The organism is Rhizobium sp. 01N447_2 (genome assembly GCF_056399245.1).
Map to the genome: position 1 here is coordinate 1 of NZ_JBFTQY010000014.1, position 57,671 is coordinate 57,671.

The 57,671-nt window shown below is 61.4% G+C and carries 52 protein-coding genes and 1 pseudogene (1 of these 53 running past the window's edge); 23 read left to right on the top strand and 30 right to left on the bottom strand.

All coding sequences use genetic code 11. The features are described 5' to 3' along the window. Positions 1-835: polysaccharide deacetylase family protein (locus tag AC1ECN_RS11080; protein ID WP_477952983.1), on the top strand; the 835-nt coding region annotated here is incomplete at its 5' end. 213 nt (positions 836-1,048) lie between these two features. On the opposite strand, the gene sbmA is transcribed toward AC1ECN_RS11080, so the two are convergent. Beyond that, positions 1,049-2,314, bottom strand: a complete 1,266-nt coding sequence (gene sbmA / locus AC1ECN_RS11085) for a peptide antibiotic transporter SbmA (RefSeq protein WP_024319483.1) — start codon at positions 2,312-2,314, stop codon at positions 1,049-1,051. Between the two features lie 125 nt (positions 2,315-2,439). Continuing rightward, positions 2,440-3,624 (bottom strand): YbfB/YjiJ family MFS transporter, encoded by a 1,185-nt coding sequence (locus AC1ECN_RS11090; protein WP_130662030.1) that lies wholly within the window; start codon positions 3,622-3,624, stop codon positions 2,440-2,442. Between the two features lie 167 nt (positions 3,625-3,791). Between AC1ECN_RS11090 and AC1ECN_RS11095 the strand changes: the two genes are divergently transcribed. Continuing rightward, positions 3,792-4,367, top strand: coding sequence for a PadR family transcriptional regulator (locus AC1ECN_RS11095; RefSeq protein ID WP_003541914.1), 576 nt, complete (start codon positions 3,792-3,794; stop codon positions 4,365-4,367). Positions 4,368-4,435: 68 nt separating this feature from the next. On the opposite strand, the gene map is transcribed toward AC1ECN_RS11095, so the two are convergent. The 6 genes from map to glpK all read right to left on the bottom strand — a co-directional run bounded on the left by map (position 4,436) and on the right by glpK (position 10,499). After that, a complete protein-coding gene (map, locus tag AC1ECN_RS11100; protein WP_033180114.1) occupies positions 4,436-5,194 on the bottom strand; it encodes a type I methionyl aminopeptidase in 759 nt (252 codons plus the stop codon). A gap of 135 nt (positions 5,195-5,329) precedes the next feature. Further along, positions 5,330-6,391 carry an LLM class flavin-dependent oxidoreductase gene (locus AC1ECN_RS11105; protein WP_130673548.1) on the bottom strand — a complete coding sequence of 354 codons (1,062 nt, stop codon included), beginning with the start codon at positions 6,389-6,391 and terminating at the stop codon, positions 5,330-5,332. Between the two features lie 243 nt (positions 6,392-6,634). Continuing rightward, on the bottom strand, positions 6,635-7,102 hold the full coding sequence (locus tag AC1ECN_RS11110; protein ID WP_018481532.1) for an SRPBCC family protein: 468 nt from the start codon (positions 7,100-7,102) through the stop codon (positions 6,635-6,637). Positions 7,103-7,202: 100 nt separating this feature from the next. Next, entirely contained in the window at positions 7,203-8,462 is a 1,260-nt protein-coding gene (locus tag AC1ECN_RS11115) for an RNA polymerase sigma factor (RefSeq protein WP_130672947.1), read from the bottom strand. After that, positions 8,459-8,833, bottom strand: coding sequence for a YciI family protein (locus tag AC1ECN_RS11120; RefSeq protein ID WP_018073880.1), 375 nt, complete (start codon positions 8,831-8,833; stop codon positions 8,459-8,461). Before AC1ECN_RS11120 ends, AC1ECN_RS11115 begins: the two co-directional genes overlap by 4 nt. Before the next feature lie 172 nt (positions 8,834-9,005). Next, the gene (gene glpK / locus AC1ECN_RS11125; protein WP_130672948.1) at positions 9,006-10,499 is read right to left on the bottom strand and encodes a glycerol kinase GlpK; all 1,494 of its coding nucleotides are present in this window, start codon (positions 10,497-10,499) and stop codon (positions 9,006-9,008) included. 157 nt (positions 10,500-10,656) lie between these two features. On the opposite strand from glpK, the gene AC1ECN_RS11130 reads away from it, so the two are divergent. The 4 genes from AC1ECN_RS11130 (at position 10,657) to xdhC (ending at position 16,450) form a co-directional block, all read left to right on the top strand. After that, entirely contained in the window at positions 10,657-11,433 is a 777-nt protein-coding gene (locus tag AC1ECN_RS11130; protein ID WP_018481536.1) for a 3-hydroxybutyrate dehydrogenase, read from the top strand. 29 nt (positions 11,434-11,462) lie between these two features. After that, positions 11,463-12,929 carry a xanthine dehydrogenase small subunit gene (xdhA, locus tag AC1ECN_RS11135; RefSeq protein ID WP_130672949.1) on the top strand — a complete coding sequence of 489 codons (1,467 nt, stop codon included), beginning with the start codon at positions 11,463-11,465 and terminating at the stop codon, positions 12,927-12,929. A gap of 265 nt (positions 12,930-13,194) precedes the next feature. Then, positions 13,195-15,534 carry a xanthine dehydrogenase molybdopterin binding subunit gene (gene xdhB / locus AC1ECN_RS11140; protein WP_130672950.1) on the top strand — a complete coding sequence of 780 codons (2,340 nt, stop codon included), beginning with the start codon at positions 13,195-13,197 and terminating at the stop codon, positions 15,532-15,534. Between the two features lie 100 nt (positions 15,535-15,634). Continuing rightward, entirely contained in the window at positions 15,635-16,450 is an 816-nt protein-coding gene (gene xdhC, locus AC1ECN_RS11145) for a xanthine dehydrogenase accessory protein XdhC (RefSeq protein ID WP_018073875.1), read from the top strand. Here xdhC and AC1ECN_RS11150 read toward each other — a convergent pair. Next, complete coding sequence (locus AC1ECN_RS11150) at positions 16,426-16,629, bottom strand: hypothetical protein (protein WP_018073874.1); 204 nt, start codon at positions 16,627-16,629, stop codon at positions 16,426-16,428. The genes xdhC and AC1ECN_RS11150 overlap by 25 nt on opposite strands. A 101-nt stretch (positions 16,630-16,730) precedes the next feature. Here AC1ECN_RS11150 and gcvA point away from each other — a divergent pair, with 101 nt between their 5' ends. Then, complete coding sequence (gene gcvA, locus AC1ECN_RS11155) at positions 16,731-17,627, top strand: transcriptional regulator GcvA (RefSeq protein ID WP_018073873.1); 897 nt, start codon at positions 16,731-16,733, stop codon at positions 17,625-17,627. Positions 17,628-17,678: 51 nt separating this feature from the next. On the opposite strand, the gene AC1ECN_RS11160 is transcribed toward gcvA, so the two are convergent. Beyond that, a complete protein-coding gene (locus AC1ECN_RS11160) occupies positions 17,679-18,011 on the bottom strand; it encodes a hypothetical protein (RefSeq protein ID WP_018073872.1) in 333 nt (110 codons plus the stop codon). Positions 18,012-18,163: 152 nt separating this feature from the next. Beyond that, positions 18,164-18,850: a Type 1 glutamine amidotransferase-like domain-containing protein gene (locus tag AC1ECN_RS11165; protein ID WP_024319473.1), complete on the bottom strand. Its 687-nt coding sequence runs from the start codon at positions 18,848-18,850 to the stop codon at positions 18,164-18,166. A 115-nt stretch (positions 18,851-18,965) separates the two neighbouring features. On the opposite strand from AC1ECN_RS11165, the gene puuD reads away from it, so the two are divergent. The 3 genes from puuD to AC1ECN_RS11180 all read left to right on the top strand — a co-directional run bounded on the left by puuD (position 18,966) and on the right by AC1ECN_RS11180 (position 22,775). Next, positions 18,966-20,204, top strand: a complete 1,239-nt coding sequence (puuD, locus tag AC1ECN_RS11170) for a urate hydroxylase PuuD (protein WP_130672951.1) — start codon at positions 18,966-18,968, stop codon at positions 20,202-20,204. Continuing rightward, positions 20,201-21,511, top strand: coding sequence for a guanine deaminase (guaD, locus tag AC1ECN_RS11175; protein WP_018073869.1), 1,311 nt, complete (start codon positions 20,201-20,203; stop codon positions 21,509-21,511). The genes puuD and guaD overlap by 4 nt, the downstream gene beginning before the upstream one ends. A 121-nt stretch (positions 21,512-21,632) precedes the next feature. Continuing rightward, the gene (locus AC1ECN_RS11180; RefSeq protein WP_018073868.1) at positions 21,633-22,775 is read left to right on the top strand and encodes an alpha-hydroxy acid oxidase; all 1,143 of its coding nucleotides are present in this window, start codon (positions 21,633-21,635) and stop codon (positions 22,773-22,775) included. A gap of 65 nt (positions 22,776-22,840) precedes the next feature. Here the strand turns inward: AC1ECN_RS11180 and AC1ECN_RS11185 are convergent, their stop codons facing one another. The 3 genes from AC1ECN_RS11185 to AC1ECN_RS11195 are packed head-to-tail and all read right to left on the bottom strand — an operon-like array spanning position 22,841 to position 26,400. After that, positions 22,841-23,281, bottom strand: a complete 441-nt coding sequence (locus AC1ECN_RS11185; RefSeq protein ID WP_130672952.1) for a hypothetical protein — start codon at positions 23,279-23,281, stop codon at positions 22,841-22,843. Then, on the bottom strand, positions 23,278-24,606 hold the full coding sequence (locus AC1ECN_RS11190; protein ID WP_130672953.1) for a phosphatase PAP2/dual specificity phosphatase family protein: 1,329 nt from the start codon (positions 24,604-24,606) through the stop codon (positions 23,278-23,280). Before AC1ECN_RS11190 ends, AC1ECN_RS11185 begins: the two co-directional genes overlap by 4 nt. A 9-nt stretch (positions 24,607-24,615) precedes the next feature. Beyond that, the gene (locus AC1ECN_RS11195) at positions 24,616-26,400 is read right to left on the bottom strand and encodes a bifunctional alpha/beta hydrolase/class I SAM-dependent methyltransferase (protein WP_130725884.1); all 1,785 of its coding nucleotides are present in this window, start codon (positions 26,398-26,400) and stop codon (positions 24,616-24,618) included. A gap of 200 nt (positions 26,401-26,600) precedes the next feature. On the opposite strand from AC1ECN_RS11195, the gene AC1ECN_RS11200 reads away from it, so the two are divergent. The 4 genes from AC1ECN_RS11200 (at position 26,601) to AC1ECN_RS11215 (ending at position 31,019) form a co-directional block, all read left to right on the top strand. Beyond that, complete coding sequence (locus tag AC1ECN_RS11200) at positions 26,601-27,212, top strand: CDP-alcohol phosphatidyltransferase family protein (RefSeq protein ID WP_018495251.1); 612 nt, start codon at positions 26,601-26,603, stop codon at positions 27,210-27,212. Between the two features lie 245 nt (positions 27,213-27,457). Further along, a complete protein-coding gene (locus AC1ECN_RS11205; protein WP_130662041.1) occupies positions 27,458-28,615 on the top strand; it encodes a PspA/IM30 family protein in 1,158 nt (385 codons plus the stop codon). A 5-nt stretch (positions 28,616-28,620) separates the two neighbouring features. Beyond that, positions 28,621-29,268, top strand: a complete 648-nt coding sequence (locus tag AC1ECN_RS11210) for an OB-fold-containig protein (RefSeq protein ID WP_018495253.1) — start codon at positions 28,621-28,623, stop codon at positions 29,266-29,268. Continuing rightward, positions 29,265-31,019, top strand: coding sequence for a flotillin family protein (locus AC1ECN_RS11215; protein ID WP_018073861.1), 1,755 nt, complete (start codon positions 29,265-29,267; stop codon positions 31,017-31,019). Before AC1ECN_RS11210 ends, AC1ECN_RS11215 begins: the two co-directional genes overlap by 4 nt. A gap of 135 nt (positions 31,020-31,154) precedes the next feature. Here AC1ECN_RS11215 and AC1ECN_RS11220 read toward each other — a convergent pair whose 3' ends face one another. The 8 genes from AC1ECN_RS11220 to AC1ECN_RS11255 form a co-directional block, all read right to left on the bottom strand. After that, entirely contained in the window at positions 31,155-31,895 is a 741-nt protein-coding gene (locus AC1ECN_RS11220) for a metallophosphoesterase family protein (RefSeq protein WP_130662043.1), read from the bottom strand. Between the two features lie 3 nt (positions 31,896-31,898). Beyond that, entirely contained in the window at positions 31,899-32,255 is a 357-nt protein-coding gene (gene uraH, locus AC1ECN_RS11225; RefSeq protein ID WP_018073859.1) for a hydroxyisourate hydrolase, read from the bottom strand. Further along, complete coding sequence (locus AC1ECN_RS11230; protein WP_018073858.1) at positions 32,252-32,752, bottom strand: ureidoglycolate lyase; 501 nt, start codon at positions 32,750-32,752, stop codon at positions 32,252-32,254. Before AC1ECN_RS11230 ends, uraH begins: the two co-directional genes overlap by 4 nt. A gap of 5 nt (positions 32,753-32,757) precedes the next feature. Continuing rightward, positions 32,758-33,120: a HepT-like ribonuclease domain-containing protein gene (locus AC1ECN_RS11235; RefSeq protein WP_018073857.1), complete on the bottom strand. Its 363-nt coding sequence runs from the start codon at positions 33,118-33,120 to the stop codon at positions 32,758-32,760. Beyond that, entirely contained in the window at positions 33,117-33,617 is a 501-nt protein-coding gene (gene uraD, locus AC1ECN_RS11240; RefSeq protein WP_018495258.1) for a 2-oxo-4-hydroxy-4-carboxy-5-ureidoimidazoline decarboxylase, read from the bottom strand. Before uraD ends, AC1ECN_RS11235 begins: the two co-directional genes overlap by 4 nt. Further along, positions 33,617-34,540, bottom strand: coding sequence for an allantoinase PuuE (gene puuE, locus AC1ECN_RS11245; protein ID WP_024319463.1), 924 nt, complete (start codon positions 34,538-34,540; stop codon positions 33,617-33,619). The genes uraD and puuE overlap by 1 nt, the downstream gene beginning before the upstream one ends. A 115-nt stretch (positions 34,541-34,655) precedes the next feature. Further along, on the bottom strand, positions 34,656-35,363 hold the full coding sequence (locus AC1ECN_RS11250; RefSeq protein ID WP_018481554.1) for a DUF1045 domain-containing protein: 708 nt from the start codon (positions 35,361-35,363) through the stop codon (positions 34,656-34,658). A 114-nt stretch (positions 35,364-35,477) separates the two neighbouring features. Continuing rightward, on the bottom strand, positions 35,478-36,656 hold the full coding sequence (locus AC1ECN_RS11255) for an NAD(P)/FAD-dependent oxidoreductase (RefSeq protein ID WP_130672955.1): 1,179 nt from the start codon (positions 36,654-36,656) through the stop codon (positions 35,478-35,480). Here AC1ECN_RS11255 and mnmC2 point away from each other — a divergent pair. Continuing rightward, positions 36,655-37,398: a tRNA (5-methylaminomethyl-2-thiouridine)(34)-methyltransferase MnmC2 gene (gene mnmC2, locus AC1ECN_RS11260; protein ID WP_024319461.1), complete on the top strand. Its 744-nt coding sequence runs from the start codon at positions 36,655-36,657 to the stop codon at positions 37,396-37,398. The two genes, AC1ECN_RS11255 and mnmC2, sit on opposite strands and share 2 nt — an antisense overlap. 33 nt (positions 37,399-37,431) lie before the next feature. Here mnmC2 and AC1ECN_RS11265 read toward each other — a convergent pair whose 3' ends face one another. Further along, entirely contained in the window at positions 37,432-40,803 is a 3,372-nt protein-coding gene (locus AC1ECN_RS11265; protein ID WP_024319460.1) for a response regulator, read from the bottom strand. Between the two features lie 317 nt (positions 40,804-41,120). Between AC1ECN_RS11265 and AC1ECN_RS11270 the strand changes: the two genes are divergently transcribed. After that, the gene (locus AC1ECN_RS11270; RefSeq protein ID WP_003561784.1) at positions 41,121-41,429 is read left to right on the top strand and encodes a hypothetical protein; all 309 of its coding nucleotides are present in this window, start codon (positions 41,121-41,123) and stop codon (positions 41,427-41,429) included. A 125-nt stretch (positions 41,430-41,554) separates the two neighbouring features. Here the strand turns inward: AC1ECN_RS11270 and AC1ECN_RS11275 are convergent, their stop codons facing one another. Continuing rightward, positions 41,555-42,940 carry an MFS transporter gene (locus tag AC1ECN_RS11275; RefSeq protein WP_477952989.1) on the bottom strand — a complete coding sequence of 462 codons (1,386 nt, stop codon included), beginning with the start codon at positions 42,938-42,940 and terminating at the stop codon, positions 41,555-41,557. 194 nt (positions 42,941-43,134) lie between these two features. Then, a complete protein-coding gene (locus tag AC1ECN_RS11280; protein WP_024319458.1) occupies positions 43,135-44,082 on the bottom strand; it encodes a dihydrodipicolinate synthase family protein in 948 nt (315 codons plus the stop codon). Positions 44,083-44,245: 163 nt separating this feature from the next. Between AC1ECN_RS11280 and AC1ECN_RS11285 the strand changes: the two genes are divergently transcribed. From AC1ECN_RS11285 to AC1ECN_RS11295, 3 genes are all read left to right on the top strand, one after another. After that, positions 44,246-45,274 (top strand): LacI family DNA-binding transcriptional regulator, encoded by a 1,029-nt coding sequence (locus tag AC1ECN_RS11285; RefSeq protein ID WP_130662047.1) that lies wholly within the window; start codon positions 44,246-44,248, stop codon positions 45,272-45,274. A gap of 73 nt (positions 45,275-45,347) precedes the next feature. Continuing rightward, positions 45,348-46,463 (top strand): DNA alkylation repair protein, encoded by a 1,116-nt coding sequence (locus AC1ECN_RS11290; RefSeq protein WP_024319456.1) that lies wholly within the window; start codon positions 45,348-45,350, stop codon positions 46,461-46,463. A 247-nt stretch (positions 46,464-46,710) separates the two neighbouring features. Next, entirely contained in the window at positions 46,711-48,432 is a 1,722-nt protein-coding gene (locus tag AC1ECN_RS11295; protein WP_024319455.1) for a DEAD/DEAH box helicase, read from the top strand. A gap of 56 nt (positions 48,433-48,488) precedes the next feature. Here the strand turns inward: AC1ECN_RS11295 and AC1ECN_RS11300 are convergent, their stop codons facing one another. After that, positions 48,489-49,391: a DMT family transporter gene (locus AC1ECN_RS11300; protein WP_018495267.1), complete on the bottom strand. Its 903-nt coding sequence runs from the start codon at positions 49,389-49,391 to the stop codon at positions 48,489-48,491. Between the two features lie 383 nt (positions 49,392-49,774). Here AC1ECN_RS11300 and AC1ECN_RS11305 point away from each other — a divergent pair, with 383 nt between their 5' ends. The 4 genes and pseudogenes from AC1ECN_RS11305 (at position 49,775) to AC1ECN_RS11320 (ending at position 54,379) form a co-directional block, all read left to right on the top strand. Continuing rightward, a complete protein-coding gene (locus AC1ECN_RS11305; RefSeq protein ID WP_018073843.1) occupies positions 49,775-51,184 on the top strand; it encodes a circularly permuted type 2 ATP-grasp protein in 1,410 nt (469 codons plus the stop codon). Continuing rightward, on the top strand, positions 51,184-52,125 hold the full coding sequence (locus AC1ECN_RS11310; RefSeq protein WP_018073842.1) for an alpha-E domain-containing protein: 942 nt from the start codon (positions 51,184-51,186) through the stop codon (positions 52,123-52,125). Before AC1ECN_RS11305 ends, AC1ECN_RS11310 begins: the two co-directional genes overlap by 1 nt. A gap of 12 nt (positions 52,126-52,137) precedes the next feature. Further along, positions 52,138-52,962, top strand: a complete 825-nt coding sequence (locus AC1ECN_RS11315; protein ID WP_018073841.1) for a transglutaminase family protein — start codon at positions 52,138-52,140, stop codon at positions 52,960-52,962. A gap of 357 nt (positions 52,963-53,319) precedes the next feature. Beyond that, positions 53,320-54,379, top strand: a pseudogene (locus tag AC1ECN_RS11320) (HD domain-containing phosphohydrolase). 70 nt (positions 54,380-54,449) lie between these two features. On the opposite strand, the gene AC1ECN_RS11325 reads toward AC1ECN_RS11320, so the two are convergent. From AC1ECN_RS11325 to AC1ECN_RS11340, 4 genes are all read right to left on the bottom strand, one after another. Further along, on the bottom strand, positions 54,450-54,860 hold the full coding sequence (locus tag AC1ECN_RS11325) for a type II toxin-antitoxin system VapC family toxin (RefSeq protein WP_075225051.1): 411 nt from the start codon (positions 54,858-54,860) through the stop codon (positions 54,450-54,452). Then, positions 54,857-55,099, bottom strand: coding sequence for a type II toxin-antitoxin system Phd/YefM family antitoxin (locus AC1ECN_RS11330; protein ID WP_178385459.1), 243 nt, complete (start codon positions 55,097-55,099; stop codon positions 54,857-54,859). The genes AC1ECN_RS11325 and AC1ECN_RS11330 overlap by 4 nt, the downstream gene beginning before the upstream one ends. 119 nt (positions 55,100-55,218) lie before the next feature. After that, complete coding sequence (gene araD, locus AC1ECN_RS11335; protein WP_018073838.1) at positions 55,219-56,958, bottom strand: L-arabinonate dehydratase; 1,740 nt, start codon at positions 56,956-56,958, stop codon at positions 55,219-55,221. Between the two features lie 61 nt (positions 56,959-57,019). Then, positions 57,020-57,671, bottom strand: partial view of an aldehyde dehydrogenase family protein gene (locus AC1ECN_RS11340; RefSeq protein WP_075225048.1) — the 3' portion only. The gene runs 782 nt beyond the window's last position; the window shows 652 of its 1,434 coding nt (coding positions 783-1,434); the start codon falls outside the window, past its right edge — the gene reads right to left on this strand; it ends in the stop codon at positions 57,020-57,022.

Sequence of the window (57,671 nt, forward strand, 5' to 3'; positions counted from 1 at the left end):
GAAAAACGGTGCCCACTTCACCTATTTCCTCTCCTGCACTTTCCTGATGAACGAGGGGGCGAAGAAGGCCTATCAGGCGCCGCACCAGAAACGCGGAAAATCCAACGTGGGCTTCGCCCAGAGCGACGACGAGATCCGCGAGCGCCTCGGCAATATCTGGCATGCCCATCTCGAAGGACACGACATATCGAGCCATGCCTGTGGCCATTTCGACGGCCGCCTCTGGAGCGAGGCCGACTGGTCGGCCGAATACGCCACCTTCCACGCGACGCTTGAGAATGCCTGGAAGAGCGTCGGCCTCCAGGCGCCTGCCGGCTGGCAGGATCTGGTTGATCACGGCATCAAGGGCTTTCGCGCCCCCTATCTCTCGGCAACTGCGGGCGCCGACATGATCGCCGCCGAAAAGAAGGCGGGCTTCAGCTATGACGCGAGCCTCGTCACCAAAGGCCCTGCCATGCCTGTCGAAGAAGACGGCATCATCCGCTTCGGCCTGCCGCTGATCCCCGAAGGCCCGAGCGAAAAGCCGATCATCGGCATGGACTACAATCTCTTCGTCCGCCATTCCAAGGGTGAGGAGGATACGGCCGATTCCACGGAATTCGAGGACCGCGCCTATGCCGCCTTCAAGGAGGCTTTCGACAAGCAATATGCCGGCGCCCGCATCCCGCTCCAGCTCGGCTTCCACTTCGTCGAAATGAACGGCGGCGCCTACTGGCGGGCGCTAGACCGACTTGTCAGCGACGTCTGCCACCGAACGGATGTGGCCTGCGTCAGCTATTCGGAAGCGATCCCGATGATCGAGGCCCGCGGCAGATTGCAGACGTCAGGTCTTTGATGGCGGCTATGAGCGCTGTCGAGCCTGCAAGGTGTCTCTAAGTTCCCTTGAACGAGACAACGTGCCGGGCCGCCGCCCTCATTTACCTATCGGCATCTTCTCCCCGCTGGGGAGAAGAGATTCGTTGCGACGCTGCGCCCCCCTTCTACCCAGCGAGGAGGAGGAGGCGCCCCAAACGCCAATCTTCCGATCGCTCGCAGAATACCCCGCCCATCAACCGTCGGCGTGCACAACGCCCGTCTCGCGCTCTAGGTAGCGCTGGTCGATTTCAGGCAGCGGTTCGTCGTCGATTGCCGCCTCGAAGGCCTTGAGGCGTTTGTGAATCGAGAGCAGTTCAATGATCGTCGTCCAGGAATTGACGAGATACTGGAACGAGTTGCTGACCTGTCCGAAGGCGGTCGAGATCTGCTGGAAGATACCGTAAGTGATAGTGCCCGCCACGATCGTCGGCACCAGCATGAAGACCACGAAGAGCGCGTCGGCCTGGATATAGAAATAACGGGCAACATTGAAATACATGTAGTGGAAATACATGCGGTAATAGTTACGGCGAACGTTGCCGAAGAGCTCCCTGACTGTCAGCGGCTCAGCCCGTTCCCCATGGTCCTCGCCATAGACGAGCTCCTTGCGATACGCCGCCTCGACGCGCTGGTTGCGGAAGTTCAGCCCCGGCAGCTTGACGCCGGCGACCGCCAGCAGAAGCGTGCCGAACGCCGACCAGAACAGCGCCAGCCAGAAGAGCGAATTCGCCACCGGCCCGATGAACGGCAGTTCGGTCACGTAATGCGACAGCGCCAGAAGGATCGGAAGGAATACCACGAGCGTCATCACCGAGTTGATGAGGCTGATGCCAAGACCTTCGAGCGTGCTCGAAAAGCGCATCGTATCTTCCTGAACGCGCTGGGAGGCACCTTCGATATGACGAAGCTTTTCCCACTTCGACATATAGAAGTTGTTCATCGCCGTTCGCCAGCGGAAGATGTAATGGCTGGTGAAGAAGTCGGTCATGATCGATACGAACATGCTGAGGAATGCGATCTGGCAGAAGACCCACATCAGGGTGTAGAAATTGTCGACGGAAATGCCTGGCTGCTTCGACAATGCGTTCTGCAGAAGGTCACCAAACGGCCGGCGCCAGTTATTGATCACAACGCTGATCTGGACGCCGAAGTAGGTCACGAAGATGATCAGCGCCGAACCCCAGATCGACCAAATCTTCCAGGGGTGGTTCAGCGCTTTCAGATGCCACGCGGCGCAGAAGATCGCAGCCGACAGCAGAAAATAGCCGTAGAACCAGACATTTTCGGGCAGCAGGAAGAACGAGAGGTCAATCGGCTGCTGTTCTTCTGCAACCGGCGCGTAGCCGAGCGATACACCGAGGCTGGCGGCGAAGAGATACCAGCCGGCAATGGAAATCAGGGTCCAAACGACGAGCGAAGTAAAGAACGCCTTTGGCTGCGGAAAAAAGGAATGAAACACGGGAGGCTTTGCTTTCCTGAACTGTGAGTCTCGGGAGTGTCGTCGAACACTGATTGTGCCGGAAACTAAGGCAGTTCGAAGGAAGCAGCAATGGGTTCGGCCGATTGTTACGGAGATGTAACCGGTTAGGCGATTTTCTTGATCACCGGCATCACCAGCGCTGCGCAGGCGACGAGTGCTATGGCTGCGATCACTGTCGGGACGGTGAAGCTGCCTGCGCGCTGGGCGATCCAGCCGGCGACGACAGGCCCGACGATCTGGCCGACGCCGAAGGCGGCCGTCATCATCGCCAGGATCCGCCGCGGACTGTCGGGCGAAAGCTTGCGGCCGATCTGCAGTCCGTAAGCGGTGATCGCCAGGAACGTCGCCCCGAACAGCGCCCCCCCGATCAGCGGTGCGACGGAAGGCGGTAGCGCCACCGTCGCAAGCACCCCGGCGGCCTCGACCAGAAGGGCTGCGACATAGACCCCGCCAAGCCCGAGCGGCCTGACCAGAGGCTTCCAGGCAAACAGCGCTACCGCCGATGTCAGGCCGGCGATGAACCAGCAGAGGAATTCGACGAGGGGTCCGGTTGCAGAAAGGCGCGCGATGGTGACCAGGAAGGTTGCGGTGATGACGTAGCCGAAGCCGAACAGGCCGTAGGACAGCGTCAGCAGCACCATCGGCCGGTTCCAGACCAGCGCCGGCTCCTTGCCCGCCTGCGCCGATTGCGCCGGCGCCGACGGCAATAGCAGGAAGACGACGACGAGGCTTGCCGCGCAGTAGAGCGCCCCACCGATCCAGTCGACGCGCCAACCGCCCGGCCCGTCGTGAAAGCCAAGTCCGATCAACAGCACCATGACCGAAGAAAGCGCAATACCTGCCCCCGGCCCGCCGAAATGCGCCGCCTGCACATGGTCGTTGCCGGCGGCAGCCCCGTGGCTGAGCACGATCGACGAGGTGAAGACCATCGCAAAGGCGCTGGCGATACCGGCCAGGAAGCGAATGATGGCAAAGACGGCGACGGAATCGGTGGTGGCCATGGCGGCAAGCAGGATTGCGGTTGCCAGCAGCGACAGCAGCGCCACCAGCCGCTCCCGTCCGGCCGCCCAGCCATAGGCGGCAAGCACGGCACCGACGAGATAACCGACAAAATTCGCCGATGCGATGAAGCCGGCATCTGCCGCCGAAAGCGGCACACCGCTGATCATACCGGGCAGGATCGGCGTGTAGGAGAAGCGCCCGAAGCCCATGGCAGCAGCCATGGCAACGGCGCCGGCAGCGGCGGTGGAGACGAGGTTCGGTGGGGAGTTTCGGGTGCGGGCGAGCATGCCCGTGTTTATCGCGCTGCAGCATCTGTGGCACAATCAAGTAATTCTGATCGATCGATCAATTTCCCGAAACGTCGGAAAATTTCACCCCCTCTTGAAAACAATTATCTTACGATATATGTTTTACGACATAGTCAACGATACATCTAACGATGAAAGGAAGGCCCATGAGAGGTTTCAAAGGCGGCATGTTCGGCGGAGATTTCCGCATGGGCCGCAAATTTGCGGCTGGCGATCTCCAGCTCGTCATCCTGGCCCTGCTCGCTGAGCAGCCGCGCCACGGCTATGAATTGATAAAGTTGCTCGAGGAGCGGTCCGGCGGCTTCTACGTGCCGAGCCCCGGCGTCATCTATCCCGCCCTCACCTATCTCGAGGAAACCGGCCTTGCCGAGGTCGAGGTCGAGGGCGCGAAGAAGCTCTACCGTATCACCGAGGCCGGCCGCGGCCGCGTCGAGGAAAACCGCGCCATGATCCTGCATACGTTCGCCAAGCTGGAACGCATCGGCGAGAAGATGGCCCATGTGAAGCGTGTCTTCGAAACCGACCGTCACGGCGCCGACGAAGGCGATGACGGTGATTTCATGCAGGACGGCGGCGATATCCGCGCCGCCCGCATGCTGCTGCGCTCGGCCATGCGGATGCGCTATCCCTGGTCGAAACCCGAAGCCGCCCGCATCGCCGGCATCCTCGAACGCGCCGCCACCGAAATCCTGCAAGGCGGCAGGCCGGGAACGCGGGGCTGAGACGAAGACTGTACGGCGGGATTTGAGACGAAGTCAGCTCCCGCCATCTTCATTGTCCAGCGCCGGTCTTACGCCCGCTCATCCGGCAAGGTCAGAATCACCGGCCCGTTGCGCGTCGCCACCACCGTGTGTTCGTATTGCACGGTCGGCGCCTTCGGATCGGCATAGAGCGTCCAGGCATCGTCGCCGCCTTCAGCCCATGTCGCGCCGAGTGAGAGAAACGGCTCGACGGTGAAGACGAGACCTTCCGTCATCATCCGTTTTTCCGAAGGGTCCGGCCAGGTCGAGAGCTCGGCCGGCTCCTCATGCAGGGAGCGGCCGACGCCGTGGCTCGCCAGATTGGCGACCAGCGTATAGCGGTTCTTCTGCGCGAAGGCGCCGACGGCTGTGCCGATCTTCGCCAGCGGTTCGCCCGATTTCACTTGGTTGAGACCGACCCAGAGCGCCCGCTTACCGTCGCGGCAAAGCCGCTCGATCTTCGGTTTGACCGGCGGCATCGCGAAGGAGGCGCCTGTATCCGCAAAGAAACCATCCTTTTCCGCCGAGACGTCAATGTTGATGAGGTCGCCGGCGCGGATGACGCGCGGGCCGGGAATACCGTGGGCGATTTCCTCGTTGATACTGATGCAGGTGGCACCGGGAAACTGGTAGCAGAACTCCGGCGCCGAGCGCGCGCCCGAATCCTCGAGCACCTTGCGGCCGATCTGGTCGAGTTCCAGCGTCGTCATGCCGGGCTCCATCGCCGCCGCCATCACCTGGATGGCGTTGGCGCAGATGCGGCCGATCTCCTTGAGCTTTACCAGTTCGTCGTCGTTTGCGATAACCATTCGTCTGTTCCGACCTTGCGCAGGACGGCCGTGGCCGCCCTAGAGCGCCGCGCGTTCGACAGGACGCGCTATCACTTTGAAGTGGCGCACAATCCCTTCCGAAAATCGATTCCGATTTTCGGGGGTATGCGCTAATCAAGCTGTGGCTTTCGCTTCTTCGCCGCTGTCAGTCAATGCCTTTCTGACGATCGGCGCGACTTTCGTGCCGTAAAGCTCGATGCCGCGCATGATCTCGGCATGCGGCATTAGACCGATCGCCATCTGCAGCAGAAAGCGGTCGTTCTTGAAAAGCGCGTGATGGGCGATGATCTTTTCGGCGACCACCTCGGGATCTCCGACGAAGAGCGCACCGTTCGGCCCGCGCGACATGTCGAAATGCGCCCGGTTCGTCGGCCCCCAGCCGCGCTCGCGGCCGATGCGGTTCATCACCTCGGCCTGCGGCCCGTAGAACTGGTCGGCGGCGGCCTCCGTCGTGTCGGCGATGAAGCCGTGGACGTTGATGCTGGTCTTCAGCTTCGCCTGATCCTGCCCTGCCCGGCGCGCGGCCTCGCGGTAGAGATCAAAGAGCGGCGCGAAACGGCGCGGCTCGCCGCCGATGATCGCCAGTGCCACCGGCAGGCCGAGGGCGCCGGCGCGCGCCACCGACTGCGGCGTACCGCCGACCGCAACCCACAACGGCAACGGATCCTGCAGCGGTCGCGGATAAACGCCGCGCCCGTTGATAGGCGCGCGAAGCTCGCCCTTCCACTCCACAACCTCGCTGTCGCGCAGCGCCAGCAGCAGATCGAGCTTCTCCTCGAAAAGTTGGTCGTAATCTTCGAGATTATAGCCGAACAGCGGAAAGGACTCGATAAAGGAACCACGCCCCGCCATGATTTCGGCGCGGCCGTTGGAGATCAGATCGAGCGTCGAAAACTGCTGGAAGACACGCACCGGATCATCGGACGAGAGCACGGTGACCGCACTGGTCAGCCGGATATTCCTGGTCTTGACGGCAGCCGCCGCCAGCACGACTGCCGGAGCAGACGCCGCATAGTCCGGCCGGTGATGTTCGCCGAGCCCGAAGACGTCGAGCCCCACCTGATCGGCAAGCTCGATTTCCTCGATAAGATGCTTCAGCCGCTCGGCCCCTTCCACGCCCTTGCTGCGGGAGGGGTTGGGATTGACGTCGGCGAATGTATAAAGCCCCAGTTCCATTGTCGGCATCCTGTTGAATTCTCGGCTGAGATAAGGATGCCGGGGATAGAGCGCAAATACAAATTCTGGAACGGAATGTTCGAGAATCTCGATAGGCGGCATGATGTCTCTGACGATCCGGAAGATCGATCGAAGACCAATTCGAATCTGAATTCAACGGCTTCGCAGCACCGGCGGAATCATCTTTCGAACCGCCTCAAACCTTGCTTGAAGCGTCAGGACGACGCGGTCTCGCGGCGCCGCTCACATCTTCGCCAGCAGCTCCGCCAGTTGGTCCGCAGCCTTGCCCCACCCTTCGTGGAAACCCATCTTCTCGTGTGCTTCCTTGTCCTCCGCGCGCCAATGCAGCGCCTTGGCCGTATATTTCGTGCGACCGTTGCCGAGATCTTCGAGCAGGATGACGCCCGTGAAGAAAGGTTTCTCGGAAGGCACCCAGGCGCTGGTATAGGCATCGGTGAAGACGATCTTCTCGTTCTCGACGATTTCGAGATAGACGCCACGGTTCGGGTATTGATTGCCCTCGGGGTCATGCATGACGACGACGCTGGAACCGCCGGGGCGGACGTCGAGCGTTGCTTCCGCCACACCCCAGGGACGCGGCACGAACCACTGCTTCAGCAAGGCGGGATCGGTCCATGCCTTGTAAATCTTCTCGCGCGGCGCGTCGAATTCGCGAACGAGGACGAGTTCATGTTGCGTGCTGGCGGTCATGTCGACATCTCTCCATTTGAATGAAACCTGTTTCCTGTCAGGTTGTTACAAGGACGTGTCGCAATTCGCCGTTCCGACAACGCGCCGGCTTTTTCGCATTTTATTTTGCGATCGGCTGCGTGGCCTCTTCCTGCATCTTGTCGATCTGCCGGCGGATATGCGCTGCCTCGGCCGCCGAATGGGCGAGCGCAATGGCGCGGTCGAAGGCTTCTCGTGCCTGGCTGGTCAAGCCAAGCTGCTTCAGCAGCCCGCCCCGCAAGCCGTGATAGTAGAAATAGCCGCCGAGTTTTTCGCCAAGCGGATCGATGAGGTCGAGCGCATCCTGCGCACCCTGGAGCTTGGAGACGACGACGGCCCGGTTCAGCGTTATGACAGGCGACGGCTGGAGACGCTCCAGCGCGCGATAGAGCAGATCGATCTCCACCCAGTCTGTATCCTCGGCACGATTGGCGCGGGAATGAACAGCGGCGATGGCTGCCTGAATTTGATAAGGAGCGGGCTGACGATGGCGCAGCGCCTTGTCGAGCAGCGCCAAGGCCTCGTTGATGAAGGGTCGGTTCCAGAGCAACCGGTCCTGATCTTCGAGCAGCACGATCTCGTCTCCGGCGTTGAAGCGTGCCGGCCGGCGCGATATCTGCAGGAGCATGAGCGCAAGCAGCCCCATCAGTTCAGGTTCCGACGGGAAGATATGCAGCATCAACCGAGCTAGCCGGATCGCTTCGTCACTGAAGGCAGCCGCCTCATGCCTGGGATCGGCCTGGCTGTAGCCCTCGTTGAAGATCAGGTAGATCATTGTGCTGGCGATCGAGAGCCGCTCGGCCCTCTCCTGCGGGCTCGGCGTTTCGAAAGGCACACCTGCCTTGGCGACGCGCGCCTTGGCCCGGGTGATGCGCTGTTCCATGGCGCTCTCGGAAACCAGGAAGGCACGCGCGATCTGCGGCACCGAAAGGCCGGAGACGATGCGCAGCGCCAGCGCGATCTGTTGGGTCGCGGGCAGATCGGGATGGCAGCAGATGAACAGCAGCCGCAGAATATCGTCGCGATAATTGGAATCGTCCAGCCGCTCGACGATGTCGCTTTCGGCATCCTCGGTATCGGAGATGACGTTCTCATCCGGCAGAGCCTGGATCTTCGCCCGCTTGCGCACCGCATCGATGCCGCTGTTGCGGCCGACGAAGATGAGCCAGGCTGTGGGATCGCGCGGCGGCCCTTTCTCCGGCCATGTCCGGATCGCCCTCAGACACGCCTCCTGAAACGCCTCTTCCGCGGTATCGAGATTGCGGAAATAGCGCAGCAGCGCGCCGAGCGCCTTCGGGCGAGCCGATGCAAGCGCGAGGTCGATCCAGGCAATGTCTGTCATGATGAAGCATCTCCGGGCCTGAAGACGTAGAAAGGCCGAATTTCGTAAGAGGTGGAACCTGGATTGACGGCCGATAGCTGCTTCGAGAAGACGATCGCCTCGTCGAGCGTTTCGAAGTCGACCACATAGAAGCCGAGAAGCGCCTCTTTCGTTTCCGCAAAAGGCCCGTCGATGACCAAGGGCTCGTCCCTGCCCTTGCGCACCGTGGTCGCAGCCGTGGTCGGCATCAGCCGACCGACAGGGCCGAGCCTGCCGGATGCGGCAAGCGGCTCCTGCACGGCGTAGAGTTTCTCCATGACGGCAGCTTCTTCCTCCTTGGACCAGGCGAAGACGGTTTCCTCATGGGCGTAACAAAGGATTGCATAAAGCATCGCTCACTCCTCTTTTTGAATGACGAAGGAGTAACCGCTTACCCGACAGGCCGCATCAAAAAATTATTGACCGGAAATTCGTGATCTTCCGAAGAACGGCGACGCCGTGGCTGAAGAAATGGCCGGGCGTCTGCCGGGACGAGCGGAGCCATAGTACGGCGCTGATCACCCCTTAGCCCTCGCTCAAGGTCCGCTTGACCGCATTCTTCCAACCCTTGAGCTTTGCCGCCCGCACCTTCTCGTCCATCTCAGGCTCAAACCGCCGATCCCGTTTCCACGTCGCCGAAAAATCGTCCCGGTCCGGCCACACCCCTGCCCGGCTGCCGGCGAGCCAGGCGGCCCCCAACGCCGTCGTCTCCAGGATCACCGGGCGATCGACCGGCGCATCGAGCAGGTCGGCAAGGCGCTGCATCGTCCAGTTAGAGGCCACCATGCCGCCGTCGACGCGCAGCACCGTGTCCTCGGTGCCATTCTTCCAGTCCTTCTGCATGGCGTCGAGCAGGTCACGGGTCTGATAGCAGACGGCTTCCAGTGCCGCCCGGGAGAGTTCCGCCGGACCGCTGTTGCGCGTCAGCCCGAAGATCGCGCCCCGCGCCTTGGCGTCCCAATGCGGCGCGCCGAGCCCGGTGAAGGCGGGAACGAGATAGACCTCCTGGGTCGGATCGGCCTTTTCAGCAAGCGCGTTGGTCTCGGCAGCACTGCCGATGATTCCGAGTCCGTCGCGCAGCCACTGCACGGCTGCACCCGCGATGAAGATCGAGCCCTCCAGCGCATAGGTCGTCTCGCCGTTCAGGCGATAGGCGATAGTGGTCAGCAGCCGATTTTTGGAACGCACCATGTCAGCGCCGGTGTTGAGCAACGCGAAACAGCCGGTGCCGTAGGTCGATTTCATCATGCCCGGCGCAAAACACGCCTGGCCAATGGTTGCCGCCTGCTGGTCGCCGGCCACGCCGAGGATCGGGATAGCAGCACCGAAAATATCAGGATCGACCGTGCCGAAATCGGCGGCGCAATCCTTCACTTCAGGCAGCATGGCGGCCGGCACTCTCAGAATATCGAGCAGATCCTCGTCCCAAGCGTTTTCGGCAATGTTGTACATCAGCGTGCGCGAGGCATTGGTGGCATCGGTGACGAAGCTTTTGCCGCCTGTCAGCCGCCAGATCAGGAAGGTGTCGATCGTGCCGAAGCAGAGATCGCCTCTGGCAGCACGCGCCCGCGCGCCCTTCACGTTGGCGAGCATCCAGGAAAGTTTGGTACCGGAAAAATAAGGATCGAGGATGAGGCCGGTCTTCTTCGTGAACAGCCGCTCCAGATCCTGCCGTTTCAGATTGTCGCAATAGCTTGCCGTGCGCCGGTCCTGCCAGACGATGGCATTCTGGATCGGCCGGCTCGTCCCGCGCTCCCAGACGACGACGGTCTCGCGCTGATTGGTGATGCCGAGTGCGGCAAGATCCCTAGCCTCGATCCCGGCATCGCGCAGCGCCATGTGGACAGTGGAGACGACCGAATCCCATATCTCCTCGGGATCGTGCTCGACCCAGCCGGAGCGCGGATAGATCTGGGTGAATTCCTTCTGGCCCTTGCCGGCGACATGCATGTCGCCATCGAAGACGATCGCCCGCGTCGACGTCGTTCCCTGATCGATCGCCAGAACATATCCGCTCATGAAATCTCTCCCTTAACATGTCGATTATCGTGACAAATCAATAGGACACGGATGCGGGCGAGAAAAGCGAATAAAGCGGAATTGCCAGCCCGCCGGCTTTGGGCATAACCTCGCAGCTAACGCTGCAACGCCGCATCGTGATTTCAGGGAGAACAGCATGAGCAGAACAGTCGTCGTCACCGGTTCCACCAGCGGCATCGGCCTTGCGATCGCCACTGCCTTCGCCGAAACGGGCGACAACGTCGTTATCAACGGCTTTGGAAAAGCTGACGAAATCAAGGCGATCGCCGAACGGCTTGAATCATTGTCCAAAGGCCGGGCGCTCTATCATCCGGCCGACATGACAAAGCCGGCGGAGATCGCCGACCTGATCGAAACGGCAGCGAAAACCTTCGGCGGCGTCGATGTCCTGGTCAACAATGCCGGCATCCAGCACGTCGAGAAGATCGAGAATTTCCCGATCGAGAAATGGGATCAGATCATCGCGATCAATCTGTCGAGTTCCTTTCATACCATGCGTGCCGCGATCCCGCTGATGAAGGCTAAGAAGTACGGCCGCATCATCAACATCGCCTCGGCCCACGGGCTCGTCGCCTCCCCCTTCAAATCCGCCTATGTCGCGGCAAAACATGGTATATTAGGCCTGACGAAGACGGCGGCTCTGGAGCTTGCCGAATTCGGCGTGACCGTGAACGCCATCTGCCCCGGCTACGTGCTGACACCGCTCGTCGAGAAACAGATACCGGACACCGCCAAGGCGCGCGGCATGACCGAGGAGCAGGTGAAGAGCGAGGTCATCCTCAAGGCGCAGCCGACGCATGAATTCGTCAAGGCCGAGGAAATAGGCGCACTGTCGCTCTACCTCGCCAGCGATGCCGCCCGGCAGGTGACCGGAACGCACATCTCGATTGACGGTGGCTGGACGGCGGCTTAACCATTTGGAAAAACAACAACAGGAACATCATGAACGACAGTATCCGCTTCATCCTGAATGGCGAGGACATCACGCTCACCGATGTCGGGCCAACCGAGACGCTTCTCGATTTTCTGCGGTTGAAGCGGCGGCTGACGGGCACCAAGGAAGGATGCGCGGAAGGCGATTGCGGCGCCTGCACCGTGCTCGTCGGCCGGCTGGCCGATGGCAAACTCACCTATGAATCGGTCAATGCCTGTATCCGTTTCATGGGCTCCTTACACGCTACGCATGTGGTGACGGTGGAGCATCTGGCCGGCAGGGACGGCGCGCTGCATCCAGTGCAGCAGGCACTGGTCGATTGCCACGGCTCGCAATGCGGCTTCTGTACCCCGGGCTTCGTCATGTCGCTTTACGGTCTCTGGCTCGCCAAGGAAAAGCCCAGCCGCCAGGAAATCGAAAAGGCACTGCAAGGCAATCTCTGTCGCTGCACGGGCTACGAGCCGATCGTCAAGGCCGCCGAGCAGGTGAGCATGATGCGGCCGAGCACGCTCTTCGATCCGCTGCAGCGGACACGTTCGGAAATCGTTGCCCGGCTCTGGGCAATGCAGGCGAGCGGCACCATCAGCATTACGAATGGCGAAGACCGACTGATCGTACCGGCTTCCATGGAGGCGCTGGCAGGAATCCTTTCGCAGGAACCCGACGCGACCATCGTCGCCGGCGCGACCGATGTCGGCCTCTGGGTGACGAAGCAGATGCGCAGGCTGAGCCCAGTGGTCTTCATCAGCCACCTCAGCGAATTGCAGTCGGTTAGAGAAGGTGAGGACGGCGTCACCATCGGCGCCGGCGTCAGCTACACCAGGGCCTTCGAGGCGATCTCCAAGAAAATCCCGGCGCTCGGGCGGCTGATCGATCGCATCGGCGGCGAGCAGGTGCGCAACATGGGCACGATCGGCGGCAACATCGCCAATGGCTCGCCGATCGGCGACAGCCCGCCGCCGCTGATAGCGCTCGGCGCGACACTGACGCTGCGCTCCGTAAACGGCACGCGCACGCTGCCGCTCGAGGATTTCTTCATCGCCTATGGCAAGCAGGACCGGAAACCTGGCGAATTCGTCGAAAGCGTCTTCGTGCCCTATCTCAAGGGAACCAGCCGCTTTGCCGCCTACAAGATCACCAAGCGGCGCGACGAGGACATCACCGCCGTGCTCGGCGCTTTCCTGTTGACGCTTGACGAGGCCGAGATGATCACCGACATCCGCATTGCCTTCGGCGGCATGGCGGCGACGCCGAAACGCGCCAGCACAGTGGAAGCCGAGCTGATCGGCAAACCGTGGACGGAAGCGACGATCGAGGCGGCCCGCCCCGCATTCGACGTCGATTACCAGCCGCTGACCGACTGGCGCGCCACGGCGGAATACCGTCAGCTGACGACGAAGAACCTGCTGACGCGGTTCTATCTTGAGACCGTCGGCGCGCCGGCGGAGCTGAAGCGGTTCGAGGAGGTGGCGTGATGGAAGGATTAATCTTCAGCCTGATCTCCAAGACCTGGTCGCAAGCTTCGATGGGAACGGTCGCGGTCGCCTCCCCTCCCTCATTCCTGTCCTTGTCACAGGAATCCAGCGCGCCCAAGTCCTTGGGCGCGAGAGACCTTTCCTTAGCATCATATGAGTCGTTCACCGCGCAGACGCGCGGTGGCTGGATTCCTGTGACAGGCACAGGAATGAGGGAGTGCGGAGTAACCGCATCCCATCACTCCCTTCGCGGAGGACATCGCTGATGGACAAATCCACCTTCGAAGACCGCAAGGCCATCATCGCGGGCCCGATGCGCGGCTCGCTGCGGCATGATTCAGCGCATAAGCATGTCACCGGAACCGCCGATTATATCGACGATATTCCGGAACCCACAGGTCTGTTGCATGGCGCCCTCGGCCTCTCCGACCGGGCGCATGCCGAAATCCTCAGCATCGACCTTTCTGCGGTCGCCGCGCATCCCGGCGTCGTCTGGGTCTTCACCGGCAAGGATGTGCCCGGCGTCAACGACGTCAGCTCCAACGGCAGCCATGACGAGCCGCTGCTGGCCGAAACTTTAGTTCAGTTCCATGGCCAGCCGATCTTTGCCGTCATCGCCGAGACGCGTGATGCCGCCCGCCGTGCCGCACTGCTGGCAAAGATCGACTATCGCGACCTGCCGCATTGGACTGACATTGACGGCGCGCTCGCCAATGGCGGCCCGCTCGTCATCACTCCGATGACGCTACGGCGCGGCGAGCCGGACACGGAAATGACGAATGCCGCCATGCGTCTGAAAGGTCAGATGCGCATCGGCGGACAGGAGCATTTCTACCTCGAAGGCCATATTGCCGTGGCCATCCCCGGCGAAGACGACGAGGTCACCGTCTGGTCCTCGACGCAGCATCCAAGCGAGATCCAGCACATCGTCGGCCATGTGCTCGATATTCCTTCCAACGCCGTGACCGTCAACGTGCGCCGCATGGGCGGCGGCTTCGGCGGCAAGGAAACGCAGGGCAATCAGTTCGCGGCACTTGCGGCGATCGCCGCCAAGAAGCTCGGCCGCGCGATCAAATTCCGTCCGGACCGCGACGAGGATATGAGCGCCACCGGCAAGCGCCATGATTTCCTCGTCGATTATGAGCTCGGCTTCGACGCCGAAGGCCGTATCCACGCGGTCGACGCCACCTATGCGGCACGCTGCGGCTTCTCCTCCGACCTCTCGGGACCGGTGACCGACCGTGCCCTCTTCCATGCCGATTCCAGCTATTTCTATCCGCATGTGCACCTGACTTCGAAGCCACTGAAGACGCACACCGTCTCCAACACCGCCTTCCGTGGCTTCGGCGGGCCGCAGGGCATGCTCGGCGCCGAACGTTTTATCGAGGAGATTGCCTATGCCCTCGGCAAGGATCCGCTCGATGTCCGCAAGCTGAATTTCTACGGGCAGCCGGGCTCCGGGCGCACACTCACCCCCTACCACCAGGAGGTCGAGGACAATATCATCGCCCGCGTCGTCGAGGAGCTGGAGGAAACGGCTGAATACCAGGCACGGCGCAACGCCATCATCGCCTTCAACCGCGACAGCCGCTATATCAGAAAGGGCATCGCGCTGACGCCGGTGAAATTCGGCATCTCCTTCACCATGACCGCCTTCAACCAGGCCGGCGCCCTCGTCCACATCTACCAGGACGGCTCGATCCACCTGAATCATGGCGGCACGGAAATGGGTCAGGGCCTCTACACCAAGGTGGCGCAGGTGCTGGCCGACAGCTTCCAGGTCGATATCGACAGGGTGAAGATCACCGCGACGACGACGGCCAAGGTGCCGAACACCTCGGCCACCGCCGCCTCCTCCGGCTCGGACTTGAACGGCATGGCCGCCTATGACGCCGCCCGCCAGATCAAGGAACGGCTGGTGGCCTTCGCCGCCGAGAAATGGGATGTTGGGGCTACCGACGTCGTCTTCCTGCCGAACCGCGTGCGCGTCGGCGAGATCGAGATCCCCTTCCCCGATTTCATCAAGCAAGCCTATTTCGCTCGCGTCCAGCTTTCCGCCGCTGGCTTCTACAAGACGCCGAAAATCCACTGGGACCGCAAGGCCGGGCGTGGCACGCCCTTCTATTATTTCGCCTATGGCGCCTCCTGCACCGAGGTGTCGATCGATACGCTGACAGGAGAATATCTGATCGACCGCACCGACATCCTCCACGATGTCGGCCGCTCGCTGAACCCGGCGATCGACATGGGCCAGGTCGAAGGCGCCTTCGTGCAGTGCCTGGGTTGGCTGACGACGGAAGAGCTCTGGTGGGACGACAAGGGTCAGCTGCGCACGCATGCGCCTTCCACCTACAAGATCCCGCTCGCTTCCGACCGTCCGAAGATCTTCAACGTGCGCCTTGCCGAATGGTCCGAGAACGCCGAAGCCACCATCGGCCGCTCCAAGGCCGTCGGCGAACCACCCTTCATGTTGGCGATCTCGGTGCTGGAAGCCTTGTCGATGGCGGTGGCAAGTGTGGCCAACTACAAGGTCTGCCCGAGGCTCGACGCGCCGGCGACGCCGGAGCGGGTGCTGATGGCGGTCGAGCGGATGAAACGAGTGTAGAGATGGGAACGCGTCCGGCTGATTTGTTGCACCTGATGGTTGGTCGGGGCGGGCAGAGAGGCAGGAACGGCTCACCCACGCGCCCATCGGCCATCCACAGATGACCGACATCCACCCCTTCCTCGCCGCCCACCCAGACTGCATCCTCGTCGATATCACCGGCACGCAAGGCTCGACCCCACGCGAGGCCGGTACCTTCATGCTGGTATCGCAAACCGCATTGTGGGGCACGATCGGCGGAGGGCAGTTCGAGTTCATGGCGATCGCGAATGCGCGGGACATGCTCGCGGGAACTGGCGGGATGGCGCAGATGGATATCCCGCTCGGGCCTGACATCGGTCAGTGCTGCGGTGGGCGCACGCAGCTGCGGTTTCGCCGGGTGACGCAGGCGGTTGCCGAAGAAATCGAGGCCAGGCTAACCAGTGAGGTCGAGCGTCTGCCGGAGGTTTATCTCTTCGGTGCCGGCCATGTCGGCCGGGCGCTGGCCACAGCCCTTGCGCCGCTGCCGCTGTCGGTGACGGTCGTCGAGACGCGGCGGGAGGAACTCGCCAACCTGCCTTCCAAGACGAAGACGCGGCTCATGCCGATGCCGGAAGCACTGGTGAAGGATATTCCGGCCGGCGGCGCGGTCGTCATCCTGACGCACGATCACGCACTGGATTTCCTCATCGCCCGCGAAGCGCTGGAAAGACCGGATCTCGCCTATGCCGGCATGATCGGCTCGGCGACCAAGCGCGCCACCTTCGCAAGCTGGCTTTCCCGTGAAGGCGGCGGAGAGCGCGGCTGGATGGAGCGGCTGACGCTGCCGATCGGCGGCGCGGCGGTCAGGGACAAGCGCCCTGAGGTGATCGCCGCCATGACCGCCGCCGAGATCCTGACGGCGCTTGGCGCCTACCGCATGCGCTCGTCTTCGTAGTAGGGATCGCGTCCGTCGAGGAAACCGAGATCGCGTTTGACGCGATCGGGCGCAGCACTGAGATCGAGCCGGGGCAGACGGCAGAAACGATCAGCGCCGCTTGCCAGCCAGCCGGCAAGACGCCGGAAAATCTGGATTCTCTGCTGCGGCCGGCCCTCTTCGATAACATGGCAGTCCATGACATCACCTCGATAGATTGATGGTATGAGTTGCAGTTTGCCGCCAAAAATGCTGCAATTCCAATCGAACGACCGTCTGCCTGCATCAAGAGAACTTATCCATGAAACTGTCGAAACAATTCCCGCTGAATGCGCTGCGCGTCTTCGAGGCCGCTGCCCGGCTTGGAAGTTTTACCAAGGCAGGCAATGAACTCGGCATGACCCAGACGGCCGTCAGCTATCAGATCAAACTGCTGGAGGAGAATGTCGGCGAGCCGCTTTTCCTGCGCCGTCCCCGCCAGATCGCGCTGACAGAGACCGGCGAGAGGCTGGCGCCGAAGGTGACTGAAGCCTTTGCCATGCTGCACGACGCGATGGCGACGGCGCGCGACAGCGTCGAAGGCACGCTCGCCATCAGTTCGACCCATACCTTCGCCTCGAAATGGCTGGCGCCGCGCCTCGGCTCCTTCCACTTGAAGCATCCGGCAATCGCGGTGCGCTTTCAGGCGAGCTCGGATATCATCGATTTCGCCCGCGAGCAGATCGATGTCGGCATCCGCTGGGGCGACGGCAACTGGCCGGGGCTGACGCTGCACCGGCTGATGGGCCTGGAGTTCACGCCGATGCTGAGCCCGAAGCTGGCGGAGACGGCAGGCGGCATCCGGGAGCCGCGCGATCTCCTGAAGTTCGATCTCTTCGACGCCGGTGACATCTGGTGGAAACAATGGTTCGAGGCTGCCGGCGTGACGGAGACGGATCTCGACCGGCGCCCGCGCAACCAGCTCGGCTCTCAGGCGGTGGAAGCCGACGCGGCGATCGCCGGCCATGGCGTCGCCATCCTTCATCCTGCCTTCTATGAGGCCGAGATCGCCCTCGGCCGGCTCTATCAGCCCTTCGAACTGACCCGCAGCGACGGCAAGGCCTACTGGCTCGTCTACCCTGAAAACCGTCGCAACGTGCCCAAGATCAAGGCTTTCCGCAACTGGATCCTTGAGGAGATGAAGGCAGCCGGAAATTAGATCGTCTCACACGGGACTCGATGAGCCGAGTCCGGTCCTGTGGTCTCGCCTTCAATATCCCATTTCCGGTGCATAGAAACAGCGTGGCGTATCCTCGTTCGGGAACAGACAGAGATGATAGTCGTTGTCACCGGATTGCATCGCCTTCGTCATCGGCAGCAGGAAGACATGAGCATGCGTGACCAGCCGGTGGTCGCCCGGCAGCAGCGTCACGCGATATCCGCCTGGCGTCACAGCCACGCTTTTCGAAGGGATCATCTGGCAATCGCCACTATGACTGTCGCCGTTGCAACAATAGGGGTCATAACTCCACCCCGAAGGTGCGTCGTGAGCCGTCGCCAACGACGCATACGCAATCATCACACACGTCAGAATGCTGCGCATGGGCATCTTCTCCGTCGATGAATGCGCCGCCGATGATCTAACGGTTCTTATTTTACTCCGGCGGCCTGCAAAATAACTGTAATCGAGTCGTCGCAGTTCAAGATCTGCTGAATTAGCAGATTCAGTATAATGCACAGCCTTCTCGGCAGCTTTTAGGCACGCGACAGCAGATCAGCGATGCGACCGCGATCGGCAACTTCGGCAAAACCGCCGGAAATCATCAGCGGAGCGCCGAAGATCTCGACGAGCCCATTGCCGAGAATGACACCTTCGCCATCCCGACACGCGAGAATGGGTGTTGCCGTCGTCTCGCTGTAGCGTAGTAGCGCCGAGATATAGCCGGGATCGTCGTTCAGATGCGGGAAGAATTCGAAAGGCAGGAGATCAAGAGCCGCACCATCCTGCACCGCATCAGGCGAACCGCCGGAAAAGAGCGCGTCGACGGCGATTGTCGGCGTCATCAAAATCGCCCCGGCGCTGGTTCCGACAAGAATGCCGTCACCCAGTGCCCATGCACTCAACTTGTCCAGCATGTCGCTTTGCCGCAGCCTTCTCAAAAAATCGCCGGTGTGGCCGCCGGAAAGATGGATGGCGTTACAGGAAAACAGCCGGCTGATTTCCTCATCATTGGAAAGCGCGTCGAGATCGACGAAGGGATTGAGAAAAAGCCCGTACCTCATATAGTAACGCCGTTTCTCATCGAAAAACGCCCGCTGAGGGTCAGGACCGGACGTGATATAGCCGACGCGGTTCCCTCGCGAGAGGATAAGCGCCGCCAACCGCCGGTCCATCGGCGCGTTTTCGGCGATGACTTGATCGCTGTAGAGCGCGGTGATCATTCCATTGCTCCTTTAGCCGCGCCGGTCGTTGCGCGTGTGCAGTTCTTCAATCTCCTCTTCCCTCCCCGCCAAAATTTCCGCAATGTCACGAGTCGGAGGAAGATAGGGGAACTCGATGTATGAATATGCCATAGCATGGGAATGGCTCGCCTTCGCGGCACGCTGGTTCCATGTCATTACCGCGATCGCCTGGATCGGATCGTCCTTTTATTTTATCGCCCTCGATCTCGGACTGGTGAAACGCCCGCATCTGCCGCCCGGTGCCTATGGCGAGGAATGGCAGGTTCATGGCGGCGGCTTCTACCATATCCAGAAATATCTGGTGGCGCCCGCCCAGATGCCGGAGCACCTGACCTGGTTCAAATACGAGAGCTATTTCACCTGGATTTCCGGCTTCCTGATGCTGTGCATCGTCTATTACGGCGGCACCGACCTCTTCCTGATCGACCGGCACGTGCTCGATATCAGCCCGCCCGTCGCGATCCTGATCTCGCTGGCGTCGCTTGCCCTCGGCTGGATCGTCTACGACCTGCTCTGCAAATCTCCGCTTGGGCGGAATACCTGGGGGCTGATGGCGGTGCTCTATGTCGTGCTCGTCTTCATGGCCTGGGGCTATACGCAGCTTTTCACCGGCCGCGCCGCATTCCTGCATCTCGGCGCCTTCACCGCGACAATCATGTCGGCCAACGTCTTCATGATCATCATTCCGAACCAGAAGATCGTCGTCGCCGACCTCATCGCCGGACGGGTTCCCGATCCCAAATATGGGCAGGTCGCCAAGCAGCGTTCGCTACACAATAACTACCTGACGCTGCCCGTCATCTTCTTCATGCTGTCGAACCATTATCCGCTCTCCTTCGGTACGCAGTTCAACTGGGTGATCGCCGCACTGGTCTTCCTAATGGGCGTCACCATCCGCCACTGGTTCAACACCACGCATGCCAGGAAGGGCCGGCCGACCTGGACCTGGATCGTCACCGTCATTCTCTTCATCCTGATCATGTGGCTTTCGACCGTGCCGAAGCTGCTGACGGGCGAAAGGGATGCGGCGGCGGTCGCGCCCGCCTTCCAGCAATTCGCCGGCGATCCGCATTTCCCCGCCGTCAAGCAACTGGTCTCGACGCGCTGTTCCATGTGCCATGCGGCCGAACCGGTCTATGAGGGTATCGTGCGGCCGCCGAAGGGCGTGATGCTCGAAAACGACGCGGAAATCGCCGCCCATGCCCGCGAGATCTATATACAGGCGGGCCGCAGCCATGCCATGCCGCCCGGCAACATCACCGACATCACGCCGGACGAACGCAAGCTGCTGGTCGCCTGGTTCGAGAGCGCAGTCGAAAGCAAGAAACAATGACGACGACACTCCTGCGCGGCCGCCTGCTTTCCTTCCATCGTGCACCGCTGAGCCTCGCCGACAGCCAAAGCTATCTTTACGAAGAGGACGGCGGCCTGCTGGTCGAAGATGGGCTGATCACGGCAATCGGCGCCTATGCCGACGTCAAGGCAAAAGCAGCCGCGGATACGGCTGAGATCGATCACCGCCCGCATCTGATCATGCCTGGCTTCATCGACATGCACCTGCATTTTCCGCAGATGCAGGTGATTGCCTCCTACGCCGCCAATCTGCTCGAATGGCTGAACACCTATACCTTTCCCGAGGAATGCCGTTTCGTCGAAAGTGCGCATGCCGAAAGGATCGCCACGCATTTCTACGACGAGTTGATCCGCCACGGCACGACGACGGCGGTCGCCTATTGCTCCGTGCACAAGACCTCGGCCGACGCCTTCTTCGCCGAGGCGATGCGGCGCAACATGCGCATGGTCGGCGGGAAGGTGATGATGGACCGCAATGCCCCGCAGGGCCTGCTCGACACGCCCGAGATGGGCTATGACGAGACCCGCCAGGTGATATCGGACTGGCACGGCACGGGCCGCAACCACGTCGCCATCACCCCGCGCTTCGCCATCACCTCGACACCGGCGCAGATGGAAGCGACATCAGCCCTTGCCCGCGAATTCCCCGACCTGCACATCCAGACGCATCTTTCCGAAAACCACGACGAGATCAAATTCACCTGCGAACTCTATCCCGACGCGCTCGACTATACCGACATCTACGCCCACTACGGCCTGCTCGGGCCGAAAAGCCTCTTCGGCCACGCCATACACCTGTCCGAGCGTGAGGCGGATGCGATGAGCGAGGCCGGCGCCGTCGCCGTGCATTGCCCGACCTCCAACCTCTTCCTCGGCTCCGGCCTGTTTCCGATGAAGGCGCTGGCGCGGCGTGAAAAACCGGTCCGTATCGGCGTGGCGACCGATATCGGCGGCGGTTCCAGCTATTCGATGCTGCGGACGATGGACGAAGCCTACAAGATCCAGCAGTTGCTCGGCGAACGGCTGAACCCGCTGGAAAGCTATTATCTGATGACGCGTGGCAATGCCGAGGCCCTGTCGCTGGCGGACCGGATCGGCACGCTGGAACCCGGCACCGAGGCCGATCTCGTCGTTCTCGATGCAACGGCAACACCCGCCATGGCGCTGAAGATGGAAGTGGTGAAGACGCTGCCCGAGGAACTCTTCCTGCTGCAGACGATGGGTGACGACCGGGCGATCGCCGAGACCTATGTGGCCGGTGTTGCGTTGAAGGCGGGGCTTCGATGACACGCCCTTTTACTCTCGAATTTGCACCGTGAAAGCAGCCCGGCACGGCCAATTTCCCATAACGCTCCCGCCAAATTCATGTTATGGCCGATGGCCGCATTCAGATGTGAAGGTTCAATTCATGGCCGACCCGCTCACCATCGCCGACCTGAAAAAGCTCGCCCGGCGCCGTGTGCCGAAGATGTTTTTCGACTATGCGGATTCGGGTGCCTGGACGGAATCGACCTACGCGGCGAACGAGAGCGATTTCAGCCAGATCAAGCTGCGCCAGCGGGTGATGGTCGATATGACCAACCGCACGCTGGCAACGACGATGATCGGCCAGAAAGTGTCGATGCCGGTGGCCTTGGCGCCGACCGGCCTGACCGGCATGCAGCATGCCGACGGCGAGATGCTGGCGGCACGCGCCGCCGAGGAGTTCGGCGTTCCCTTCACCCTCTCGACGATGAGCATCTGCTCGATCGAGGACGTCGCTTCGGTGACGACGCGCCCTTTCTGGTTCCAACTCTACGTGATGAGGGACAAGGATTTCGTCCTCAACCTCATCAACCGCGCCAAGGCCGCCAAATGCTCGGCGCTGGTGCTGACCGCCGATCTCCAGATCCTCGGCCAGCGGCATAAAGACCTGCGCAACGGCCTGTCGGCGCCGCCGAAATTCACCCCGAAACATGTCTGGCAGATGGCGACCCGGCCCTTCTGGTGCCTCGATATGCTGCAGACCAAGCGCCGCAGCTTCGGCAATATCGTCGGCCATGCGAAAAATGTCACCAATATCGCCTCGCTCTCCGCATGGACACACGAGCAGTTCGACCCGCGGCTATCCTGGGCCGATGTCGCCTGGATCAAAGAACAATGGGGCGGCCCGCTGATCATCAAGGGCATACTCGATCCGGAGGATGCGAAGGCGGCCGTCGACACCGGCGCCGATGCGATCGTCGTCTCCAATCACGGAGGCCGCCAGCTTGACGGCGCCCCCTCCTCGATCAGCATGCTGCCGAAGATCGTCGACGCCGTCGGCGACCGCATCGAGGTCCATCTCGACGGCGGCATCCGCTCCGGCCAGGACGTGCTGAAGGCCGTGGCGCTCGGTGCCAAGGGCACTTATATCGGCCGCCCCTTCCTTTACGGTCTCGGCGCCATGGGCAAGGAAGGCGTGTCGCTGGCGCTCGGCATCATCCGCAAGGAGATGGACATCACCATGGCGCTCTGCGGCAAGCGCGACATTAACGATGTGAATTCGTCGATCATCGCCGGACGGCAGTAAACCTGCCGGAGAAGCCAGCTTAGAAGAGGCGCGAGCCAGCCATCATGCAATCGACCGCATGCGATTCAGCATAGCGGCAGGCCGTCGCTTGCATCGAACAGAAGGATCGCGAAAATCACCAGACAGATGGCGAGGGCAAAACGCTGCCGCCAGACGATGCGGCGCGACCCGGCAATCCGCCTCTCCAAGCCAAGCGGCGCCCCGCCAGGCTTGCGAAGCTGCATTCGGGACAACAGGTCGTCGACGGCGGCAAGGCCGGCGGCCTCTGTCTCGTGGCTCGACGCAAGGCGAAACAGCAGCGCATCGAAGAGGAGATGAACCGCCAGCGCAAGGACCATCACGCAGAAAACGAGCATCAAGAGCCAGCCGAGCAATGGAACGAAGCCGCGATATCCCACAGCGATCGGGCCGGCAATCAGTGGCAGCGGCGCTGCCAGCCCGCAGCATATCGAATTGCGGCCGAGACTTCGCGCAGCCGCCGAGGCCGTGACATTCCACTGCGTCATTGCAAGCCCTCCGTCACGGCATGGAGGCTTTCCGCGGGCAGATGAACACGCCACCCTGTCCGTTCGACCCGCCGCACGGCTTCGGCTGGATCTTCGCAACGTCGGCTGATGAGCAGCCAATGCACGATGACGCAGGCACTCCGCTGGAAGCCGAGTGCACAGCAGACGAGGACCGGCCCTTGGTGGCGCGCAGTCTCGATGAGGTTCGCCGCGGCGAGCGTCTGGATCTTGTCGAGGGCTGCAAGATCAAGTGTGGGAAAGCTGCACCAGCGCGCGCGCGTCCCGCCCGGGCGCTGAAGTTCGCCGGTCATGTCGATCACCGTGGCAAAACGGTCGGCCTCGTGGCGACGCGGAAAACGACCGAGATGGACGCCGTCGGCGATCACCACCGATGCCGGCATTCTCCGGGTCCAGAGCCGAATGTTGATGAGAGCGCCGAGCCGATAAGGTGCCAGCAGCCAGCGGCTGGTAAGCGTGGCCCGGCCATCGACGCGTTTCTGGAATATTTGCGGGCCGGCGCCGAAATATCCGAGCGCGACGATCGCCAGCGCAACAGCCGGCCAGAGCAACAGAAGGGCTGCGGCCGAGAGAGGCGTGCAGAGCGCTCCAAGACCGAGAAATACGACGGCGCCGCACAGATAATAGAAGCCGAGACGGCGCGACTTTGGATCGCCGCTCATCGTAAAATTCGCGAGAGGCGAACCGGCATCGCGCGGAAAAAGCCAGATGGCAAACAGACCGAGCAGCATGCCGGTCGGTATGTCGATGATGTGATGCTGCCACGTGGTCAGCACGGAGACACCGATCAGGAAGCACCAGAGGTGCCAGAGAAGCCGCACCTTCCGCGGCAGCCGGCCGCGCAGATGATCCCAGATCACCACCAGGAGTGCGATATGGAGCGACGGCGCTTGATTGAACGGCTTATCAAAGCCACCGAGGACGGCGAACATGAAGCCCGGCAGGCCACTCGTTGCCGGCCGCACGAAGGTCGCTTCGAGCGGAAACGCGATAAAGCAGGCGACGGCTATTATCTGGATCGTCAGATAACGCCTCGCCAGCCTATCCACATCGCGCGGCACCGTGTTGATGAACAGGCAGAGTGCATAGAACAGATTGATCGACCAATAGGGAATGATCGTCCATCCGAGGAACGGAATGGCGCTTTCCCATGCGAAGGCGACGTTCGGCACATGAGCGCGTTGCGATGCCAGCCAATTGGCGCCGCCATAGCTCAGATAGAAGGACGGCGCCAGGAAGGCGAGCCAGAGCGCTGCCCGCTTCGGGACCAGCGCTGTCTGGGAAAAAGTTGAACGTACCTTCTCCACGCTTTGCCCTCAGACTCTCTCGGCCAGCGAGACGGTGAAAATGCCCCACTGGTCGATCCGCTGCTCGATCTTGCGGAAACCGGCTGCGGCAACCAGCTGGTCCATTTCCTCTTGCGTCCGCCGCCGCATCACCCACGCCTCGCCGCCGCGGTGCGACGTCAGGGCGCGGGCGATCATCTCCAGTTGCGGATGCCATGGCTGGTTGGTGTAGACGAGCAGACCACCGGGCTGCATCGCGCGGGCGATCCCATTGAGCGAAGCGGCGATCAGCGCATTGTCGGAAAACAGCTCGTAAAGGCCGGAGACGATCGCGAGATCCGGAGCCGGCGTGATTGCAGCCAGCCCCTCGCGGTCAAAGGCATCCTGCTGGCGGAAGCTCACGAAATCACTCAGTCCGCGTGTGGCAATGCTCTTGCGGCCGGCGTCGACGTTGATGGAGGAATAGTCCTGCAACTGCGCGCTATCGGGACGCACGGCAGCCGTCTCGATCGCATCAAGGACATAACGGCCATGCCCGGCCGCTATATCGAGCATGTGGGTACTGCGGCCGGCGGCTTTCAGGCGCTGCAGCGCGCGGTCGATCAGCTCCTGCAGGTGCAGCTTGCGCTGCCTGATGCCGCGCCAGCCGATCGCCTCGAGGAACACCTTGTCGATCAAACGCCCGCCGGGACCAAGCCCGCGCGGCTTGTTCTCGTAGACGCAATCGAGCGTCGAGCCGGAATCAAAACCGGTCTTGACCCCGGTCCTTATGCCTTCGGAGACCAGGGCGCCGATCTTGATGTTGAGACGGCTGAGCGCCCAGTAGATGCCGCGTGGGGATGTGGCATCCAGCGGGCTCGCGAGCCGGTCGGCCTCGTCCTTGGTATAGCCCTGGATATGGGCGGTGCGAAGATCAGCAGGCGCCCGAGGCTCGGCGAAACGCGCGTCGATAAAACGGCGGACCTCGGCCAGGGCAATCGCGCGGTCCTTTTCGCCGAGCGTGTCATGGTAGAAGCCGGCAAGCACATGCCGTTCCTTGATGCGGCTGCCCAGGTTTTCGTAAAACCGGTGCTGCGGCGCGTGTCGAACCACCCAGTCGCTGCCGGAGATCAGCAATTGGGTCGGAACGGTGATGGCGCGGGCGTCACCGACGACGCGGGCTGCCGCCTCATAGAGCTGCAACAGGATGTTGGAGGCAATCGGCCGGGAGATCAATGGGTCGGATTCGTACGAGGCGATGCGCTCGGGATCATGCGTCAGGAACTTCGCCTTGACATAGGAATTGACGAAGAACGTTCCCTTGAGCTTTTCCCAGAGTGCAATGCCTTCTTTGGCAAAAGGCACGTAGAGCTTGACGCTGAAGGCTGGTGAGGCAAGCACCAGCGCACGGATCGGCGGCGCATAGTCGTGCACCCAGGTGGTGGCGAGGACCGCGCCGACACTCTGTGCAATGACGGCGATGTTTTCGACAGCCGTGCCGCTTGTCTCGCTCACATGGCGGACGAAGCAATCGAGATCACGCGCCGAGGCAGCAAAGGATGGCGAATAGCCGCGCTCTCCCGGTGAACGCCCTTGGCCGCGTGCATCCCAGGCGTAGAAGGAAAAATCATCGAGGCCGAGCTCGGTGGCGAGATGGGCGACGCGGCCGCTATGCTCGTGGCCGCGATGGAGAATAATGATTACGCCCTTCGGTGCAGCGCCCGTCGAAGGCCACGTCCGATAGAAGAGTCGAGTGCCATCATGCGACTCGAATTCGGATTCACGCATTGGTCTGGCCGTCGAGGACGGTTGCCCACTATCGGCAGTTTGCAGCACGGTCTTCTCCAATTCTGATGGGTGGATGGGTTGCAACCATTGACGGGAACAGTGATTTGTCTTCATTGCAAAAGTCTAGTCGCAAATGTAAGCCCTTTGCGAGAACCGATATGAAGTGTGGCCTTCCTCAAAATACGACGATCTGCACCGCCCGAGCCGGGATAGACTTTTCCGATGCCACGAAATTCCACTGAGGTAGCATGTCTGTCTATCAATTGAAGTCCAGATTTCAAAATATTCTTCGCCCTCTGGTGCGCTCCCTCGCGGCACGAGGCGTCACCGCCAATCAGGTGACTTCAGTTGCCGCCGCCGTCTCTGTTGCATTGGGCCTTTTTCTGAGTGTCGCCCCGCTTCCGCATTGGTTCCTGCTGGTGCCTGTATGGTTTCTCCTGCGCATGGGCCTCAACGCCATCGACGGCATGCTCGCACGCGAACATGGACAGAAGAGCATTTTAGGCGCGTATCTGAACGAGATCGGTGACGTCGTGTCGGATGTCGCCCTGTATTTGCCGTTTGCGCTCATCGATCCGAACGGCTTGGTACCGGCGATGGCCGTCATATTCCTCTCGGCGCTGACGGAATTTACCGGCGTTCTGGGTCAAACGGTCGGGGCAAGCCGGCGTTACGACGGGCCGCTGGGCAAGAGCGACCGAGCGGTGCTTTTCGGCGCGCTCGGCATCTTTGTCGCGGTTGGCGGTACGTTTGCAGCATGGACTTCGTGGCTTTGGGCGGTGGTGGCTCTACTTCTCATATGGACCATCCGCAACCGTATCAGCGCCGGTATTCGCGAGGCGCACACGGCCGCCCGATAGGGAGCGGAGCCGATCTGCTGCTGCCAGTTCTTCCATCGGCAAATGTGATTCGGAACTGTATCGAGGCTTTTTGCCGCCGGTCACGCGTTAGGCTTCAAGGGTCCGTAACTCTTTTCAGCAGGCTGCTCACTGCCGCCGGCGGTGGCTCGCGACATATCTCGACAATCGATGCTGCCTCTGTCCTCCTAACCGCACGTTAAGTCCAGGTTGGATTTTTAGCGCCACCTCTTGAAAGCACAAAAGCGGTGCTTTATGTTTTACCTATGGCTACCACAGGCAAGACACCGCATCCATCACTGCTGCGTTACACGCTGGCGCCTGACGACAGTGCCCGGCAGGCGCTTGATGACACCATTGCCGCCTATCTCAGGATGATCGAAATCCTGACCGGCCTCGTCACCGACAGGACGGGCGCCAATCTCGTCGTGCTGCATGACCTTGCCTATGAAACCGTCCGCGAGCAGACGGGCTTGCCGGCAAGGCTGGTCACGCTCGGCCTTCGCGATTTCGCCGCCAATCGCGGCGTCACCGCCGATCCACCGCATCTGCCGCTCGATGACAAGCTCTTCGCCATCAAAGGCCCCGCGGACCTGACGATCGCCACGGTGCACGGACGTGTTGCCGTGCCCTTCGATGTCGCGGGTTATTCCAGGGGATGGGAGAGTATTTTTCCGGCCTACCTCGTTGCAGGCCAGGATCGCTACGAGATTCACATCGGCGTTACGCCGAATTCCGCTCGGATGGAGGAAAGCATGACGAACGAAGGCATTCTCTCACGTATGGGCCGTCTGATCGCGGGCATCGCGAATGCGGCGGTCGACAAGGCGGAAGGCGTCAACAAGATCGCCGTCATCGAACAGGCGATCCGCGAAATCGACGCAGCGGCGGATGAGGCCCGCACCGATCTCGGCAAGGCGCGCGCCGAGGAATATCGCATCCAGAGCCGCAGGGACGAAATCGTCGAAGACCTGAACGCGCTCGACCAGAAGATCCGCCTCGCTGTCTCGTCTCAGCGCGATGACCTGGCAAAGGCCGGCGTTGCCCGCCAGATCGATCTCGAATCCCAGATCGCAGCTCTGGATAAGGCACTGGCCGATGCCAGGGAACAGCTGGACGAAGGCCAGAAAGCCTTGCAGGCCGTGCTCGCCACGCGCCGCGAGGCGGACGCTCGCCTTGCCGATTTCAAGCGCAGCATTGCCAGGCATCCCGAACACGCCGCAACCGGTCATAGCCAGCCCGCACCGGGTGCAGATGCTGCCCGCGCTGCCGCGGCAGTCTCTCGGCTGACCGGAGTTCCCGCTGGCGAGCATGCCCATAGTTCCGAATTGGACGAACTCGACCGGTTGCACCGCGAACAGGCGATCGAGGCACGCCTCGCACGCTTCAAGGCGGATAACCGGTAACGCCGATGGCCCTTCTCTTCGCACCCGAATGTGCTCCCTTTGCCATCGCCGCCGCCGTGCTTGCAGGTCTGACCGCGATCGAGATGCTCGCGATGGTCATGGGTTTTTCTGTGACGGAATTTCTGGGAAAGCCGGAGGTTCATGGCCATGACGGCATCCTGGCATACCTGTCCTGGCTCAATCTCGGCGGTGTCCCCCTGCTGATTCTTCTGATGATGACACTCGGCTTCTTCGCGATGACGGGGTTTACCTTGCAGGCCGTCGCCAGCGCCTTCTGGGCGCCGCTGCCAAGCTTCATCGCCGTCATACCTGCCGCGCTCGCAACCATCCCCATGGTCAGGGCATCGAGCAGAACTGTGGCACGGCTCGTACCGCACGACGAAACCTATGCCGTCGATCTCGACGCCTTCCTCGGCCGGACCGCCGAGGTGTCGATCGGCCCGCTCGATCAGGGACTGCCGGGCCGCGTCCGTGTCAAGGATCAGCACGGAAACTGGCATGTGCTTCGAGCCCGAGCCGCCAAGGGCGAGGTTCCGCTTGGGATCGGCGCTTCGGTTCTTCTCGTCGATCACAAGGCAAATGTCTTTATCGCCATTCCCGCGCCGGTCGACCCCACCGATGCGAACAATCAATCTTTCAGGGAGCAGCAATGATGTACGACGTTATTCTACCAGCCGGCATTGGGATTGTTCTGATCTTCGGCATCGGTTTTGTCCTCGCCTCTCTTTACACGCGCTCCAGTCGCGATGAGGCCTATGTGCGCACCGGTCTCGGCGGCCAGAAGGTCGTGCTCGACGGCGGTTCAGTCGTCCTGCCGATCTTCCATTCGACCGCCCGGGTCAACCTGAAGACACTGCGCCTCGAGGTTCGCCGCGGCGAAGGCGATGCGCTGATCACCAAAGACCGCATGCGCGTCGATATCGGCGCCGAGTTCTATGTGCGCGTGAAACCCGATGCCTCCTCGATTGCGCTTGCAGCTCAGACACTCGGCAACCGCACCAACGACGCCGAGGCCCTCCGCATCTTGATCGAGGCGAAATTCGTCGACGGCCTTCGCTCGGTGGCCGCGACGATGAATCTCGACGCGCTGCAGGAACAGCGCATGGATTTTGTCAAGGCCGTGCAGGAAGCTGTCGGCGCCGATCTCCAGTCGAACGGTCTCGAACTCGAATCCGTGTCGCTGACACGCCTCGACCAGACCGATATCAAGCATTTCAACGCCAACAACTTCTTCGACGCACAAGGCCTGGCGGCATTGACCCGCATCACCGAGGGACGCAAGAAGGAGCGGAACGAGATCGTTCGCGACACCGAAGTCGCCATCGCCCAGAAGGATCTCGAGGCCCGCCAGCAATCGCTGACCATCGAGCGGACGAAGCGAGAGGCCGAACTCAGCCAGGAAAGAGACATCGCCAACAAATCCGCGGCGACACGCGCCGAAACCGCGCAGCAGGAGCAGGCCGCAAAACGCGCCGAGGAGGAAGCCCGCATCGCTTCCGAACAGGCGATCGCCGAACGCGAGGCATCCGCCAAGCAGGCTCGCGAAAGCGCCAACATCGACGCCGCCCGCGCCGTCCAGCAACGCGAAACCGAAGCCAAGCGTGACCTCCAGATCGTGGCACAGGAGAGCGCGATCGCCGTTGCCAACAAGAGCCGCGAAGAATCCGAAGCGAAGGCGGCTGCGGAAACGGCCCGCGCGCTGGCGATAGCGGCGGAGGAAAAAGTCGGCACCGCCAAGGCGATCGAGATTGCCGAACGCGAAAAGCAGATTGCCGTGATTGATGCGCGCAAGAAAGCCGAGACGGAAGCAACCGCCGTCACCGTCGGCGCGGAGGCCGAAAAACAGGCAGCAAGCGACCAGGCCGAAGCCATCAAGACGCTCGCAACCGCCGAGGCGGATGCGGCGATCATCAAGGCCAAGGGCATTCTCGAAACCGGCAAGGCCGCGGCCGAGAGCGAAGCATTGCTCAACGACGCGCGCAACAAGTTGAGCTCTGCTATCATCGAGTTCGAGATCACCCGCGAACGTATCCGCATCATTCCGCAGGCGCTCGCCGAGGCCGTCAAGCCGATCGAGAAGATCTCCGATATCAGGATATTCGATACCGGCGGCATGCTCGGCCGCGGAAACGGAGCGACCGGCGGAAACGGCATCGGGCTCGGCGAAGGACTGGCCAGCCAGCTCCTCTCCTATCAGGCGAATAAACCGATCCTCGACAAATTGCTGAAGGAAGCCGGCTTCGACGGCGACGATGCCATCTCATCTCTTCTCGGAAATCTCGATGGCGCAAAACCAGCAAGACCTGCAACCGCCGCAGCCCCGGCAAAGCCGGCAACACCGGCCGCAGCCCCGACACAAACGATCATCCCTCCGGCCCCGAAGCCGGCACCAAAGAAGGACTGATCACCGCACAAGCGGGTCTGGACCAGAACAGGATGATTTTAGGCCGGTTCGGCCTAAAATCTGAATCCTGTTCTAAATTAAATAGTTAGAGCATGATATCGCCCGAAAACCGCACACACTTTTCGGCATCCTGCTCTATCTCACCCAACCCGTTGCCAGCGCGCCTGCCCAGTCGGCACGGCCCCTTTCGGCGGCCAATGCCGATATCGCCATATAGTCGTAGGCGACGGTTCTGAACTGCCATGTCCATCCGCCCGCCGCCTTTTCCAGAATGGCATAACTCGCCAGCGGATGGCCGGCTTCCACCTTGTGGTAATAGGGCAGCTCGTCGTCATAGGCCTGGCAGCCGACGCTGCCGGGATTGACGATGAGGCGGCCGTCGGAAAGCCGGACAGCGCGGGGAATGTGACTGTGGCCGGAGAGGATCAGCGGCAGGTCGATGCCTTCGGCCAGTGCCGCGATCGCTTCGATCGGCTTCAGGAAGACGAAGCCCTCCGGCGAGACCGATTCCAGCCAGTAGAGATTGTCGTCCTTCGGCGTTGCGTGGCAGAGATAGATCTCGCCGCGATAGACGGTATCGAACGGCAGGCTTCGTATCCAATTGAGATGAGACGACGACAATTGACCGTAAGCGGCGGCATCCGAAGCATGCATTGCCGCCGGGTCCTGTTCGATCAGGTAGCGGTCGTGATTACCACGGACCGAGGTCAGGCCGAGCGGCATCAGCAAGTCTGCCGTCTTGCCGGCCTCGAGCGGGCCGCTGAAGAAATCACCGAGATTGACGATCTCATCGATCCCCTGCTCACGAATATCCACAAGCACGGCCTCGAGCGCCAGATGGTTTCCGTGGATATCGGCAATTGCCGCAAACCGCATTTTTTAGCTCCCTCGGTAGGTGGAATAGCCATAAGGCGATATCAGTAACGGCACATGGTAGTGCGCCGCGACGTCGGCAATACCGAAGCGGATCGGCACGAGATCGAGGAAGGCGGGATGCGGCAGCGGCGTGCCGCTGGCCCTCAGATAATCGCCGGCGTGGAAGACCAGTTCATAGATGCCGGCACGGAAACTTTCACCAACGAGGATGGGGCCGCCATCAACCCGGCCGTCGGCATTGGTCTCGACCGTCTTCAGATGTCTGCGGATCTCGCCGTCGAGCTGGAAAAGATCGATCCTCAGGCCCTCGGCGGGCTTGCCGAGGGCGGTGTCGAGAACATGCGTGGTCAGTCCGGTCATGGGTCTGGCTCGTTGATCGTGAAAGGGGTTTCGAAGAAGTATTCTTCCAGATTATTGCCCGGCCCGTCGCGGTCGACGACCAGGAAATCTGAGGCTTGCTCGAGCGCCATCAGCGGATGATGCCAGACATTGCGGCGGTAGTTCACACCCTGGTCGCCGCGCGCGAGAAACACCTGCGGCCTGCCCGGGCGGCCGTTCTCATCCTCGGAGACGATGACGAGAAAGGGACGACCCGAGACCGGCGAGAAACTCTGGCTGCCGAAGGGATGGCGCTCCATCATGCCGACGTCATAGGGGAAACTGCGCGGCTGGCCACGAAAGAGGTTGATGATGACGCGTGCGCCCTCACCCGTCGCCTCAGTGGCGGCCAGCGCATGAAAACGCTCCGTCGTGCCACCATTGATGAGCCGCATCGAGGCCGGATCGGCTTCGATCACCTCACCGAAGGGAGCAAAGACGGATCTGGTGAGCGGGCGGACGTCGAGAAGCTCAGTCAATTACCTTACTCGCCTTGGGCATGCCAGTTGCGGACGCCATCGATCGCGGCAAGAAGCTCCGGCAGCGTGCGCTGCGTCGCCTCCCAGATGTCGGAGGGATCGAGATCGAAGACGTCGTCGAGGATTCGGTTGCCCGTCCCGCAGATTTTCGTCCACGGCAAATCGGGATGCTCGGTTGCAAATGCCGGATATGTCACCAGCAGACGGGATGCCGCCACCCCGATGGTGAAATGGCAGAAGGCAACCGCCTTGAAGATCAGTTTATCCCCGGCGAACGCCTCCCCATCCATTCCTCCAACAAAGAGCAGCGCATCGGATGCCGCCTCTTGCATATCGTTGAGATAATCGACAGCGCGCCGCTCGCTCATTCAGCCTCCGGCAGCATCGATGTGAGGCGCAGCAGCGCGATCTTTTCGACCTGCGCCGTTGCGGTCGCGAATTCCTCGTCCTGCCCGTTGCCGATGCGTGTTTCGAAGGCCGACAGGATGTCGTCCTTGCCAAGTCCCTTGACGGCGATGATGAAGGGAAAGCCGAATTTTTCGACATAGGACGAATTGAGTTCGGTGAAGCGGGCATGTTCGGCCGGGCTCAGGCGATCGAGACCGGCGCCGGACTGTTCCTTCCGGCTGTCTTCGGTGAGTTCGCCTGATATTGCGAGGCGCCCGGCAAGATCTGGATGGGCGCGGAGCACACCGAGGCGCTCCTGTGGGCTTGCCGTCCGGAAGACGGCGGCAAGGGCCGCATGCACGCCGGCCGCCGTCAGCGGCCCCGTCACGTGGCCAGCGTCATAGGCGCGCTCGGCGATGAAAGGCGAATGTTCAAAGACGCCGCCGAAGCGGGAGACGAAATCCTCGCGCGACACCATCAGAGCGCTTCCGGCTGATGGTGCTTGTGCCAATGCTCGGCGATCTCGATGCGGCGTGGAATCCAGACATTGTCGTGCTTCAGCACATATTCGATGAAGCGTTTCAGCGCCGCTGCCCGGCCGGGACGTCCGACGAGGCGGCAATGCAGGCCGACCGACATCATCTTCGGGCTGCCGGCCTTGCCTTCCTCATAAAGCGTGTCGAAGGCGTCTTTCAGATAGGTGAAGAACTGATCGCCGGCGTTGAAGCCCTGCGGCGTTGCAAAACGCATGTCGTTGGTTTCGAGTGTATAGGGGATGATCAGGAAGGGTTTCCCGTCGACGCCCTTCACCCAGTAAGGCAGGTCGTCGGCATAGGAATCGGAGGAATAGAGGAAACCGCCCTCCTCCTGCACCAGTCGAAGCGTATTGTCGGAAGGCTTGCCCTGGTACATGCCGTAGGGCCGCTCGCCGGTGAGTTCGGTGTGCAGTCGCACGGCTTCGAGGATATGCTTGCGCTCCAGATCCTCGGGAAAATCCTTGTATTCCAGCCAGCGGTAGCCGTGGCTGGCGATCTCCCAGCCGGCCTCCTTCATCGCGGCAACGGCCTCGGGGTTGCGGGCCATCGCCAGCGTCACGCCGTAGACGGTCGCCTGCACCTTGAGATCGGTGAACATTCGCCAGAGCCGCCAGAAGCCGGCACGCGAACCATACTCGTAGATCGATTCCATGTTGAGGTTGCGCTGTCCTGGCCAGGCGGCCGCGCCGACGATCTCCGACAGCAGGTTTTCGGAAGCCGCATCGCCGTCGAGGATCGAGCTTTCGCCGCCTTCTTCGTAGTTGATGACGAACTGCACGGCGATGCGTGCCTCGTCCGGCCATTTCGGATCGGGCGTCAGACGCCCGTAACCGACGAGATTGCGCGGATAAGTCTCGGATACCATCAAATCACCTTCTGAAAAGACGGGGAACGGTAGCATCCGCAGCCGGAATGTCGAGACGGAAACTGCTCGACCAGATTTTGTCTTGGCAGCGCAAGGCCTTAGCTCATCGGCATCCTTAGGCGATCCTGCGCGCGCTGACCTTACCCATCGGATGCAGCGAATGAACGCGGAAAGGGCCGCCCGTGCCCTCCTCGATCATCAGCGCCACGTTCGAAACCGTGACAGGCTCGCTCAGGACAGGCTCGAAGATCGTCCGCAGCACCGGCTCGATGCGCGGCATATCGATCATGTTGACGGGGCCCGTCACCGGCATATGAAAGCGGAACTCCTCCATCACATAGGGATTGCCCCAGCGATGCAGATTGGCAAATTGCGTCGCCGACAGCCCGTCCGGATCGCTGCGTTCAATCTCGGCCTCGCTGAGCGGTGCGCGGAAACGATCGAATTCCTGCACCAGCGCCGAGGCAAGATACTGGATCTGCTCGCAGGGAACACTCGGCAGCAGGCTGTAGAAATTGCCGAGCCGGGCGACTTCGATACGCGGAATCTGGAAGGGAACGAAAGTCCCGGAAAAACGCATCAAATCGCGCAGGAGTTGCGATTCGGACATGTCGTGGGACAGATGAAACGGCGCCTTCAAAACGCCGTGAAAACCGTAGCGCCGGGGCACGGCGGTATGGAAGGCGATCTCGTGAATGCCGAGGCCACGAACTGCCGGAGGCTCCATCATATCGCCCGAAAACACATTTCGGCCAAGCCAATTGGCGGCCACGAGCGACAGCGGGTCGCTCGCCGGGGGCGTGAAGCAAATGGCATAGCGCATGCAATTTCCTCCATCAAGGAAATGAGCGCCGTCCAGATCCGGCGCCGTCAATGCGCAAGCAGATAGGTGATTTGCATGACAGAATAACGAAACGCAGCGGCGCCGAATTCACGTTTAACGTGAAGCCACCGCGATGTGGCTTGAAATAGCGAAGCTTTCCGGCAGCAAAAATCCGCAGTCTGTATCGCCTGCGATACATATCGTCGCCTCCGCCAGCCTGTGGGCGAGCCCGAAGCTGACCTTGAAGCCGCCGGTCAGCGCGATCAGGCGCCGGTGATCGGGATGGCGGCCGATCATTGGATCTCGGTCGATCGCCTTCGGGCGAAGCCCCGCCCAACGCTCGACAACGGGGGCATCGCGAAGCGTCGGCACGATGCCGCGCGCCGCCTCGATCAGCACGTCGAGCTGGGCGTCGGTCGAGGTGGGATCCTCAAAACGGTTCTCGCTGGTGCTGCCGATTGCCGCGTGCCCGCCCTCGTGCGCGACGACATAGAGCCCGTCGAAGAAGATCGTCGGCAGCGCCGGGTCGATATCGGCTTTCAATAGCGCTGCCTGCCCCTTGACCGGCTGGCCAAGCGGTTGTTTCAGCCCCGCCGTCAGGCCTTGCAACAACGGAAAGGATTGATGACCGGCAGCCAGGATGCAGTGACCGAAAGCGATGGTTTCACCGTTTATTTCGGCCGTGCCGCGATCGGGATCGAGATCGGCGATCCCGGCATGCTCTCCAATTCGCACATGCCCTGCTCGCCGCAGGAAAGCGACGAGCACCGCAATCAGCGAGCGCGGCGCCACGCGGGCAGCGAGCGTGTCGTGCACGAAGCCACTCTCGCCGACAGACGCCTCGATCCAGCCGTCCACATCAGGCCTGTCGAGCACATGCCAGTAGAAACGGCGGTCGCCCGCCCGCCAATGGCGTTCGGCATCCCGGGAGTGACCGAGCGCTATTTTGTTGAGATGCGGCTTCGGCAGCGGGATCACCCGCCCGGACCTGGTATAACCGGCGGAAAGCCCCGTTTCGGCTTCAAGCGCGGCGATCTCAGCTTCGAGCGAGACCAGTGCATCGAACTGGAACTGCTTCTTCTCAGACCACCGGTCCGGCATATGCGGCATCAGCGCGCCAAGCAAGCCGCCGCTTGCACCTTCGCCCAATCTGCCGGCGTCAGTAACAAGAGTACGGATGCCCCGGCGCTCGGCATGGACGGCCGCCCAGAGACCCATGATGCCGCCGCCGACGATCAGCAATTCGTAGGACGATTGACCTGAGACCGGCGCAGGACTATCGGCTTTTTCCATGACAGATGTGAACCCCGATCAGATTGGCGCGGGCGCGCCGCAGCCGCTCGAATGGCGCGACGGCGATATGCCCTATTCCACAGCCTTTGGCGATCATTTTTATTGCCAGACCGATGGGCGGCTGGAATGCGGCCATGTTTTTCTCGCCGGCAATGGCCTGCCGGAGCGCTGGAACGGGCGGCAGAAATTCCTGATCGGAGAACTCGGCTTCGGCACCGGCCTGAACTTCGCCGAAACCTGGCGGCAATGGAAACTCCACCGTGCAGACAGCCAGCACCTGCATTTCATCTCCTTCGAACTCCACCCGATGCGCAGCGAAGAAATCGGCCGGGCGCTGTCGCACTGGCCGGAGATCGATGCCGAACGCGAGGCGCTGACGGCGACGTGGCCGCAAACACCCACGGATACCATCTCGCTCGATCTCGATGGTCAGACGACGCTCAGCGTCGTCTGCGGCCATGCCTTGGACGGCGTCGCGGCAGCCAAGCCCGGCTTCGACGCCTGGTATCTCGACGGCTTCGCTCCGTCGCGCAACAGCGATATGTGGTCGGAGCAGTTGATGCGGCTCGTCTGTGAGAAAAGCGCAGCGGGCGGCACTTTCGCCACCTATGCGGCGGCCGGCTTCGTGCGCCGCAACCTCATCGCCGCGGGCTTCGCCGTCGAGCGCCGCAAGGGCTTTGCCGGCAAGCGCGAAATGCTCTGCGGCATCAAGGCATCACCCGATCAGCGTGCAGATCAGTAGCCATTCAAAGTGCTACAGCGTCCTTTTCGCGTCTTAAAAGATGCGCGGCGCTGTAGTGCGCTCCGGCTGCTGCTCGCTTGTTCCGAGCCACTGGCGGATTTTTTCCTCAAGCAGCTCGGGGCTGATCGGCTTCGACATGTAATCGTCCATGCCGGCATCGAGGCAGAGCTCGCGGTCGCTTTCGAGCGCATGGGCGGTGACGCCGATGATCGGCACTCGGTGGCCCTGCCCCTTTTCCCGTTCGCGGATCGTCTGGGTCGCCTGATGACCGTTCATGACGGGCATCGAGACGTCCATCATGATGATGCGCGGCGTATACCGCTCCCAGGCGGCGACCGCTTCCTCGCCATTGTCGACGACGAGGAAGGAAAGACCCGTGCCTTGCAGGATCTGTGTGAAGACGATCTGGTTGACCTCGTTGTCCTCGGCGACGAGCACGTCGACGAATTCAGCAGCCCGCTTCTGCGGCACGAGTGCGGGCGCGGGCACGGCCGCTTCCGTCTGCAGCCGGGCGATCTCGGCCTCGGAGGCCTGTTTGACGCGGCTGGCGCGCACCACCTCGACGACGGTGTTGCGCAGCACGTTGGCGCGCGCCGGTTTCATCAGATGCGCATGGCCGTTCAGCGCCGCGAATTCCTTCTCCGTGCCCGAAATATCCATCGACGTCAGGAAGATGATCGGCAGTTCGACGAAGCGGGGATCGGCTCGTAGCCTGCGCGCGACATCGGCACCGTTCATATCGGGCATGTGATAATCGAGCACGACGGCATCGACGGTGACGCCAAGATCGGCAGCCGCCTCCAGGATCGCAAGACCGGTACCGCCACCCTCGGCGGCCACGCCGTCAAAGCCCCAAAGAGACAATTGCTCGGTCAGGATTCGCCGATTCACTTCATTGTCGTCGACGACGAGGATGCGCGCACCCTGCACGTTGATCGGCAACGGCTTCGGCTCAAGGCGGGCGGCCGCGACCGCAAACGGCAGATTGACGGTGAAGACCGAACCCTTGCCCCATTCGCTGTCGACGTTGAGATAACCGCCGAAGAGGTCGACGAGCCCGGCGGTGATCGCAAGACCCAGGCCGGTACCCTCATGCCGCCGGGTCGATGAGGCATCCACCTGCGAGAACTTGTCGAAGACGGATTCGAGCTTCTCCGGCGGAATGCCGATACCGGTATCCTCGATACGGATGCTCGCCATGATCTCGCCGCCGGCAGCTGTCTCGAAACCGACATCGACGAAGACATGGCCGCGCTCAGTGAACTTGACGGCGTTGCCGACGAGATTAGTGACGATCTGACGGAAACGCCCGGCGTCGCCGATGACGGCGGCGGGCAGATCGGGTGCGGCCCGCACCAGGAGCTCGATGTTCTTCTCGGCGGCGTGTGAAGACAACAGTGTCGCCACGTCCTCTACCGCTTCGGTGATGTCGAAGGCGGCTTTGCGCAGTTTCATCTGCCCGGCATCGATCTTCGAAAAGTCGAGGATGTCGTTGATGATCGTCAGCAGCGCATTGCCGGATTTGACGATGATGTCGACGAATGTCTTCTGGCGGGTATCGAGATTGGTCTTGGCAAGCAGTTCCGCCATCCCAAGCACGCCGTTCATCGGCGTGCGGATCTCATGGCTCATATTGGCAAGGAATTCGGATTTGGCGCGATCGGCGGCTTCGGCGCGCGACAGCAGCTGGCGTAGTTCCTCTTCGCGGCTCTTGAGTTCGGTGACGTCAGTAAAAAGCGCCACCCAATGCTGTCCCCGGCTGACGGTCGCATCCATGTTCACCCAGCGCTCGCCGCCGACGTGAAAGGCCGTGGAGATCGGCAACCTGGCCGCGATATTGTCGCGCCAACCCTGCAGGGTTTCAGCCGCCGCATCGTGGAAATCGCCACGCGCCGCGCAATATTCGAACATGCCAATCCAACCCTCGCCACGCTCGAGATAGGTGGCCGGAATCTGCAGGATGTCAGAAAGCGCCTCGTTGGACATCCTGATGATGCCGTCCTGAACGATGGCGAGGCCCTGCGGCATGGCGTGTGTCGCATCGCGCATCATTTCGCCGAGCCGCTCCAGCGCAGCGCGGGTCTCGTGGATCTCCTTTTCCCGCTCACGCACGGCCGTGATGTCGGCATAGGTGAGCAGGATTCGGTCATTCGAGATACGGCGGCTATCGAAGATGACGGATTTGCCGCCCGCCCAGCCGAGCTCGATCGGCTCGGGCTCCTCGGTCTCGAACAGGTGCTTGCGGAAATCGTAGATCTCCTCGGGCGTCTGCGTGCCGTCGTAACGACCGAGCTCATAATTGCGGCGGATGACGTCGATGAAGGGGCGGCCGTCGAATGGATCGTCGAGTGGCAGCTCCCAGATGCCGTAGAACTCGTCGTTGACGTAGAGGATCCGGTGGTCGTTATCGAGGATCAGCACGCCGACTGGCAGCGAGCGCAGGATATTCTCGATGTCCCGGTGCAGCAACTCTTTGTGTTTCTGCGCTTCGATCAGCGCCTTCTCTCGTTCCTTGAGTGGCGAGATGTCCGAAAAAGAGCCGACGACATAGGGCCGTCCATCCGCCGTCACGACGCGATTGACGCGCGAAAGGACGGAATAGATATGGCCGTCCTTGCTCGGCAGCAGGCTTTCGATTTCCTTCGACGTGCCTCCCTCCAACGCCAGCAGGTTTTCCTGGTAGATCGCCTCGCCGCCGTCCGGACCGAACATTTCGTGTTCGGTCATCCCGAGGACCCGAGAACGGTTATGGCCGCTGAAGGTTTCGTAATATTGATTGGCATAGACGAGGCGATGCTTCTCATCGCGCACGAAGGCAGCGACCGGGAGGTCCTCCAGGATGGTCCGCAGCAGGTCGAGCTCATTGACGCTCTCGTGCCAGGCCGTTTCGCTGATAGCCGCAGGTTTTGCGCCGTTGCGATAGGCGGCGTTGACGACCAGCGGCCGGCCATCCCCAGCAAAGATGCCGATCGGATGGTCGTGCTGTTCCAGCGCCTCGCGCACGCGGGCGAAATCGGCGGCGACGTCGCTATCGTCAACGGCGCGGCGCGGCGGCTCTCGCACTTCGAAAATGCCGAGCACATAAGCCCGGTCGGCCGATGGCGAAAAGCTTTCTATCTGTATGCGTTCATGGCTGAGGCCCGCCGCATCAAAGCAGATGGCGTTTTCCTCTGTGCCGAACACCAGCGCACGGCGTTCCTTGTCCTCACGATCCTCTTCCTCGGGACGGTCAAGAAGCTCGCGGCTGCGCCTACCGATGAAATCGGAGATCTCGCGGCCTAGAAAACGGGCATAGGCCTCGTTGACAGCGATGTAGCGCAGCTCGCTGTTCTTGACATAGGCCGGGGTATCCAGATCAGCGATCCGGCGGCAAGCCAACTCCAGAAGTTCCCCGGCTGATTTCAAAAATATCGCTCCCGCAATGAACGAAATATCGACTACAAAAACTATAACGCCAAGGCTTTTAACAAGGTTTTAACCATAAATTTCGACAGCGGAATTTTACGAGCCGGCTCACGAGGCTGAAGATAATTCGAGATGACCAGCTCCGGCTTGCACGAGACTGAAAGGACGCCGGCAATAATTCCTTTCGACGTTGGGATCCGTTGAAATCATGACGAAAATTTAATGCCGAAACGGCTTGCGCGGCCATTGCGCTGCCGCGATCCGGGCCAAGTCTCGGCATGGCTTTATGGAAGCCATGCCCATGAAAGGAAAATACCATGTCCGTTCTTCATAAGACCATGGCGACGGGCCTGATCGCCCTGACCTTTGCCGGCGCCTCGCTCGCTACCGCCACCACCGCCGATGCCCGTCCACGCGATGCCTTCTGGGGCGGCCTTGCAGCCGGCGTCGTCGGCGGCGCTCTGCTGTCGGAGGCCGCCCGTCCCGCCTACCCGGTCTATCCCGCCTATCCGGCTTACCGCCCCTATCCCGTCTACCGGACCTACTACCGGCCAGACTATTGCCACTTCGAATGGTTGCACGATGATTGGGGCAATCCCTATCGCGTTAAAGTCTGCCAGCGATAGCGCAAACCGCATCCGGCGGCGCTTGACCTCCCGGCGGTGCCGACCGAGTGCCCTCACCAACGACCAAATGAAACTGGCGGATTTTCATCCGCCAGATCAAGCCGATCAGACCGTATTTTCAACCGTTACGGAGAAAGCTCCTCCAGCACGCGATCCTTGGTTTCTACCGCAAACAACATCGTGATGATTGCACCGACGATCAGAATGGCTGCGAAGCTCGCAAAGACATACTGAATGCCCATGGAAGACATCACCGTGCCGACGATGATCGGGCCGGTCGACGATCCCAGGCGAAGCCAGGCACTGCCGGTTCCGGTTCCCAATGCCCTCAGGCGCGTCGGGTAGATCTCTGCCGAGTACAGGTAAAGGGAGAATGTGACGGTCTGGACGATCGCATAAGCGAGGCCGGCTAGAACCAAAACCTGGATGGGAGAGGTCGCGCCGAGCCATGCGAGAGCCAGCAGCGGCACGGGAGCGAGAAGCAGCGCCCCCGTGTACCAGCGTTTGCGTCCCACCTTGTCGATGAGCAGCGCGCAGATGACAGCGGCGATGACGCCTCCGACTGATGTCAGGAACCCATAGAAGATGCTGGTTTGAAGCGGGAGGTTGAAGACCTGTCGATACAGGGTCGGCAGCCAGGTGATCGTACCGTTGGCGACCGTATAGGCAGTGAACCACATTGCCCAGATGGAAAGCGTCCGCTTCAAGTAGACGCCCTGGAAGAGCTCGCGCCAGTCCGACTTGCGGTGGACCGGCGCTTGGAGGAGCTTCGGTTCGGGCAATTCCTTGCCGGCTGCACGAGCACTTTCTTCCATGCGGGTGACGATAGCGTTTGCTTCGCCATAGCGGCCGTTGGCAGCTAGCCAACGCGGTGATTCCTTCAGGAACCAGCGCAGAGGAATCATGATGATTGCGGGAACGAGACCGACGACGAACATCGCCTTCCAGCCGTAAACCGGTACCATGAAGTAGCCGATCAGCCCGGCGCCGACGAGGCCCAGCAGGAACATGACCTCATAGAGGAGGAAGAACTTGCCGCGCCCCTTCGATCCGATCAACTCGTTGATATAGGCGCTGGCGACCGGAACCTCGCCGCCCGTGCCGATCCCCTGGACGAAACGGAAGGCCATCATCATGCCGGCCCCGGCGGCAAACAGGCATGCGACATCCATGCTGACGAAGAGCAGGATCGTGAACAGAAGAACTTTCAGCCGGCCGACCTTCTCGGCAAGCCAGCCAAACAGGATCGCACCGATCAACTGCCCCAGATAGCCAATCGACAGGATCATGCCGGTCTGTGAGGGAGTCAGGCCCCACTCGCGGACGAGGACGGGCATGGCATAAGCAATGGCGATGACCGTGTAGCCGTCGAAGAACGTTGCGGCGCCGACGATATTGCGCGCCCAGAATACCTCGCGGGTGATGGGAAGGCGCTCCAGACGAGCGCTGATTTCGGCCTGAGGATCAGCGGCATTCGCCGTCTCAGCCGGCATAGGCTGTATGACATTCATTGGTTCCTCCTTCTCGCCCCGTGGACTACCACTCTCCCGGCCAGGGGCGCTCCTGCTCGATGGTTGCTACTGCGCGTCAGTTCGTCCCGTCAGAGCAATGGCCTTCAAAGACGTTCAAGTCTGCGGCGGGTTTCCATGGTTTCCTCCTCCCTTGGGAATGCGCCCCTGCGACCTGCGCAGGGGCGTCAAAGAGGTCACTCGGCTGCCAGCAACTGGTCAACGCGACCGATACCGGCGGCGTCGAAGGCAGCAAAGATCTCTGCTTCGGCCTTTTCGCCAAGGTTCTTCAGCGGCTCGCGGATCGTGGCGTGATCAAGGATACCGCGGTGGACAAGGCCGAGTTTCAGGGCCACGGTGCCTTCCATGTGAGAGCCACGGTGATAGACGGCACGCGTCACCGGAAGAAGGCGTTCGAAGACCTTGCGCGCTTCCGGATAGTCCTGTGCCTTGCCGGCTTTGATCAGGTCGATCAGCAGCTCGGGCGCGATATTGCCATAACCGACGAGCAGACCGTCGACATCGAACATGGTTGGCAGCAGCCATTCATCGTGGCAGCTCAGAACTTGCAGCTTTGGATTGGCTTTCTTCAGCTCCGGAATTTCGACATACCAGCGCTTCATATTTCGCACGCCGTTCTTGGTAGCGACGACGCCTTCCTGGGTGGCAATCGCAAGCTGTGTATCCAGATCGTATGATGCCTTGGTGGCGTCGGGATACTGGAACAGGATGCACTGGAGGCCAGACTCCTGCCAGATTGCCTTGTAGCGATCCTGAGGCGCTCCCTTCTGAAAGCCGAAACGCAGCCAGCCGTGGTTGGGATAGACGAGCGCGCCGGTAGCCCCAGCAGCCTTGCATTTCCTGGCCTCTTCAGCGGCGACCCTCGTGCCTTCACCGGTAATCCCGGCAATGATCGGAACGGCACCGTCGACTGCTTCAACATAAGTGCGGATGAGAGCGAGGCGCTCCTCTTCCGTGAGGAAGGTGCCCTCACCGGCATGACCGAGGATGACGAGGCTTTTGACGCCTTCCATCGAGACCAGCCATTTGGCGAGTTTGGCGTTGGCTTTGTGATCAACTTCACCGTCGCGGGTGAAAGCGGTAACGGGGGCCGGGCTCAGCCCGCGCATATCCATCGGTTGCATATTGGTCTCCTCCTTCGTGCGATCGCGGTGCATTCGCGACCGATATAGGATCGTTTACGGGAACGTTCCCACTATCGTTCTCGAATTCTCTGGAGTCAATATCTTTTTTGGTGCATGCTCAGAATGGCGACGGCCGATTGCCGACTCGAATGGAAAAGGCTCAATGAATTCAAAGACGGATGAAGTTCCGGGACAGACCCGCGTCACTATTCACGGCGTCGCTGCCGCAGCCGGTGTCTCCAAATCTACCGTGTCCCGCATACTGGACGAGAGGCTTCCCCGCTCCGACAGCGAGACCGCGCGGCGCGTGCGCAAGGTTGCCGAAGAGCTCGGATACGTTCGGGATGTTTCCGCAGCGAGCCTCAGGCGCGGCAACACGATGACAATCGGGGTGATCGTGCCCAGGCTGACGGATACGGTCATGGCCATGCTTTATGAAGCACTGGCCAAGGCCTGCAGCCGTAGTGGCCGCTTCGCGATTGTCGCAACGACCGACGACAAGCCAAAGGCAGACCGGCTTGCGGCCGGGTCTCTGCTGAAACGCGGTGTCGATGGTCTGATTCTTTCGACAGCGCGGGAAGACGATGACTTTCCGGACGAGCTGGCAAAACGCGGTATTCCTTATGTCCTCGCACTCCGGACGGATGGCCACAGCCTCTCGTCGGTCGGCGATGACAGGCTCGGTGGGTACCTCGCCGCCCGCCACCTCCTCGATCTCGGCCATCGCAGAATTGGCGTCATCGCCGGTCCATCCTATGCCTCCAGTTCGCGGGGCCGAGTGGAGGGTTTCCGCCACGCCCTGGAAGAAGCTGGATTGAAGGCAGACCCCTCATACATCATTCCCTCGACATTCGGCATCGAGTCCGGTGCGGTAGCCGTCGAGACACTGATGCATCTTAGTCCGCGCCCAACCGCTATTTTCGCCGTCAACGACAATACCGCCATCGGCGCCTTGTCGGGACTGACGAAACTTGGCCTTTCCGTGCCGCAGGACATCTCGATCGTAGGCTATAATGACATTCCGATTGTCAGCCACCTCCCCACGCCGCTCACGACGTTGCGGGTGCCGTTTGAGCAAATTGCATCAAACGCCCTTGATCTTCTTGCCGGTGACAACAGCTCTGCCGACGAGCGTATTCGGATCTCGGCCCCAACCCTCATTCCAAGGAAATCGACGGCACCGATACGCTAAAGCTCGCACCACGCAGACCATGCTGCCCTCATGCGGGCCGCATGCGGCGGTCGCATAGAGAGGAAGGACCAGCATGCCGGAACCGCTCAAGAACCTGCTGCATGAGGCATTGGTCGGCGATATGGCCGATCGCATTTCCGGCAACGCGCCGACTTTCGATAAAAACCGCTTCGTGACCCTGGCGACCGAGGGCCTCACCGCGCTGGAGCTGATGGAGCGCTCGGCTCTGATCCGCGACGCGCTGTTTGCCACCCTTCCCGGTGATTTCCGAGAGGCTGCAGCCATGCTCAAGGCGAGCCTGCCCGCCGCCGACAGGCCGGGGCTCTCCGGCTGGATGCTGCTGCCGGTCAATCAGTTCATCGCCGCACGCGGCCCCGATCATTTCGATCTCGGTCTCGATCTCCTGAAGGCGCTGACGCCGCATTTCACGGCCGAATACGGCATCCGCCCCTTTATCCACCGTGACCAGCAGCGCGCGCTGGCGATCATTTCCGGCTGGGTCGACGATCCCGATCAGCATGTGCGCCGGCTGGCGAGCGAGGGAACGCGGCCGCGCCTGCCCTGGGCGATGCGCCTGCCGCAGCTCGTGCAGGATCCGGCGCCGATCCTGCCCATCCTGACCGCGCTGATGGATGATCCGGAGGAATATGTGCGCCGCTCCGTGGCCAACAGCCTGAACGACGTCGCCAAGGATCACCCGGATCTGGTCGCCGCCTTCATCGCCGGCCATATCGACGGCGCTTCACCCGAACGCCGCTGGCTGCTGAAACACGCCTCGCGCACGCTTCTGAAGAAGGGCCACGCGCAGGCGCTCGCCAATTTCGGCTTCGGCGTGGCCGCTTCGCTCGAATGCGAACTGCGGATCCAGAATGTAGAGGTGATGTTCGGTGCAGGACTGGATTTCGAAATCCGGGTGACGAATGCCGGCGAGATCACTCAATCGCTGATGATCGACTATGCCATCCACCATATGAAGGGCGACGGTTCGCTCTCACCCAAGGTCTTCAAGTGCAAGACGATAATGCTTGCTCCCGGGCAAAGCCACGCGATTGAGCGCCGCCACGCCATGCGGCCGATCACCACGCGGCGCTATTATCCCGGCGAACATCGCATTACCATCATCGTCAACGGCGCAGAGATAGCATCGCAAAGCTTCGTCCTCTTCATGCCCTCAGCTGACCCGGGCTGAGGCTTTCTTGTGCACTGCACTTGACTTTCCACGCGAACTAGCCCAAATGCGGGTCAGCTTTCACCCTTCCGGCCGCCGCGTGAGCGTGCCCCTGCTGAAAAATACAGATGCAGGAAGAAGGGACAAAAGCGCATTTCGTTAGAGTGCCGCACTCCCCATGAGCGGCCAGAAGCGCTGGAAAGCTTTTTCCAACTCACAAGTTCCCACTTCACGCGGGGTTCTTGACGCCAGAATGAAACCGGATCGCATGGTGCGTTCCGGCGATAGTCGTTGTGGCGCCCCGAAAGGTTTTGCCTTGACTAATTTTGAATCGCTTGGTGTCTCCAAGCCGATCGTCGCTACTTTGTTCCAGCTCGGCATCGAAACGCCGACGCCGATCCAGGAACATTCAATTCCTCTCCTCCTCGAAGGCCGCGACCTGATCGGCCTTGCCCAGACCGGCACCGGCAAGACGGCCGCTTTCGGCCTGCCGCTGATCGAAAAGCTACTCGCCGATGAACGGCGTCCCGACAACCGCACGACGCGGACGCTGATTCTCGCCCCGACCCGCGAACTGGTGAACCAGATCGCCGAGAGCCTGAAGAAGTTCATCCGCAAGTCGCCGCTGCGCATCAATGTCGTCGTTGGCGGCGTTTCGATCAACAAGCAGCAGCTTCAGCTCGAAAAAGGCACCGACATCCTCGTCGCCACACCGGGCCGCCTGCTCGACCTCGTCAATCGCCGCGCGATCACGCTGACTGCGGTTCGTTATCTCGTGCTCGACGAAGCCGACCAGATGCTCGACCTCGGCTTCGTGCATGATCTGCGCAAGATCGCCAAGATGGTGCCGAAGAAGCGCCAGACCATGCTCTTCTCGGCCACCATGCCGAAGGCGATTGCCGATCTTGCCGGCGAATATCTCGTCGATCCCGTCAAGGTCGAAGTCACGCCCCCGGGCAAGGCTGCCGACAAGGTCGAGCAGTACGTCCATTTCGTCGCCGGCAAAAACGACAAGACGGAACTGCTCCGCAAGTCGCTGACCGAAAACCCTGATGGCCGCGCCATGGTCTTCCTGCGCACCAAGCATGGTGCCGAGAAGCTGATGAAGCATCTCGAAAACATCGGCTACTCCGTCGCTTCGATCCACGGCAACAAGAGCCAGGGTCAGCGCGAGCGGGCGCTGAAGGCTTTCCGCGACGGCAGCGTCAAGACGCTGATCGCCACCGACGTCGCCGCCCGCGGCATCGACATCCCGGCTGTCAGCCACGTCTACAATTACGATCTGCCTGAAGTGCCTGACGCCTATGTCCATCGCATCGGCCGCACCGCGCGCGCCGGCCGCGACGGCATCGCCATCGCCTTCTGCGCTCCCGATGAAGCCAGGCTGCTGCGTGATATCGAGCGCCTGATGGGCATCGACATCACTGTCGCAAGCGGTGAAGCTCCGGCAAACATGAACGGCGCGCCCCGTCGCGCCAACGGCAACGGCAACAACCGCAATCGCAATGGCGGCCAGGGTCGCGAAGGTCAGGGTCGCGGCGAAGGCCGCGGCGACCAGAACCGTTCGGAGCATCGCGGCAGCCGTCAGGAACGCCGCCCGCGCCGCGAAGGTGAAGGCAGTGAAGTCCGCGCCGGCGGCGAAGAGCGTCGTCCACGTCCGGAGCGCCCGACCGGCCGCAATGAGGATTTCCGTGGCCAGCGCCGCGGCGAAGCGGCCCCGAATCTCGGTCCTGACAACGATCTGGCCTCGACCTCCGACTTCCGCCCCTCGGCAAAGCCGCAGCGTCCTGCGCACGCCAATGGCGAACCGAGCGGCCATCACCGCGGCAACAGCCGCCACGCCCATGGCCGTCCGGCCCGCAAGCATGGCGAAGACCGCGGCCCGCAGCAGGCCCAGGCCGGCGAACCGCGCCGGGACGGCAACGGCGGCAATCGTCGCGGTGGCTCCGGCTCCCGCAACGGCGGCGGCCAGCGCCGCGAACGCGCCTGATCGTTGAACGACTGAAAAACGGAAAGGCCGGGGATATCTCCGGCCTTTTTTGTTATCTACGCCTCCGCAGGCCTATGCTCGCTGAACGCCTTGCGGTTCGTGAGATAGACGCCTGTCACGACCACCACGGTGCCGACGATCAACGGCAGGGTCAGCGGTTCTCCGAAGGCGATGAAGGCTTCGAGAGCGACCGCTGGCGGCATCAGATAGATCAGCGAGGCGGCGCGCGACACCTGGCCGCGGCGGATCAGATGAAGCAGAAGCCCGACGCCGCCCATCGACAGACCGAAGACCGACCAGGCGAGCGCGCCATAGGCCTGCTTGGTGCCGTCGAAGTGCTGATGCTCGAAGATCAGCGAAAGCGGCAGGGTGAGGATCAGCGCGCCGATATATTGCAAAGTCGCGATGGTTCTGAGGTCGCCGGATTGCAGGTGCTTCTTCTGATAGAGCGTGCCGTAGGTGACGGACGCCATGGCGACGAGGTTGATCGCCAGCGGCAGGCCTGCATGTGTGAGATCGGCGGTCGCCGGACCGAGCAGCTTCGGCGAAATGGCAATGGCAATGCCGATAAAGCCAAGGGCAAGGCCGAGTTTCTGCGCCTGCTGCAGCCGCTCGCCGATGAGGAAGGGAGCTGCCATTGCCGTCAGCAGCGGCTGCAGCGCCGCGATGATGCCCGATATGCCGGCCGGCACGCCATTGGCGATGGCCCACCAGAGACCGGCGAGATAGAAGCCATGCAGGAAGAAGCCGGAATAGATGGCGCGCAACGCCGTCGCCCGACTTTTCGGCCATTGCGCCCGCACCACCAGGCAGAGCGCCAGGAATGCCGCCGCCGACAGCGCGTAACGTATCGAAAGAAAGGTGAAGGGCTCGGAATGCAGCGAGGCGTATTTCGCCACCACCCAGCCCGTGGACCAGAGGAGGACGAAAACGGCGGGGGCAAGGCGATCAAGGGACATGGGGCGGCTCGGGAGAGAGGGGTCCGCCGTGCTGATAGCCCCACCCGGCCACTGCAGTCAAAAGCGAAGCGTTGATGCTTATCTGAAATTTCGCTGATCGCAGAGAGCCGATGGCAGTTTTGCCAGCTGGTGGTTTACCACCAAGGGCGGCCAGCCTCGCGCACATGACCATATTCGACCGCCTTGACCGAACGAAAAATGATCACATGCTCAGATTTTGCGCAAGCCTGCAGGTCGATCATCCGCCACGCCGCACCGCATCGCTTTAAATGCCCAGATTTTCACCCATTTCCCGCAGCGCAAAATCTTTTGCTCGAACTGCGCATGGTTCTTGCATTGCCATTTGCGTTGTATTCAAATGAACAAAAAGGGGAGCCGCGCTTTTGGCATTTGATGAAATGATTACCGGGGACGAAAGTCCTCGCCCGCCTTACGAAAAATACTTCGAGTGGTACAACAGCCAAGACCGGGCGCATCTGATTGCCAAGTCCCGCGATGCGGAAAACATCTTCCGGAAGACAGGCATCACCTTCGCGGTCTACGGCCATGCCGACAGTTCCGAAAAGCTCATCCCCTTCGACATCATTCCCCGCATTATCTCCGCCCGCGAGTGGCGCAAGCTCGCCCAGGGCATCGAGCAGCGGGTGATCGCACTGAACGCCTTTCTGGACGATATCTACCACAAGCAGGAGATTATCCGCGCCGGCCGCATCCCGCGCGAGCTGATCGAGAACAACGTCACCTTCATCCCCGAGATGATCGGCTTCCGGCCACCCGGCGGCGTCTATACCCATATCGTCGGCACCGACATCGTACGCACCGGAGAGGACCAGTTTTACGTGCTGGAGGATAATGCCCGCACGCCCTCCGGTGTCAGCTACATGCTGGAAAACCGGGAAACCATGATGCAGATGTTCCCTGAGCTCTTTCATGAGAACAAGGTGCAGCGTGTCGAGGATTATCCCTATCTGCTGCGTCAGAGCCTCGCCTCGCTCGCCCCTCCCGGCTGCAAGGGCAAGCCGCGCGTCGCCGTGCTGACGCCGGGCATTTACAATTCCGCCTATTACGAGCATTCCTTCCTCGCCGACATGATGGGCGTCGAACTGGTTGAGGGCGCGGATCTGCGCGTCATCGACGGCAAGGTGAAGATGAGGACGACACGCGGTTACGAGGCGATCGACGTGCTCTACCGCCGGGTCGACGACGACTTCCTCGATCCCCTGACCTTCCGCTCCGATTCCGCGCTCGGTATTCCCGGCATCATGGATGTCTACCGCTCCGGCAACATCACCATCGCCAATGCGCCAGGCACCGGCATTTGTGACGACAAGGCGATCTATTCCTATATGCCCGAGATCGTCGAATTCTATACCGGCCGCAAGGCGCTGCTCGAAAACGTGCCGACTTGGCGCTGTTCGGAAGCCGACAGCCTGAAATATGTGCTGGAACACCTGGAAGACCTCGTCGTCAAGGAGGTACACGGCTCCGGCGGCTACGGCATGCTGGTTGGCCCGACAGCATCGAAGAAGGAGCGCGCCGATTTCGCCGAGAAGCTGAAGGCCAAGCCGAACAATTACATCGCTCAGCCGACGCTGTCGCTCTCCACCGTGCCGATCCTCGTCAACAAGGGCATTGCTCCGCGCCACGTCGACCTTCGCCCCTATGTACTTGTATCCGACAAGGTGCAGATCATTCCGGGCGGGCTCACCCGCGTAGCGCTGAAGCAAGGCTCGCTGGTGGTCAATTCCAGCCAGGGCGGCGGCACCAAAGACACTTGGGTATTGGAGGACTGATGCTCGGAAGAACAGCAAACGGCCTCTACTGGATGTTTCGCTACATCGAGCGCGCCGAAAATATAGCCCGCCTGATCGATGCGGGATTACGCATGTCGCTGACCCGCAGCAGCACCGGCGATGACAATTGGGATGGCGTTCTACAAAGTGCGGGCGTGCGCGAGGCTTATGACGAAGGCCACAACAAGCTGACCAACGCCGACGCGATCGACTATCTCCTGCGCGATCGCACCAATCCGTCGAGCGTCATGTCTTGCATCGATTCCGGCCGCAACAATGCCCGTATGGTGCGCACGGCGCTGACGCGGGAGACCTGGGAAGCGACCAACGAATGCTGGATCGACTTGAAGTCGCTGCTCGAAAAGCGAGTCAAGGCGGCCGAAATGCCAGAGGTGATCGATGTCATCAAGCGCCGCGCCGGCCTCATCCGCGGCGCCTTCCATGGTTCGACGCTGCGCAATGAGCTCTATAATTTTGCCCGCATCGGCACCTTCATCGAGCGAGCCGACAATACCAGCCGCATTCTCGACGTGAAATATTACGTGCTGCTGCCCTCGGTTTCATCAGTCGGTTCCTCTCTCGACAACGTCCAGTGGGAATCGATCCTGCGCTCGGTCTCGGCGCACCGCGCCTATAGCTGGGCCTATGACGGCGAATACCGGGCGATGAACATCGCCGACTTCCTGACCCTCAATGTCCAGATGCCGCGCTCGCTTGCCTATTGCTACGAGAAGATCGTCAGCAATCTCGGCTATCTCGCCCAGGATTACGAGGAGCGGCTTCCCGCCCACGATACCGCGGATTCAATCCGCAAGACACTGCAGACAAGGGCGATCCGGGATATCATGGATCAGGGCCTGCACGAGTTCCTGGAGGATTTCGTCTCGCGCAATAACAAGCTCGGCGCGGAAATTTCCGATGGCTACCGGTTCTATGTATAAGCGGATAACAACATGAGACTGAAGATCAGCCACCTCACCGAATACCGCTACGACGAACCGGCGCGGTTCTCACTGCAACGGCTACGGCTGACGCCGCCGACGAACTCCACTCAAAAAGTACTCGGCTGGGCCCTGAAGGTCGAGGGCGCTACGCCGGAGGTCGAATATGACGACCAGTACGGCAATCACGTCAATCTGGTCTCACTGGAAGGCGAACAGGAGATGACGCGCATCCTCGCCGAAGGCGAGGTCGAGACGGGGGACAACAACGGCGTCACAGGCCCGCATACCGGCTTCTGCCCGCTTTGGCTCTTCCTGCGCGACACGCCGCTGACCAAGGGTGGCAAGCTGGTGAAGGAACTGATCAAGGGCGTTGGTGGCGATAATGAGCTTGCCCGCATGCATGCGCTGATGGCGGCGATCCACGAAACGGTCGATTATAGGCCCGGCACCAGCAATACCGAGACGACGGCCGAGCAGGCGCTGGAGAGGAAGAGCGGCGTCTGTCAGGACCATGCGCATATTTTCATTGCCGCCGCCCGCGCCCTGCAGGTGCCGGCGCGTTACATCTCCGGTTATTTGATGATGGAGGAAAAGATCGAACAGGCGGCGACCCATGCCTGGGCAGAGGCGCATATTCCCGGCCTCGGCTGGGTCGGCTTCGATCCCGCCAACGAGATCTGCCCGGATGCCCGTTACGTCCGCATCGCCTCGGGCCTCTGCTACCGCGACGCCGCGCCGATTTCAGGCATGCGCATCGGCACGCCGGGCGAAACGCTATCGGTCACCGTGAAGGTAGAGGACGGCGGACAGATGCAAAGCCAGAGCCAGAGCTGAGCGCACGGATAGCTTTACCGCGCCCTGCGATGGGACCGATAGAATAGCTGCCGAGTTTGCCGCGAAACAAACATGTTCGACTTAAATATATAGACCGGCGGTCCCGAATTTCCGCCTGCTTCTGGGATGCGCCGCACATTGCCGTTCGTCAATTTTTCATTGCAGACTAACTCTATTTTAAGGCCGCAGGCACAAGCTTGTCTGCGGCGACGCCTGGGGTATTTCGGTAGGCGCCGTTTAAGAAGCGGCATGATGCAGGCTTTCATGATGATGTTCAGCTGCCGGCACGGATGAGCGACGAACGCGGCCCTCCGATGAGGGCAGCCTGTTTGCTTCTGGGATTTAACGGGATCGTCCATGCCTCTTCTTATCATCGACGACAGCGAATCCAGCCTTCTCGCTCTTGAGACCGCGGTCCGTGGTTTCGCCGGCTGTGCGGTCGAAAGCTTCACCAATCCGCTCGAAGCCCTTGCTCGCTGCCAGGCCGTCGATTTCGACGTCGTGCTGGTGGATTATATGATGCCCGAGATGAACGGTATCGAGATGATCCGTAGGCTGCGCCGCAAGCCAGGCTACGAGGATGTGCCCGTCGTGATGATCACCTCGCAGGCCAAGCGGTCGGTTCGGCTGGAAGCGCTGGAGGCCGGCGCCACGGATTTCTCGCCAAGCCATTCGACCCCTTGGAACTGCAGGCGCGCGTCCTCAACCTGATGGCCCTGCATAAGGCGCAGCTGGCGCTTGCGGATCGGGCGAAATCACTCGACAGGCCTTCCGCCACGCCACCGAACAGGCCGACATGCGCGAACAGGAGATCATCTGGTGCCTTGCCCAGGCGATGGCCTCGCGTGATGGAAACACCGGCGACCATATCGAGCGCGTCGCCAATATCGCCGAGCTGATCGCCGAAGGCCTCGGCCTCGATCGGATCCAGCGGCGCAACATCTATCTCGCCGCTCCCCTGCACGATATCGGCAAGATCGCCATTCCCGATGCCATCCTGCAGAAACCGGGCAAGCTCGACCAGCACGAGATCGAACGCATGCGCGAGCATCTCCCGATCGGCGTCGCCATTCTTGCCAACAGCTCCGCCGAGCTTTCGCGCGTCGCGACCGCCATCATCGTCGGCCATCATGAGAAATGGGACGGAACCGGCTATCCCAAGGGCCTGTCCGGCGATGCGATCCCGATCGAAGCGCGCATCGTCGCAGTCGCCGACGTCTTCGAAGCGCTCTGTTCCGATCGGCCTTACAAACAAGCCTGGCCGGTCGAACGGGCTTACGAAGAAATCATCGCCTGCAGCGGATCGCATTTCGACCCGGCCTGCGTTGCCGCTTTCCGCCGCAAATGGCCGGCGATCCGTGCGCTCTTCGAACATGGCGCCGACGAGGATCACAGCATGGCGGTCTCAAACGGCTAGAGCCGGATGATTTTAGGCTGGTCAACCCGGCCCTGTCCCAAGGCAGCAACTTGAACCCTCCACCCCAAGCCTAACCCGCTGCAAGAACCTGGAGGTGGCCGCGCGCGCCGTAGCTGAGGATCGCCTGGTCGGCCGTAAGTAATGGTACGCGATGAAAACGGGCTGTGGCAGCGATGATGCGGTCGGCGGGGTCGGCATGAAACTCGCCGGGTAGCCGGACGCTGTCTATCGCGATGGAAGGCTCAATCGGTGCAAGCTGGATTCCGGGCAGAGACAGCGCGCTGTCGATCCATCGCCCGACATCGTCGCCGAGCGCCAGGCGCCCCTTCTGCACAAGCATCGCGATTTCCCAAGGCGTAATCGCCGAAATCAGGATCCGGCTTTTCTCCGTCATCTCGTCGATGATGCGCCGGGCTTGTGAACCGAGGCGTGCATCGTCCTGCATTGCCCAGACGAGGATATGCGTGTCGATGACGATCAACGAACGGCGTCCCAATCTTCTGCTTCAGCAGCCGGAGACAGCGGATCGTCATAGCGCAATACGCTGCCCTTCATCGCGCCGATGATACTCCTGCGTCCGCTGGAGTCAGGTGCCGGCGAAAGCACGGCAACTGGCCTGCCGCGTTTGGTGATGACGATAGATTCGTCGTCCTTCCCCATCTGATCGATAAGGTTCAGACATTTCGCCTTGAACTCGGCTGCACCAACGGTCCTAGACATGACCATATCTCCTGTACATATATACAGAATATAACGCCATTTCTTCATTGAACAAGTGCAAAGAAAAAGACGGGGTGATGCCCCGCCTTTCATCGATTTCTAATCCTGGATTTAAGTTGTCAGTGGCTGTCCTTGCCGACCGCGTTTCCACGACATCCCTTGAGGAAGTCGAGATCGGCGCCAGTATCAGCCCCCTCGACATGCTGCTGATGCAGGAAGGCATAGCCTGATGTGGGCAGATCATGGTTCGGCTGCCATTCGGCAAGCCGCCGCGCCAGTTCCTCATCGGAAATGTCGAGATGCAGCCGACGGTTCGGCACATCCAGCTCGATCATGTCGCCGTTTTTCACGACCGCCAGCGGCCCGCCGACAGCCGCTTCCGGCGATGTGTGCAGCACGACGGTACCGTAGGCCGTTCCGGACATGCGGGCGTCGGAAATGCGCACCATGTCGAGGATGCCCTTCTTGAGCACCTTGGGCGGCAGCCCCATATTGCCGACCTCGGCCATCCCGGGATAGCCCTTCGGCCCACAGTTCTTCATGACCATGATGCAGGTTTCGTCGATATCGAGGTTATCGTCGTTGATCTTGGCCTTGTAGTCGTCGATGTCCTCGAACACGACAGCCCTGCCCCGGTGCACCAGAAGATGCGGCGAAGCCGCTGAAGGCTTCAACACCGCGCCCTTCGGCGCGAGATTGCCGCGCAGCACGACGATGCCGCCCGAAGCTGTCAGCGCCTTTTCGGCCGGCAGGATAACGTCTTCGTTCCAATTGACGACGTCCTTGACTTCGTCCCAGACGGTTTCGCCGGATACCGTCAGCGCATCCTTGTGCAGGAGGCCCGCCTCGCCGAGGCGCTTCAGCACCACCGGCAGGCCGCCGGCATAGAAGAACTCCTCCATCAGGTACTTGCCCGACGGCATCAGGTTGACGATGGTCGGCACGTCACGGCCACAGCGGTCCCAGTCGTCAAGCGAAAGATCGATGCCGACACGGCCGGCGATGGCGAGCAGGTGGATGACGGCATTGGTCGAACCGCCGATAGCCGCGTTGGTGCGGATGGCATTCTCGAAGGCTTGCTTCGTCATGATCTCGGAGGGCTTCAGGTCGTCCTTGACCATCTGCACGATACGCCGGCCGGTAAGCTGAGCCATGACCTTGCGGCGGGAATCGACGCCCGGGATCGCGGCGTTGCCGGAGAGCGCCATGCCGAGCGCCTCGGCCATGGAAGCCATGGTGGAAGCCGTGCCCATGGTGTTGCAGGTGCCCGACGAACGGCTCATCGAGGCTTCCGCCTCGAGGAATTCGGCCTGCGTCATCTCGCCGGCCTTCACCATTTCGGAAAACTTCCACAGATGCGTGCCCGAGCCGACCCGTTCGCCGCGGAAATAGCCGTTCAGCATCGGCCCGCCGGTGACGACGATCGAAGGCAGGTCGCAGGAAGCCGCCCCCATGATAAGCGACGGCGTGGTCTTGTCGCAGCCGACCAGCAGTACGCACCCATCCATCGGTTGGCCGCGGATCGCCTCCTCCACCGCGAGCGCGGCAAGGTTGCGGTACATCATCGCGGTCGGGCGGAAGGTGTTTTCGGATGCCGAGAACACCGGCACCTCAAGCGGGAAACCGCCAGCCTCCCATACGCCCGCCTTGACCTTCTCGGCGAGCTCTCTGAGATGACCGTTGCACGGGGTCATATCCGACCAGGTGTTGAGGATGCCGATCACCGGCCGGCCGTCGAACAGGTCGTGGGGATAACCCTGGTTCTTAAGCCAGCCGCGGTGATAGATCACGTCGCGGCTCGTACCGCCGTACCATTCCTGCGACCTCAGCTTGCGCGGCCATTCCGCTTTCTTTTTCATAGTCTCTATCCTTCAGGATGTCGCCAGACCGCCTCGTACGGCCTGGGTCATCGCCTTTGTCTCAAGCCAACGTGTAGGCGGTCTTGACGGTTGTATAGAATTCGGCGGCGTATTTGCCCTGCTCGCGCGGACCGTAGGACGAACTCTTGCGGCCGCCGAACGGCACGTGGAAATCGACGCCTGCCGTCGGCAGGTTCACCATCACCATGCCGGCCTCAGAATTGCGCTTGAAGTGCGTCGCATGTTTCAGGCTCGTCGTGGCGATGCCGGCCGAAAGGCCGAACGGCGTATCGTTAGCGATGGCAAGCGCCTCGTCGTAATCCTTCGCCCGGATCACCGACACCACAGGCCCGAAGATCTCCTCGCGCGAAATCCGCATCTGGTTGGTCGCCTCGGTAAACAGCGTCGGCTGCAGGTAGAAGCCGGGCGTGTCGCGCGAGATAACCTCGCCGCCGAAGGCGAGTTTCGCGCCTTCCGACTTGCCGATATCGATATAGTCGGTATCGGTCTTCAACTGCCGCTCATCGACGACAGGGCCGATATGAGTGCCGGCCTTCAGGGCGTTGTCGACGACCAGCGTCTTCAGCTTGTCGGTGAGTGCTGCGACGAACTTGTCGTGAATGCCTTCGGTGACGATCAGGCGCGAAGAGGCTGTGCAGCGCTGGCCGGTCGAGAAGAAGCCGGAATTGGCGGCTGCTTCGACGGCGACGTTG

Coding starts and splice junctions, on each gene's coding strand:
- AC1ECN_RS11270 (WP_003561784.1), top strand. CDS start 41,121: ATGTCCGTTCTTCATAAGACCATGGCGACGGGCCTGATCGCCCTGACC.
- AC1ECN_RS11275 (WP_477952989.1), bottom strand. CDS start 42,940: ATGAATGTCATACAGCCTATGCCGGCTGAGACGGCGAATGCCGCTGAT.
- xdhA (WP_130672949.1), top strand. CDS start 11,463: ATGAACGACAGTATCCGCTTCATCCTGAATGGCGAGGACATCACGCTC.
- AC1ECN_RS11315 (WP_018073841.1), top strand. CDS start 52,138: ATGAGACTGAAGATCAGCCACCTCACCGAATACCGCTACGACGAACCG.
- AC1ECN_RS11295 (WP_024319455.1), top strand. CDS start 46,711: ATGGTGCGTTCCGGCGATAGTCGTTGTGGCGCCCCGAAAGGTTTTGCC.
- AC1ECN_RS11220 (WP_130662043.1), bottom strand. CDS start 31,895: ATGCGGTTTGCGGCAATTGCCGATATCCACGGAAACCATCTGGCGCTC.
- uraD (WP_018495258.1), bottom strand. CDS start 33,617: ATGGTGTCGCGCGAGGATTTCGTCTCCCGCTTCGGCGGCGTCTTTGAA.
- AC1ECN_RS11310 (WP_018073842.1), top strand. CDS start 51,184: ATGCTCGGAAGAACAGCAAACGGCCTCTACTGGATGTTTCGCTACATC.
- AC1ECN_RS11150 (WP_018073874.1), bottom strand. CDS start 16,629: ATGGACTGCCATGTTATCGAAGAGGGCCGGCCGCAGCAGAGAATCCAG.
- AC1ECN_RS11090 (WP_130662030.1), bottom strand. CDS start 3,624: ATGCTCGCCCGCACCCGAAACTCCCCACCGAACCTCGTCTCCACCGCC.
- puuD (WP_130672951.1), top strand. CDS start 18,966: ATGTATGAATATGCCATAGCATGGGAATGGCTCGCCTTCGCGGCACGC.
- AC1ECN_RS11255 (WP_130672955.1), bottom strand. CDS start 36,656: ATGGAAAAAGCCGATAGTCCTGCGCCGGTCTCAGGTCAATCGTCCTAC.
- AC1ECN_RS11250 (WP_018481554.1), bottom strand. CDS start 35,363: ATGCGCTATGCCATTTGCTTCACGCCCCCGGCGAGCGACCCGCTGTCG.
- AC1ECN_RS11110 (WP_018481532.1), bottom strand. CDS start 7,102: ATGACCGCCAGCACGCAACATGAACTCGTCCTCGTTCGCGAATTCGAC.
- guaD (WP_018073869.1), top strand. CDS start 20,201: ATGACGACGACACTCCTGCGCGGCCGCCTGCTTTCCTTCCATCGTGCA.
- AC1ECN_RS11095 (WP_003541914.1), top strand. CDS start 3,792: ATGAGAGGTTTCAAAGGCGGCATGTTCGGCGGAGATTTCCGCATGGGC.
- AC1ECN_RS11180 (WP_018073868.1), top strand. CDS start 21,633: ATGGCCGACCCGCTCACCATCGCCGACCTGAAAAAGCTCGCCCGGCGC.
- map (WP_033180114.1), bottom strand. CDS start 5,194: ATGGTTATCGCAAACGACGACGAACTGGTAAAGCTCAAGGAGATCGGC.
- AC1ECN_RS11105 (WP_130673548.1), bottom strand. CDS start 6,391: ATGGAACTGGGGCTTTATACATTCGCCGACGTCAATCCCAACCCCTCC.
- xdhC (WP_018073875.1), top strand. CDS start 15,635: ATGACCGACATCCACCCCTTCCTCGCCGCCCACCCAGACTGCATCCTC.
- AC1ECN_RS11160 (WP_018073872.1), bottom strand. CDS start 18,011: ATGCGCAGCATTCTGACGTGTGTGATGATTGCGTATGCGTCGTTGGCG.
- AC1ECN_RS11330 (WP_178385459.1), bottom strand. CDS start 55,099: ATGTCTAGGACCGTTGGTGCAGCCGAGTTCAAGGCGAAATGTCTGAAC.
- AC1ECN_RS11200 (WP_018495251.1), top strand. CDS start 26,601: ATGTCTGTCTATCAATTGAAGTCCAGATTTCAAAATATTCTTCGCCCT.
- AC1ECN_RS11185 (WP_130672952.1), bottom strand. CDS start 23,281: ATGACGCAGTGGAATGTCACGGCCTCGGCGGCTGCGCGAAGTCTCGGC.
- AC1ECN_RS11210 (WP_018495253.1), top strand. CDS start 28,621: ATGGCCCTTCTCTTCGCACCCGAATGTGCTCCCTTTGCCATCGCCGCC.
- AC1ECN_RS11280 (WP_024319458.1), bottom strand. CDS start 44,082: ATGCAACCGATGGATATGCGCGGGCTGAGCCCGGCCCCCGTTACCGCT.
- AC1ECN_RS11130 (WP_018481536.1), top strand. CDS start 10,657: ATGAGCAGAACAGTCGTCGTCACCGGTTCCACCAGCGGCATCGGCCTT.
- AC1ECN_RS11120 (WP_018073880.1), bottom strand. CDS start 8,833: ATGCTTTATGCAATCCTTTGTTACGCCCATGAGGAAACCGTCTTCGCC.
- AC1ECN_RS11165 (WP_024319473.1), bottom strand. CDS start 18,850: ATGATCACCGCGCTCTACAGCGATCAAGTCATCGCCGAAAACGCGCCG.
- AC1ECN_RS11300 (WP_018495267.1), bottom strand. CDS start 49,391: ATGTCCCTTGATCGCCTTGCCCCCGCCGTTTTCGTCCTCCTCTGGTCC.
- gcvA (WP_018073873.1), top strand. CDS start 16,731: ATGAAACTGTCGAAACAATTCCCGCTGAATGCGCTGCGCGTCTTCGAG.
- glpK (WP_130672948.1), bottom strand. CDS start 10,499: ATGAGCGGATATGTTCTGGCGATCGATCAGGGAACGACGTCGACGCGG.
- AC1ECN_RS11115 (WP_130672947.1), bottom strand. CDS start 8,462: ATGACAGACATTGCCTGGATCGACCTCGCGCTTGCATCGGCTCGCCCG.
- AC1ECN_RS11215 (WP_018073861.1), top strand. CDS start 29,265: ATGATGTACGACGTTATTCTACCAGCCGGCATTGGGATTGTTCTGATC.
- xdhB (WP_130672950.1), top strand. CDS start 13,195: ATGGACAAATCCACCTTCGAAGACCGCAAGGCCATCATCGCGGGCCCG.
- AC1ECN_RS11285 (WP_130662047.1), top strand. CDS start 44,246: ATGAATTCAAAGACGGATGAAGTTCCGGGACAGACCCGCGTCACTATT.
- AC1ECN_RS11290 (WP_024319456.1), top strand. CDS start 45,348: ATGCCGGAACCGCTCAAGAACCTGCTGCATGAGGCATTGGTCGGCGAT.
- puuE (WP_024319463.1), bottom strand. CDS start 34,540: ATGGTATCCGAGACTTATCCGCGCAATCTCGTCGGTTACGGGCGTCTG.
- mnmC2 (WP_024319461.1), top strand. CDS start 36,655: ATGACAGATGTGAACCCCGATCAGATTGGCGCGGGCGCGCCGCAGCCG.
- AC1ECN_RS11235 (WP_018073857.1), bottom strand. CDS start 33,120: ATGAGCGAGCGGCGCGCTGTCGATTATCTCAACGATATGCAAGAGGCG.
- araD (WP_018073838.1), bottom strand. CDS start 56,958: ATGAAAAAGAAAGCGGAATGGCCGCGCAAGCTGAGGTCGCAGGAATGG.
- uraH (WP_018073859.1), bottom strand. CDS start 32,255: ATGACCGGACTGACCACGCATGTTCTCGACACCGCCCTCGGCAAGCCC.